Below are 54349 nucleotides of genomic sequence, written 5' to 3'. Positions count from 1 at the left end.
TCGTCCGCGCCGACCGCCAGGCCGACCAGCAGGTCGGTCTCGTCGTCGCGGGCGGTGAGCATGAGGACCGGCACGCCGCGTTCGGCCTGGATGCGCCGGCACACCTCGAGACCGTCGAAGCCGGGCAGCATGACGTCGAGGACGATCGCGTCGGGCCGGGTGCGCCGGGCGGCGTCGACCGCGCTGGGGCCGTCGCCGGCGATGTCGACCTCGAAGCCCTCCGCGCGCAGCCGGGCGGCCACCGCCTCAGCGATGGTGCGTTCGTCCTCGACCACGAGGACCCTCTTTGCCGTCACCGCGCCCCCTCTGCTCCGCCCCGCATCGTGCGCGGCCGGTGCAAGGCCGGCATGCCCCCGTGACCGCCGGTCTGCCCCGCGTCGAGCAGCCTATTGATCAGTCGTGCAGGGGCGGGGGTGGCTTTGTGGACAACCTGTGAAGATGATCGGCCTGTGGATAACTCTGGGGATAACGCTGTGGGGTTGTGGATAACCCTGTGGATCCGGTGGGGGTAACGGGGATTCAGCGGGTCCAGTCGTGTTTCGCGGCGCGGATGAGCTTGTCCTTCAGCTCCCGGGTGTGGCGCCGGCTCACCGGCAGCTCGGCGCCGTCGATCGCCACCACGTAACCCGATTGGGTGAGCCGAAGCTCGGCGACCAGGCGCAGCTGCACCAGGTACGAGCGGTGGATGCGGACGAAACCGGCGTCCGCCCAGCGCTCGGCCAGCGTCGCCAGCGGCACCCGGACCAGGTGGGACGCGTCGACCGTGTGCAGCCGGGCGTAGTCACCCTGCGCCTCGACCCAGCGCACCGACGAGCGGGGCAGCATCCGCGTGGTGCCGGCCAGCTCGACCGGGATGCTGGGCTCGTCCTGCGGCTTCGCCGGTGGCGGGGGCGGGGTGGCGCGCAGGCCGGCCACGCGGCGCAGGGACTCGCCCAGCCGCTCGGAGCGGACCGGCTTGCGGACGTAGTCGGTCACACCCAGGTCGAACGCGTCCACCGCGCCGTCGTCGTACGCGGTCACGAACACGATCGCCGGCGGCCGGGCGAACCGGTGCAGGATCCGGGCGAGCTCCATGCCGTCCAGCCCGGGCATCCGGATGTCCAGGAACACCGCGTCGACCTCGGTGTCCCGCAGCACCCGCAACGCCTCGGTGGCGTCGCCGGCGCGGTGCACGAAGGCGACCCGGTCATCGGCGTTGAGCAGGTACGCAAGCTCGTCCAGGGCGGGCGGCTCATCATCCACAGCCAGCACGACGAGGCTCATGCCCGTACCCCGGGATGGAATTTCGGCACCCGCATGCTCACTTTCGTCCCCGCGCCCGGCGCGGTCTCCACCACCAGCCCGAAATGGTCTCCGAACACCGAGCGCAGCCGCTCGTCCACGTTCGAGAGCCCGACGTGCTGCCCGGCGTCGTCGTCGCGGGCGTTGACCGCCTCGGCGATGCCCGCCGCGAGCACCGCCGGGTCCATGCCGACCCCGTCGTCCTCGACCGTGATGTGGCATTCGGCACCCGCGTCCCGGGCTTCGATGCTCACCATACCGACGCCCGGCTTACGCGACAGTCCGTGCCGGACCGCGTTCTCCACCAGCGGCTGCAGGCACAGGAACGGCAGGCCGACCGGCAGCACCTCGGGGGCGATCTGCAGGCGGACCTGCAGGCGGTCGCCGAACCGAGCGCGTTCGATGGTCAGGTACCGGTCGATCGAGCGCAGTTCCTCGGCCAGGGTGGTGAAGTCGCCGTGCGCGCGGAACGAGTAGCGGGTGAACTCGGCGAACTCCAGGATCAGCTCGCGGGCGCGTTCCGGGTCGGTGCGCACGAAGGAGGCGATGGCGGTCAGCGCGTTGTAGATGAAGTGCGGGCTGATCTGGGCTCGCAGGGCGCGTACCTCGGCGCGGGCCAGCCGTTCGCGGGAGGAGTCCAGCTCGGCCAGGGCCAGCTGGGAGCTGGCCCAGCGGGCGGTTTCCATGGTGGCCTGGACCAGGCCGGGCGCGGGCTGGTCGTCGGCCACCGCCACCAGCGCGGCCACGGCCTGCCCGTCGGCGCCGGTCAGCGGGGCGACGACCGCGCCGCGCACCACGCAGTCCATCCGGTCGCAGGGCAGGTCGGCGCCGCCCAGCACGATCGAGCGGTTGGCCCGGACGGCCCGGTCGGCCGCCGCGGTGAACTGGGCGCTGTGGTGCCCGCCGCGCCCGTCGAAGGCCAGGCACCGCTCACCGTCGGCGAGGGTGAGCCCGGGCGCGCCGACCAGGCGTCGCAGATGCCGCGCGGCCTTGGCGGCCGACGACGGGGTCAGCCCGGTACGCAGCGGCTCGGCGGCCAGTGAAGCGGTGTGCAGTACGTCGTACGTGGCCCGCTGTCCCGCCGTGGCGATCCCTCGCCGGGCCCGGAGCCGCAGCACGGCGACGACCGCACCGACCAGGGCGGCCAGCACGGCAAGAACCGCCAGCACACTGCCGACCTGACCAGCCACGCACGCATCCTGACCGGAAAGTTCCGGAAAAACCAGCTCAGGGAGTTAATACGCGCCCTTGCGCTTCAGGACTACCCAGATGGTTCGCCAGAGGATGCCCAGGTCGTACGTGAGGGACCAGTTGTCGACGTAGTAGAGGTCCAGCCGGACCGCCTCGTCCCAGGACAGGTCCGAGCGGCCCGACACCTGCCACAGGCCGGTGATGCCCGGGCGCACGAGCAGCCGGCGCCGCACGTCGCCCAGGTAGTCGCCGTCGTCGGCGGGCAGCGGACGCGGCCCGACCAGCGACATCTCGCCCTTCAGCACGTTGATCAGCTGGGGCAGCTCGTCCAGCGAGGTGGCCCGCAGCTTGCTCCCGAACCGGAAGATCCGGGGATCCTCCTTCATCTTGAAGAGCATGCCGTCGGCCTCGTTGAGCTCCTCCAGCGTGGCCTTGCGTTCCTCCGCGTCCACGTCCATGGTCCGGAACTTCCACACCCGGAAGGTGTGGCCCTCGTGGCCGACCCGGGGCTGACGGAAGAAGACCGGGCCGGGGCTGGCCATCTTGATGCCGATGGCGATCACGGCCAGCACCGGGCTGAGGAAGAGCAGGCCGAAGAAGGCGGCCACCCGGTCGAGCAGGTTCTTGGCCAGCCAGCCGGGGCCGGACAGCGTCGGCTCCTCGACGTGCAGCAGCGGCAGACCCTCGATCGGGCGGATGTGCACGCGCGGGCCGGCGATATCAGTGAGCTGCGGGGCGACCACCAGGTCGACGCCGGTGCCCTCCAGGGCCCAGGCCAGCCGGCGCAGCTCGCCGGGCTCGGCGCTGGCCGAGCCGCAGACCGCGATCGTGTCGCCGCCGACCTCGCGGACCAGGGCGAGCACGTCACGGCCGGCGTAGACCGGCACGGGTGTCTCGATGCCTCTGGCCGCGGAGTAACCGTCGGTGAGGTGGATGGCCACCGGGATGAGACCGGCGGCGGGGCTGCGGGTGACGGCCGTGTAGACCTCGAGCGCCTCGGGCAGTGTGCCCATCAGGATCATCCGGTGCGCGCCGTGACCGGTGCGCCGGCGGGCCACGTGCAGGACCTGCCGGGCCGAGTAGCGGCAGAACAGGATGAAGATCAGCGCGGCGACGCAGACGTAGGCCACCGTCACGCGGGAGAGCTGGGTGCGCGTGCCGAAGGCCAGCAGCGAGACCGCGGCCACAACCGTGATGGAGGAGCGGAAGACCCGCTTGAATTCCTCGCTGCCCAGCCCGAGGTAGCGCCGGTCGTAGCTGCCGTTGGCCCACAGGGTGAAGATCCAGCCCAGTGGCAGGCCGACGAAGGCGACGAAGTAGAAGATGTTCTCCCGGCCCTGGAAACCCGAGCTGGCCTTCTGGATGAAGGTGACAGCCAGCGCGCTGGCCAGGATGGCCGAGACAAAATCCAGGATGATCAAAATCAACGTGTACGGCCGGTGCCAGCGCGACAGCCGGCGGTGGGAACGGGTCCAGGCCGACCGGGGTACGCCGTTGCTGGGCGGCGGCTCCTGTTGCCACTCGAAACTGTCGTACGGCATGCCGCTCCGGCTCTTGCTGGTTCCCGGGCGTTGGAGGCTTGTGGTCACCTCGCCTACGTCCTCCCGCATCACGTACCGCCCACACCGAGAACATTACGCACCGCCACGGCCCTGGGGGCTCCGGCGGGGCCGCCGGTCCCTAGCGCGCCGCGCACGAAGCGTGGGACCGGGCCACTATACCGATGGAACGGTCCAGAAGAAGGGGACGTTGTGCCCGCTTTCCCCCACGGAACGGTTTGTGCACGCTGCGTGACTATCGGATCAACTTGGACAACCGGCGGTCGGCGAGCGGCTTTCCACCCGTCTGGCAGGTCGGGCAGTACTGCAGGCTCTTGTCCGCGAAGGAGACCTCGCGGACCGTGTCACCGCACACGGGACACGGCAGGCCGGTACGGGCGTGGACCCGCATCCCGGCGCGCTTCTCCCCCTTGAGCTCGGCGGCCTTCTGCCCCACCGAGCGGGTCACGGCGTCGGTCTCCACCTGCCGCATGGCCTCGAACAGGGTGGTGATCTGCTCGTCGGTCAGCTTGTGGGTCAGCGCGAACGGCGACATCCTGGCCACGTGCAGGATCTCGTCGGAGTAGGCGTTGCCGATGCCGGCCAGCACCTCCTGGTCGGTGAGCACGCCCTTGACCTGGCCGCGGCGGCTGCGCAGCCGCTCGGCGAACTGGTCGCGGTCGACCTCCAGCGCGTCGGGTCCCAGCCGCGACACGCCGGGCACCTCGGCGGGGTCACGCACGAGGTACGCCGCCAGTGACTTCTGGGTGCCGGCCTCGGTCAGGTCGAAGCCGGACTCGTCGTCGAGGCGTACCCGGATCGCGATCGGCCCGCTGCCCGGCTTGAGCGGCGCGGGTGACTTGAAGGAGTCGCGGTAGTGCAGCCAGCCGGCCCGGGCCAGGTGCACGATGAGGTGCAGCCCGTCCGACCGCCCCGCCACCGCCCTTGACCCGACTGAAGACTCCCCACCGAGGCTCAGATCCAGGAACTTGCCGTGCCGGCCGGCGGCGGTGACGACCAGGCCGGCCACGGCGGAGGCGGGTGGGTCGTAGGTCTTCAGCGCGCTGAAGGACGAGACCTCGAAACGCTGGACTGTACGGCCGACCGCACGCTCCCGCAGGTACGCAGCGAGCGCCTCGACCTCGGGAAGCTCCGGCACGCCCTCAACGGTAGCGTTTCCCGGCGTGAAGGTCGTCGTAGCGCACAACAGATATCGCGAGGCCATCCCGTCCGGCGAGAACGTCATCGTCGACACGGAGATCGCGCAGCTCACGGCGGCCGGGATCGAGGTGCTGCCGTTCCAGCGCGCCTCCGACTCGATCGGGGAGCTGCCGCTGGCGCAGAAGGCCCTGCTGCCGCTGTCGCCGATCTTCGGCCGGGCGGCCCAGCGGGACCTCGCCGACCTGCTCCGGCGGGAGCGCCCGGATCTGCTGCACCTGCACAACCCGTACCCGTTGCTGTCGCCGTCGGTCGTGCGGACCGCGCACGCGCACGGCGTGCCGGTCGTGCAGACCGTGCACAACTACCGGCAGGTCTGCTCGTCCGGGCTCTACTTCCGGGACGGGCACAACTGCCACGACTGCCGGGGCAAGGTGGTGGGCTGGCCGGCCGTCGTGCACAAGTGCTACCGCGGGTCGGCGGCGCAGAGCGCCCTGATGGCGACCACGCTGGCGGTGCACCGGCCGACCTGGAAGTCGGTGGACCGCTACATCGCGCTGACCGGGCGGATCGCCGAGCACCTGCGGAACTACGGCATTCCGGACGACCGCATCGTGATCAAGCCGAACGGCCTGCCGGATCCCGGTGATCCGGAGCCGCTGGGTGACGGTTTCCTGTACGCCGCCCGGCTCTCCCCGGAGAAGGGCCTGGCGCTGCTGCTCGACGCGTGGCGCCGGCACCCTGACGGGACGCTGGGGCAGCTGCGCATCGCGGGCGACGGGGAGTTGCGTCCGCTGGCCGAGCAGGCCGCGGCCGAGCGGGCCGACGTCACCTATCTCGGCGCGCTGGACCGGGCCGGCATGGTCGCCGCCCGCCGCGCCGCCTCGGTGATCGTGGCCGTGCCGACGTGGGACGACGTGCTGCCGACCGTGATCCTGGAGGCGATGGCCGCCGGCCGGCCGGTGCTGGGCACCGACGTCGGCGGGATCCCGTACCTGCTCGGGATCGGCGAGACCGTGAGCCCGGCGGGCTGGGCGGTGGGGCCCGACCCGGAGAAGCTGGCCACCGCGCTGCCGATCGCCCGCGCCGGCGCGGCGGCTGTCGCGTCCGCCGCCCGCGACCGCTACCTGCGCGCTTTCCACCCGGACGTGGTGACCCGGCGACTCATCGACATCTATGCCGGGCTCACAGGCAATTCTCATCCCGCATCGAGGTAGATCGCCATCGAAACGGGGAAAGCTGGCCCCGTGACCGAAGCCAAACTTTCGCGCCGCAACCTCCTGCTCGGTGTCGGCGGGGCCGTGGTGTTCACCGCGGCCGGGGCCGGGGCCGGCTATGCGATCGCCGACAGCCAGGACGACGCCGAGACCCCGCAGGCCGCCCCGCAGGCCGGCCCCGCGAAGTACCGGTCGCGCCCCGACCTGCGCACGCTGCCCGACGTCACGATCACGACGCCGGCCAACGCGACCGCCCCCGGCTTCATCTTCCTGACGCCCGCGTCCGGCACCGGGCTGTGGGGCCCGCTGATCGTGGACGACAAGGGCTCACCGGTCTGGTTCCGCAAGGTGCCCGACCCGGCCACGGTGGCGATCGACTTCAAGGTCCAGCAGTACCAGAACAAGCCGGTCCTGACCTGGTGGGAGGGGACCATCGGCGGCACCGGCGGGCAGGGCGTCGGGCAGGGCGAGTTCGTCATCGCGGACACCTCGTACCGGGAGATCACCCGGGTCCGGGCGGCGGGCTCCGAGCAGGCCGACCAGCACGACTTCGTGATCACGCCGGACGACACCGCGATCTTCTGGGTCTACGACCCGGTCCCGTACGACCTGTCGGCGCTCGGGGGGCCGGCCGACGGCGTGCTGCACGACGGGGTGATCCAGGAGATCGACATCAGGACCGGCAAGCGGGTCTTCGAGTGGCGGGCCCGGGACCACGTCGAGCTGTCCGAGTCGTACGCGCCGCTGCCCGAGGGCGACTCCGCCCACCTGCCGTACGACTACTTCCACGCCAACTCGGTCGGGCTCGACGCGGACGGGCACATCCTCGCCTCGGCCCGGCACACCTGGGCGAACTACAAGATCGATCGCAAGTCGGGCAAGGTGCTCTGGCGCATCGGCGGCAAGAAGTCCGACTTCACCGTCGATGAGAAGTCCAAGTTCAGCTGGCAGCACGACTTCCGGCGGCGGCGCGACGGGTCATACAGCATCTTCGACAACGGCGCCGGCATCACCAAGGAGCGCGAGCAGTCCCGCGGCCTGGTGTTCAAGGTCGACGAGGCTGCCAAGACGGTCACCTTCGTGCAGGAGTTCCTGCACCCGGAGAAGTTGTCGGCGCCGACGCAGGGCAACTTCCGGGAGCTGGCCGACGGCGGCTCGTTCATCGGCTGGGGACAGAAGCCCTACTTCACCGAGTACGCCCCGGACGGCACCGTGCGGCTCGACGGGCACCTGCCGCTCGACAACCAGTCGTACCGCGCGTACAAGGCTGAGTGGGCCGGTGCGCCGCTGGACCAGCCCGCCCTGGGCCTGCACGTCGACGGCGGCAACGTGGTCGTCAGCACGAGCTGGAACGGCAGCACGAAGGTCGCCAAGTGGCGGGCCCGGGCCGGCGGCCAGCCGCGTGCCCTGAGCCAGATCGCCGAGGCCGGCCGCACCGGCTTCGAGACCACGCTCAAGCTGCCGGGCACCCCGGAGTACGTGGTCGCCGAAGCGCTCGACAGCAGCGGGAAGGTGCTGGGGACCTCGTCCGCGATCCCCGTCCGCGTCTGAGTCAGCCCTTCAGAGCGGCCCGGCCCGCAAACGCGATGCTGGCGGCCAGGAAGGCGCCGTTGACCAGCGTGAACGCGCCGATCACGAAGATCGTCCACTGTGGCGCCAGGGTCAGCACCAGGCCGGCCAGGGCGATCACCGCGCCGTAGTCGCGGACCAGCTTGACCACGCGGACGGGCAGCGAGCGGCTCGTCACCATGCTCGACGCCTGGCTGCCCGTCTGCATCACCGAGGTGACCAGGTTGACCATCCAGGTGCCCGCGAAGGCGGCGACCAGCCACGCCGGGGTCTCCGGCACCTGCGCCTCGGCGACCGCGGACAGGGCCGCCACCAACGCGATCTGACCGGCCACGTCGCACAGCACGTCGACCCGGCCACCGGCCGCGCTGGTCTGGCCGGTGACCCGGGCCAGCTGGCCGTCCGAGCAGTCCAGCGCGTACGCGAACTGCCAGCCGACCAGCGCGAGCAGCCCGACCGGCCAGGCCCACACCTGGCGGTCCGCGACCGGTCCCGCCGCCGCCACCACGACGAACGAGACCAGGCAGCTGAGGCCCAGGTTGGCCACGGTCAGCACGGTCGGGGCGAGCCGGTGCTTGTGGGCGAAGACGGCGATCCGGGCACCCACCCGCTGGCTGATCGCCTCACTGAACAGCCCGCCGCCCCTGTTCACGCCGTAGTAGTCGGCGGCGGTGGGCGGGCGGTCCACTGTCGGCTCAGCGGCGGGCGACGGCGTCGTCATACTCGGCCAGCTTCCTGCGGATCTCGTCCGGCGACATCGCGAGGTGTTCCAGGATGGTGTAGCGGTCCGGCCGGGTCCGCGGCGCGAAGTCGACGACCTCGACGAACTGCTCGCGGGTCAGGCCGACGTCGGCGGCCGTGCGGGGCAGGCTGTGCCGCACCAGGCAGTCGGACATCTGGGCGAAGCGGCGTTCGTCCCCGCGCAGGAAGGTGCAGAAGAGGGCTCCCAGGCCGGCCAGCTCGCCGTGGGAAGCGGTGTCCGGGAACAGCGAGTCCGTCGCGTGCATGATCTCGTGACAGCCTCCGCTGGACGGACGGCTGCTGCCGCAGACTGCCATGGCCAGACCACTGGAGATCAAGGCTTCCGCGAGCACGGTGACGAACGCGTCGTCGGTCATGTCGCCCGGCATGGTCAGCACGGCTTCGGCCCCCATCCGAGCCAGCGAGGCAGCCAGACCGTCGACGGGCTCGCCGCGCACTGCCCGGGCGAGCTCCCAGTCGGCCAACGCGCTGATGTTGCTGATCACATCGCCGATGCCGGACCGGTTGACCCGCTCGGGGCCGTTCTCGACGAAGTCGAGATCAACGATGACGGCAAGAGGGATGTGCACACCGTAGGAGCGCTTGATGCCGTCGTGGATCAGGCTCGCCACCGGGGACGCCACGCCGTCGTTGGCCAGGCTGGTCGCCACGGACACCATCGGCAGGGCGTAGCGCGTCGCGGCATATTTCGCCGTATCTACCGTTTTGCCGCCGCCGATCGCCACCACGGCGTCATACGAGCGAGAGCGGAGCTTCGCGCCCAGGTCGATCGCCGCGTCGAGGGTGCCCCCGGCGGTGGTGTAGATGTCAGCCGACCGCAGCGATGGCTGGATCATCTCGGCGATCCGCTCGCCCTGACCTGGCCCCACGACCACGGCGACGTCGCCGCCGGACGAGATCCGGCCGTCCGCCAGGATCGCGCTGAGGTCCGCGACCGCGCCCCGGCGGACGTCGATGTGCAGCGGCGTCTGGACGCTGCGGGCTAGTAACGGCATGCGATGTCCCGCGCCTTGGCGAGGTCGTCGTGGTTGTCCACCTCGACCCAGGGGATGTCGCCGATCGCCGCGCCGCGGATCTCGCCGCCGCGGTCGGCGTACTCCTGGTAGCCGTCCTCGTAGTACAGGTCGGGGTTGCGCTCGAAGGTCGCCTTCAGCGCGTCGGCCAGGCCGGCGGCCGCCTCGGCCTCGATGATCGTGGCGCCGATGTACTCGCCCGAGGCCTCGGCCGGCTCCATCAGCTTCGTGATCTTCGTCAGCCGGCCATCTGCCGAGAAGACTGCCTTCATCTCCTCGTCAGCAAGCTTCTTCACATTGTCGATGGCGAGCAGGATGCCGGGGCCGCGGTTGGCCAGCAGGGTCTGCTCGACGCTCACCGGGTGCACGGTGTCGCCGTTCACGAGCAGTGCACCCTGGGCGAAGTGGTTCCGCGCCAGCCACAGCGAGTAGGCGTTGTTCCACTCCTCGGCCTTGTCGTTGTGCACCAGGGAGATCTTCACGCCGTACTTCTGCTCGAACGCGTCCTTGCGCTCCTCGACCGCGCCGGCCTGGTAGCCGACCACGATCGTCACGTCCGTCAGCCCGGCCGCCGCGAGGTTGCGCAGGGAGATGTCCATGATCGTGGTCTCCCCGTCCACGGGGACCAGCGCCTTCGGCAGCGTGTCCGTGTAGGGACGCAGCCTGCGTCCGGCGCCGGCGGCGAGTACCAAGCCGATCATGGGGTGGTTCCTTCCCGAAGTGAGGGGCGTGCCAGCCGAGGATAGCGGTGGGTTCACATACCGAGATTGTGCAGCACCGCGGAGCCGCCCTCGGCGAGTGCGGAAAAAGCTCTCGTGCCGGCGACCGGCGCTGGAAGAAATGCGGCCGTCGCTGCCCACGACGAGAGCTCCGGCGCCGGACAGCGGGGCCGGGGGACACTCGAAAAATCACACAGTGCCTGCTCGTAAGCTTGGGGGCATGACCGCTGAGCAGCTGATCTCGTTCGCAAGAGGGGCTCCGTCCCTGGACATCATCGACGTGCAGGGCCTCAAGGCCGCCGCCGCCCGGGCCTTCGACGCCGATCCGGCCGGGGTGACCGCCTACGGCACCTCTGTCGGTTACGTCCCGCTGCGTAAGTGGATCGCCGACAAGCACGGCGTCGACGCGGACCAGGTCATCGTGACGAACGGTTCGCTGCAGGCCGACGCGTTCCTCTTCAACCACCTGGTCAACGCCGGCGACGACGTGATCGTGGAGAAGCCGACCTACGACCGCACCCTGCTGAACCTGCAGAATCTGGGCGGCAAGGTGCACCAGGTGACGATCGAGCCGGACGGCATCGACGTCGCCGAGCTCAAGGGGATGCTTGAGGCGGGCCTGCGCCCGAAGCTCGCGCACATCATCCCGAACTACCAGAACCCGGCCGGTGTCACGCTCTCGCTGGAGAAGCGGCGGGCGCTGCTGAGCCTGGCGGTCGAGTACGGCTTCACGATCTTCGAGGACGACCCGTACGTGGACATCCGCTTCCGCGGCGAGGCCCTGCCGTCGATGCTGTCGATGGACACGGAGAACGTGGTCGTGCACGCCTCCAGCTTCACCAAGACGGTGTGCCCCGGTGTGCGCGTGGGTTATCTGGTCGGCCCGGCCGCCCTGATCGACGCCATCGCCAAGAAGGCCACCAACCTCTACATCTCGCCCGGCATGGTGTCCGAGGCGATCGTGCACCAGTTCTGCGTCTCCGGCGACATCGAGCGGTCGGTGCAGACGGTCAGCACGGCGCTCGCCGAGCGGGCCCGGGTCCTCGCCGCCTCGCTGCGCGAGCACATCCCCGGCGCCACCTTCACCGAGCCCGACGGCGGCTACTTCCTCTGGGTGGATCTGCCGTCCTCGGTGGACGTGGACAAGCTGTTCCCGGCGGCCATGAAGAAGGGTGTCGCCGTGGTCAAGGGCAGCGACTTCCTGCTGGACGGCGGTAAGTCGTCGGTGCGGCTCGCGTTCTCCGCGGTCACCGTCGACCAGATCGACGAGGGCGTCCGCCGGCTCGCGGCGGCCATCGCCGAGGTCTCCGCCTGATACCTGCCTGACTGTCGGGTTTCCGACACTGCGCCTCAGACGCCGGTCCCGGGTTTCCCCGGGACCGGCGTTCGGCTCACAATGCTGCTGCACCGGATGCATGACCATGCGGCCCGGTGCGTCGACACCCACCCCCGCCCCCCGGCGCCGGGCGGGCCGATCGCACCTTCACCCCCCGAAATGCGGCCGGTCCGTCCGGCGCCACCCGGCCGACCGGCATGCGGGTGGCCCGGCCGGGCAAGGTAACGGGCGTAGCTTCGTGCAGGCCTCACCGCGAGGTCGGCCGACATCACCCCTGGGGGAGGCAGCCATGAGCGACGACGTGCACCGCAGCCGGACCACCGGCGTCAACCGGTCACTGTCCCGGGCCTGGACCGCCCCGGTCCGGGCGATGAACCGCTTCCTCGGCGCCGACGACGGCCGGCCCGACGAGCCCGGCCGGCCCTACCACGGCACGGCGGTGGTGGACTGCGGCGTCTACGTCGACGGCAAGCGCGAGCCCGGTGACTTCACCCCGGACGAGGCGCTGCGCGAGGCGTGCAGCCGCGAGAACGCCTTCGTCTGGCTCGGCCTGCACGAGCCCACCGCGGCGGAGATGGCCGCCATCGCGCGCACCTACGACCTGCACGAGCTCGCCGTCGAGGACGCGGTCAAGGCGGAGCAGCGGCCCAAGCTGGAGCAGTTCAACTCGGTGCACTTCCTGGTGCTGCGCACCGCGCGCTACGTGCCGCACGGCGAGCTGACCGAGACCTCCCAGGTGGTCGAGACCGGTCAGATGATGATCTTTGTCGGCGAGCGCTTCGTCATCACGGTCCGGCACGGCGACGCCTCCCGGCTGGCGCCCGTGCGGGCCGACATGGAGGCCCGCGGCGAGCTGCTCGCGCAGGGGCCGTGGGCGGTCGCGTACGCGGTGACCGACCGGGTGGTGGACGCGTACGTCGAGGTGGCCGACCAGGTGGAGACCGATCTCGACATCATCGAGGAGGGCGCGTTCTCCCGCGACAGCGGCAGTCCGGTGCAGCAGATCTACCAGATGAAGCGCGAGATCGTGGAGTTCCGCCGGGCGGTGGTGCCGCTGCAGCGGCCGCTGGCCACGATCACCTCGCCGCAGAGCCGGCAGGTGCCCAAGGAGATCCGGCGTTACTTCCGGGACGTGCAGGACCACCTGACCCGTACGGTCGAGCAGGTTGCCTCGTACGACGACCTGTTGAACTCGATCCTGCAGGCGCGGCTGGCCCAGGTCACGGTCGACCAGAACAACGACATGCGCAAGATCGCCGCCTGGGCCGGTATCGCGACGGTGTGGACCGCGATCGCCGGGGTGTACGGCATGAACTTCGAGCACATGCCCGAGCTCGGCTGGCAGTACAGCTACCCCGCGCTGGTCACGTTGATGCTGGCCGTCTCGGTGCTGCTCTACCGGGCGTTCCGGCGCAACGGCTGGCTCTGACCCGCCCCCCACCACCCTCGGCCGCCCTTTACAGTGACGGGGTCGCCCTGGGGAGGGAAGTCGCGTGCCGTCACGCCAGGATCAGCTGCACTCGTACCAGTACTCGCAGCAGCGGGTGGTGGCCGCGCTGGTCACCCACGACCCCGATCCGCACCGCTCGCCGCTGCGCCGGGCCGGCAGCGCGGCCCTGATCAGCCTGGTCGTCGCCTCGCTGGCCGTCGGTGGCGCAGCCGTCTACGGCCTGCTCAAAGGGCGCAGCTCGGTCGAGCCGCGCAACGAGGCGGTGGTCTTCCTGGAGAAGGGCTCGGGTGCCCGCTTCGTCTACCTCAAGTCCGACGACCGGATGCACCCGGTGCTCAACTACAGCTCGGCCCTGCTGATCGCCAACGCGACCGAGCCCAAGATGGTCGACGCCTCGTCGCAGAGCCTGGCCAAGGTGCCGCTGGGCGATCCGCTCGGCATCCCGGACGCCCCCGACTCGCTGCCGGCCGCCAAGGGCGGGATGGTGCCGCGGGTGTGGACAGTCTGCTCGCGGACGCCGGCCGATTCCGGCTCGGGCACCCCGGCGCAGAGCCTGCTGGTGGTCGGTGATCGGCTCACCGACGGCACCGTGCTCCCCGTGCCCCGGGCCGACACTCCCGCCGCCGACCTGCGCGGCCTGCTCGTCGTCGACCCGTCCGGGCGCACTTACCTGGTCTACAACAACAAGCGGTTCCTGATCCCGGCCGGCCGGCTCCAGCGCACCCAGTCCTTCCTGGGCTGGACCCAGCAGCCGCTGCCCGTGGCGGCGGCCTGGATCAACGCGGTGCCGATCGGGCCCGACCTCAAGCCGCCGGCGATCCGGGACCTCGGTGATCCGTCGCCGGCGATCGACGACTTCGAGATCGGCCAGCTGCTGCGCATCCGCGGCGACGCCAGCGGCACGGACAAGTGGGGTGTCGTGCTGGGCGACGGCGTGGCCGACATCACCGACGTGCAGGCGCGGCTGCTGCAGGTCGACCCGGAGGCGTACGACCGCCAGGACATGGACCTCAACCTGTACAGCAGCCTGCCGCACTCGCAGACCCAGCTGATCGGCGAGGCCGCCGCCGCTGGCCTGCCGCCAGCGGTCCCGGTGCTGCTCAACGGCCCGGAGCAGGTGTGTCTGACCTACGACGGCGAGGATGCCAAGGGTGACGCCGGCCAGGGCGTGCTGAGCATCCGGATCGGCCCGACGGCTCCGAACGGCAGCCCGGTCGCCGGTGCGCCGGCCGTCGCGGGTGGCGTGCAGGCCGATCTGGTGCACGTGCCGCGCGGCAAGGGGGCGCTGGTCGTGGCCGCCGCCTCACCCACGGCGCCGGCCGGGAGCGGCACGGTCAGCATCGTGACGGACACCGGCCGCCGCTACCCGGTCGCCAACCGGGACGTGCTGCCCCGCCTCGGCTACGCCGGTGTCGAGCCGGCTCCGATCCCGGGCCAGCTCGTCTCGCTGCTGCCCCAGGGACCGGCGCTCGACCCGGTGCGCGCCCGCCAGGGCGATTCCACCGAGGGCTGAACGCAGCGAGGCGGGTGAACGGCTCCGCTCGGAGCGCCCACCCGCCTGCATGATCTGCGTTACCGGGGGTCAGTTCTTCTTCTGGCCGCCGCTGGCCAGCCGGGCCACCTTCGGGCTGTGCTGCGCCGACTGGGTCTGGTCGACCGGGTCGGCGTCCACGAGCTCGATGGCGGGCTCCGGCGTGCCGGCACCGACCGTCGGGTCGACGCCCTTCGCGGGGTCCGAGCCGACAGCGCCGACGACCGGGCCGGTCTCGCCCTTCGGCGTGACGAAGCCCGACGGACCGGACAGATCGGCCGGCTCGGCGAGGGCCTCGTCGGAGCTGGTGATCCGCGTCGTCGCGGGGCTCGGGTCGTACTCGTCCCACTGCTCCTGACGACGCTTACGCAGCACGTAGGCGCCGGCGGCACCCACTGCGGCGCCGGCCAGCAGCAGACCGCCGAGCTTGGAGCCCTTGCTGCTCTGCTTGCCCTTCAGTGCCTTGTTGGCCCGCTTCTGGATCTTCTTGGCGTCCTTCTTGCTCGCCTTGAGGTCCTTCTTGCTCGCCGTAGCCGTCGACTTGCTCGCCCGCTGCGCCTTCTCGGTCGCCGCGGTGACCAGCGGAGTCAGCGTGGCGACGGCGCTCTCCCAGCTGCCGGTCGCAGCATTCTTGGCCTTGCTGGCCGTCGGCTGCACTCGATCACGGGCAGCGTAGAAACGGGGACCCACGGTCGCGCTGGTCTCCTGCGCGGCGAGCGATGCCGCACGCTTGAAGTGATCAACGCTCTGACCGAGCTCGCTCTTCATCTTTGCGCTGCGGTTCTTCCGTCGCATCGTTGCGAACACCAGTGCCCACCTCCTGTGGTTCTCTCCCACGTCATGTTGCCCTCTTGGGTACCCCCGCGTTGCCGGATCAGACACATGGGGGAGGATCCGAACTGCAAAGAACTGTCCAGCGCCGGTCCTCCACCTAGCGACCGGCGACCGCGACACTGATGGGAGTACCCGTGGCCGAGACTCTTTACGCCACCCTGCACACCAATCACGGCCCGATCCGGCTCCAGCTCTTCCCGGACCACGCGCCGGCGACCGTGCGCAACTTCGTGGAGCTCGCGGAAGGCACCAAGGATTACGTCGACCCGCGGACCGGCCAGAAGGGCAGCGGCCCGTACTACGACGGGACGATCTCGCACCGCGTCATCGCCGGCTTCATGATCCAGCTCGGTGACCCGACCGGCACCGGCCGCGGCGGCCCGGGCTTCCAGTTCGCCGACGAGTTCCACCCGGAGCTGCAGTTCGACCGGCCCTACCTGCTCGCCATGGCGAACGCCGGCCCGGGCACGAACGGCTCGCAGTTCTTCATCACCGTCGGCGCCACCCCGCACCTCAACCGCCGGCACACGATCTTCGGCCAGGTCGCCGACGAGCAGTCGGCCAAGGTCGTCGACTCGATCGCGGCCACGCCGACCGGTCCGGGCGACCGTCCGCGCGAGGACGTCGTGGTGGAGCGCGTGGAGATCGAGCGCGCGTAGTTCGGTTACCCCGTCCGGGTACCGTTGTGGGTATGAGTGAGTCTCCGGTGACGGCGCCGGTCTGCTACCGACACCCGTCGAAAGAGACCTACGTCCGTTGCACCCGCTGCGAGCGGCCGATCTGCCCGGACTGTATGAACGAGGCCTCGGTCGGCCACCAGTGCCCGGAGTGCGTTGCCCAGGGCAGGCGCACGCAGCGGCCGGCCCGCACCGCCTTCGGCGGCAGCGTGGCCGGCCGTGCCGGCACGACGACCAAGGTCCTGATCGGCATCAACGTCGTCGTGATGCTGGTCTCCATCCTGAGCGGCGGCGCGAACGCGATCGCCGGCGGCGGCTGGGGCGGCCTGCTGGGCGGTAGCACCCCGCTCACCGAATGGGGTGCGGTGCTCGGCTCCGCCGTGTACGGCCCGGCCGGCGACGTGGTCCCGCACGGCATCGCCCACGGCGAGTGGTATCGCCTGTTCACCGCGATGTTCCTGCACTACGGCGTGCTGCATCTGCTGATGAACATGTACGCCCTGTGGTTCCTGGGGCGCGACATCGAACGGGTGCTCGGCCCGGCCCGCTTCGTGGGGCTCTACCTGCTGGCCGGCCTCGGCGGCAACGTGGCGGCCTATCTGCTCTCCGCGCCGAACGCCATGACCGCGGGCGCGTCGACGGCCGTCTTCGGCCTGATGTCCGGCATCTTCGTGCTGCTCAAGCGCCTGAACCTGAGCGTGGCGCCGATCCTGCCGGTGATCGTCATCAACGTCGTCTTCACGTTCGTCGTCTCGAACATCTCGGTCGCGGGCCACCTCGGCGGCCTGGTCGTCGGCGCGGTGACGGCGGCTGTGCTGGCGTACGCGCCCAAGGACAAACGCAATTTGGTTCAGGGGGTCGGCTGCGCGACGATCCTGGTGTTCCTGCTGGCGCTGGCTGTCTATCGGACACTGTCCCTGATGAGCTGACGTCCGGTCGCGGTCAGGCAGACCCGGCGGCCGGCGCCGATCCGGGTCCCAGCGGCCACGTTCTGACCGGTGACACGCCATTCCGACCGCCGGACGGGAGCCTCGCCGGCCGGTGCGTGGCAGACCGAGACGTCGGTCAGGCCGGCGCGTGTCGCCACGTCCAGCGCGCTGGCCAGCCCGAGGCCGACGAGAGTGGGCATGACGATCTCCTCTCGGGCTCGGTCGCGATCGGCCGCCCTTGCCTCGGCGGCTCTCGCAGCTGCGACCCGCGCCTCGGCGGATCTCGCGGTCGCGGCCCGCGTATCGGCGGCCTTGGCGGCCAAAACCTTCGCAGCCAGCGCCTTGTCGTCCGCGGCCCGCCCCGCCGCGGCCCTGTCTTCCGCGGTCTGCTGCGCCGCGGCCTTGTCTTCCGCCGCCCGCTGCGCCGCGGCCTTGTCGTCCGCCGCCCGCTGCGCCGCGGCCTTGTCGTCCGCGGCCCGCTGCGCCGCGGCCCTGTTCTCCGCGGCCTTGCCGGCCGCCGTCCCGTCCGCGCTGACCGCTCCGGAACCCCGGCCCAGCCGCACCAGGTCGACGTTCGTGCCCCACCCGACGCCGAAGCACAGCAGCACGACGGCCGCGCCTGCCCCGACGATCCCGGTCAGACCCCGGTGGCGGCCCGACCAGCGGGCATACCTCGCCGCCGGAGTGGACGGACGTGCCCAGCGGGGAGAGCGCCACGGCAGCCGGCTCACCGGTCGCGGCAGCTCACTGGACACGTCGATCGGTTCGGCGGGCGGTAACGGCAGCCGGGGCCGGGGCATGACAGGTCGCAGGGACGGAAGGGTGAAACGCATGCGGTTTCCTCAGCGCAGATACGGGCGATGACCACCAGAGACGATCATCGCCGCCGTACCGGCCGTGCGGGGACAGATCCCCGCAATTGCCCTAGAGCGGGGCGTTGGCCCGCAGGGCGTTGAGGGACTCGGCGACCTCTTCAGGGTCCGTGCCCAACTCGTGCTCGCTGAACAGGTGCAGGCTGTCGCCCGCGTCGATCTCCAGCAACCGGTTGCGCAACCCCATGCGTTCGCGGCTGTCCACCCGTACCCGCTCGACCTGCGGCCAGGCCACATGCCGGCGCCGGACGAAGCCGACCACCATGGTCACCCCGCTCGTGTCCGCGCTGAGCCGGACCGGCGCGATCAGGTCCCGGACCGCCCAGCCGGTCAGCGCGGCGGCGACCACCACCGCGACGAACCACTGCACCGGGTCCTCGCGGCCGAACGCCACGACCAGCACCACCAGGGCCACCGCGCCGAGCAGTTTGGCGATCGGCAGGACGGGCCGCACCCGCCACTGAAGAGGCGACATGGAACCACTATGGCAGCCCGGCGTACCGTCGGCAGTATGCGAGACGCGGTGATCGTGGGGGCGGTACGCACTCCTGTCGGACGTCGCAACGGCGGGCTGGCCCAGGTGCATCCGGTCGACCTGTCGGCGGTGGTGCTGCGGGCGCTGGCCGAGCGCGCGGGCATCGACCCGGCGGACGTCGAGGACGTGATGTGGGGCTGTGTGTCCCAGGTGGGTGAGCAGTCGTGGAACGTCGGCCGTAACGCCGTGCTGGCGGCCGGCTGGCCCGAGTCGGTGCCGGCCACGACGATGGACCGGCAGTGCGGCTCCAGCCAGCAGGCGCTGCACTTCGCGGCGGCGACCGTGCTGTCCGGGCAGGCCGATCTGGTGGTGGCCGGCGGCGTGGAGTCGATGAGCCGGGTGCCGATGGGCTCCAGCGCGGCCGGCGCCGACCCGTACGGCTCGGCCGTCGCCGAGCGCTACGGCACGACCGTGTTCAACCAGGGCGTCGGCGCCGAGATGATGGCCGAGCGGTGGGGCCTGTCCCGCCGGCAGCTGGACGAGTACGCGCTGGCCAGCCACGACGCGGCGGCGAAGGCGCAGGACGCCGGCGAGTTCGACGTCGAGGTGGTCGCGGTCGGCGACGTCACCCGCGACGAGGGCATTCGGCGCGACACCACCCTGGAGAAGCTGGGTGGACTCAAGACGCCGTTCAAGGCCGACGGCGTGGTCACCGCGGGCTCCGCGTCGCAGATCTCCGACGGCGCGGCAGCCCTGGCCATCACCAGCTCACGCTGGGCGGCCGCGCACGGACTGCGGCCGCTCGCCCGTGTGCACACGGCGGTGGTGGTGGCGGCCGATCCGGTGATCATGCTGACCGCGCCGCTCCCGGCCACCGCGAAGGCGCTGGCCAAGGCGGGTCTCACCCTGGACGACATCGGCGTGTACGAGGTGAACGAGGCGTTCGCGCCCGTACCGCTGGCCTGGCTGGCGGAGACCGGCGGCGATCCGTCCCGCCTCAACCCGCGCGGCGGGGCGATCGCCCTGGGACATCCGCTCGGCGCCTCCGGGGCCCGGATCATGACGACGATGATCCACCACATGCGACAGACCAAGGTCCGCTACGGCCTGCAGACGATGTGCGAGGGCGGCGGAATGGCCAACGCCACGGTGCTGGAACTTCTGTAATTCGATATTCATCGGGTGTTCCCCGCTGCTTCCCCGTTCCGCGGCCGTTAAACGCCACATGGACGTGTTCTCCCGTACGTTCCTTCCCGCCGCCGCCGAAGCCGGGGTTGCGATCCCCACCGTGAGCCGGCACATGCCCATCTTCCGCCGCTGTGTGGAGCCCGACGACGCCACGGTGCTGGTCACCAGGTGCGTGAGTCCGGACCGGCCGCTGGCCGGGGACTTCCTGCTGCTGCTCACGTACCGCCGGATGGTCGTGATCCAGGAGACCCGGGTGCTGCACCGGCTGCGGCTGCACCTGAACGCCAACCTGCGGCACCTGAGCGACGTCACCTGGAACCCCGACCTGCGCACATCCGTCGTGGACGTCGCGGCGACGGCGGTGGACGGGGTGCGCGAGCGCTTCCGGATGCGCCTGGCCGAGCCGGCGCAGGTGTGGCACGTCGACACGCTGCTCAAGCACGTGTTCCGCGAGCGCCGCACACCTGCGTTCCCGGCCACCGTCGCCGCCTAGCTTCCGGCCTGCAGGAACGCGCTGATCGAGGCGCGCAGACCGGTTGCGTCCAGGCCGTGCCAGCGCGCATGGTCGGCGGGGGTGCCATAACGCCGCTGCTCCGCGCGGCCCACCCCGAGATGCAAACTGCGATGGGGTACGTCGGACAGCGCCGCCGCCACCAGCCGGCTCGACGTGCCGGCCAGGTAGGGCTCCACCACGACCACCTCGCGGCTGACCAGATCCCGCAGACCCCGGGTGTCGAGCGGCCGCGGCGTGAGCGTGTACGCGACCGTGACGTCCAGGTCAGCGGTGGCGGCGAGCACCGGATCGAGCATCGGCCCGACCGCCAGCACCACCGGCGCCCCGGCCCAGCCCCGGCGCACGACCTGCAACTTGTCCGTGTGCGCGTACGCCTGGCTGTTCTGCTGGGTCGAGAGCCGCACGTAGATCCGGTCGTCGTTGCGCGCGGCCGCCCGCAGCAGCGCGGGCACCTCGTTCGGGTGACCCGGCACATGCACGGTCCAGCCCTCGAGCGTGTCCAGCAGGGCGACGTCGCCGGGTGACTGGTGGGTGTAGCCCTCGCTGGACGCGTCGTACGAGGCGCCGATGCTGACCAGCACAGCGCCGACATCCTGATGGCCCAGGTCCAGCTTGATCTGCTCGTACGCCCGGTCGATGACGAAGGGCGCGTACGAGTGCACGTACGGCCGCAGCCCGGTGAGCGCGAGCCCACCGGCGACCCCGGCCATGAGCTGCTCTCGGATGCCGACGTTGAGCACCCGGTCGGGATGCCGGCGCTGAGCCGGCGCGAACGCGTCGCCGGAGATGTCGGCGATCACGACGGCGGTCCGCGGGTCCTCCTCGAGCAGCGCGGTGGTGGTGGCGACGAAGGTGTCACGCATGATCCTCAGCCTTTCTTCTCGACGGCGGCCACGACGACGTGCGGACGGTCGCGGTCGCGCTGCCGCAGGGCGATCTCGATGGCCTCGTGGTCGCGGCCATCCACAGTGGAGGCGGTCCAGCCCGGGAACCGGCTGGCGATACCGCCGGGCCAGCCGTGGGTGGACGACTGGTTGTCGATGACGATCGCGGTGAGCTTGTTCAGCCGGGCGGCGGCCGCGTACGCGATCGCCTCATGGTTGGAACCCTCATCGAGCTCGGCGTCGCCGAGCAGCACGAACGTCCGGGCGTCGAATCCCTGGGCCCGCAGGCCCAGAGCGGTGCCGACGCCGAGACCGAGCCCGTGCCCCAGCGAGCCGGTGCCGATCTCCACGCCGGGGATCAGCACCCGGTCGGGGTGGTGGCCGAGCGGACTCCGCGACCCGCCGAGATCGTCGAGCCAGTCGACAGGAATGAACCCCTTCGCGGCGAGCACGGCGTAGTAGCCGGCGGGCCCGTGCCCCTTGGAGAGCAGAAACCGGTCACGATCGGGTTCGTCGACGGTGTCGGGCGTGACCCGCAGCACGCGGTCGTAGAGCACCCAGAGCACATCAAGCGTCGAGTACGCGCTGGGTGCGTGCTTCTCGTCACCGGTCAGCCGGGTCAGCAGAGTGCCCAGCAGGTCTGGATTTGCCGCTGTCGTAGTCATAGGCTCACTCTGCAAGTTAAAGTTCACTTCAACTCAAGGATGTCGGCAGTGGAGCTCCTCACCATCGGCGACATGGCCGTCCGCAGCGGCGTGGCCCAGTCGGCGCTGCGCTACTACGAACGCGAAGGCCTGATCCGGTCGACGCGCACGGGCGGCAACCAGCGGCGGTACGAGCGGCACGAGCTGCGCCGGATCGCCTTCATCCGGATCGCCCAGCAGGTCGGGGTGTCCCTGGACGAGATCCGCGAGGCGCTGGCGGAGCTACCGGAGAACCGCACCCCGACAAAGGCGGACTGGGCCCGGCTGTCGGCACGATGGCGGCGCAAGCTGGAGGCGCGCATCGCGATGATGGAACGGCTGCGCGATCAGCTGACCGGCTGCATCGGCTGCGGATGCCTGAGCCTGAGCCGCTGCAAACTGATCAACCCGGAAGACCGCCTGGCCGCCCGCGGCACCGGCCCTCAAATGATCATCAACCCGCCGGCCTGAGCCGCTTCTTCGATCTGCGCCCAGTGCGCTTCCCGGGCGGCCGTGTCGATCGGCTGCTCTTGCGTGGCCGCCACCCCGGTACGCCCGTCGAGCTGCTCCCGGAGAATGTCGGCATGCCGGCGTGCCGGTTGGTGTCGTTGAGAACGTGCACAACGATGGTGAACAGCTTCACGTGCGGCCGCGGCCACCACGGCACGTGGCCCGGGGCGTCGAGGTTCAGCTCTCTGATCGTGCGGTCGGCGTGGTCGCAGGCGCGCCGGTAGAAGTCGACGATCTGGTCGCGGGTCTCGTCCGGGGTCACCCACAGGTCGCTGCCGTCCGCGTCCTGCCATCGGGGCAGTGGTTCCGGGAACGGGCGGCCGAAGATCTCGCCGAGGTAGCGGGCTTCCCAGGTGGCCATGTGCTTGACCAGGCCGAGCAGGTTGGTCCCGGTAGGCGTCAGCGGGCGGCGGATGTCGTACTCGGAGAGGCCGTCGAGCTTCCAGACCAGGGCCTGGCGGGTGAACTGGAGCTCTTCGAGCAGGGTGTCCTTCGCGTAGTCGTCTGCCATGTGTGCTCAGGCGACCCGCGGGATCGGCAGCATGCTCATGCTTACGTCACCGGTCTGGTCCGGAGACGGGGCCGTCCTCGTACTCGCCTCGGCGACGACCGTGGCCTCTTCCGGTGTGCCAGTCGAAGTCACGATGTCGGAGAGGAGCGCGGACAGGCGGCCGATGTCGTCGGCGGCCAGGCGGAAGGAGCCTCGGCAGACTGGGCCGGCCCAGAGGGACACGACCATGACGCCGCGGTCCTGGTGGTAGCTGACCCGCATGGTGCGGTCGTCGCCGCGTACATCCTGGAAGACGTCGCCGACGGTTGGCATCGGAAGCACCTCACCCATGGGGCCAGCTTGCCGGAAGGACGAACCGGAGGGAAGGGCGTGGGTACGAGCGGAGGGCGTGGGATTCGAACCTCGGAGACGCGGAACGTCTCACCGGTTTCGAGATCGGCCGCAACAAGATGTTGACATGCACGAACGTCGAGGACTGCGCTCCTGTTGTCGCGCATGGTTCGCGACCCTATGCTCTGGCGTCTTCAGACTCATCGAGGTGGAAGCGTTGGCTGACTGCCTCCTGCTTGCCGGGTCGGCCGACTGGGTGGTTCGCGACAGTTTAAGGCTGACCATCCGTTCAGTGGTTTCGTGCGGCTCTCCGTCCCGTGTAAGCAAGAGCCATGGATGTGGATGTGGCACAGGCAGCCGCCGCAGTGATGCCTTACGTTACGGCGGTGGCTGGTGCGTATGGGGCCCAGACGTTGGAGAAGCTGCGTGACCAGGCGCTCGATCAGGCTTCAGACGCCACTGTGGGGCTGGGCCGGCGACTTCTGAACCGGATCTTGGGGCGGGAGGAGTCCCGAGAGATTATCGAAGGTGCGCTGGTCGAGGTCGGTGCGACCCCGGATGATGAGGACACCGTCGCGAGCCTCCGGCTGCAGATCCGCAAGGCGCTCGCCGCCGATCCCACACTCGCGGCCGACGTGGCGCATTTGTTGCAGTCAGGCTCGGTGATGACAGCCGGCGATCATGGGATAGCGGCCGGACGCGACGTCTCCATCTACGCCACTTCGGGTGGCGTGGCAGCGGGAACGATCCACGGTGGGGTGTCCACGTCGGGAAACCCTCCTCTGCCGGGAGCGGGCCAGGCCTGACCACTCCCGGGCACGCACCTATTTTCGCCACTGGCACGAACTTTATCGCGACCGGCGGTGGGGTTGCGGGCGGTTGGACCGAGTACGTCCCAGGCAACCCGACCCGCGCCGCGCCTTCGCCGATCGAGCTGTCCAGCGTCGCCGCATCGGTGGCGTTGCCGCTGGCCGAGCATGATGTGACCCGAACGCTTCGCGGTCGGCAGGCCGTCGTCGAAGAGCTGACGAAGCTTGTCGGTCAGACCGGCGCGACGGCGCGGACGCGGGTGTTGCACGGGTTGGGAGGCAGCGGAAAAACCCTGATTGCCCTACATGTGGCTCGCGAGGTCGCTGCTCGCGGAATACCGGTGTGGTGGGTATCGGCTGCCGAACCTTCGGGGTTCATGCCAGCCATGCACGCGGTAGCCCAGTTACTGGGCGCGACCGAGGTGGAGCTTCAGGAGCAGGACCCTGCCGACATCCTGTGGCGGCGGCTGGAGGTCCGCACCGAGCCTTGGCTGTTGGTTGTCGACAATGCCGACGACGTGTCGCTGCTCGATGCGGGTTCCGCCGACCTCGGCGGCGGGAGGGCGCTAGCCGATGGCCGGGCCTGGATCCGTCCGCTGGCATCCGGTCCCGGCTTGGTCATCGTCACCAGCCGCGACGGCGACCCGAAGCGGTGGGGCCGCTGGTGCGCCCTAACGCCGATCGGCAAGCTCGCGGCCTCGGACGGCGCGCAGGTACTCCTCGATCACACCCGTGACCGGTGCGGCAGCCGGGAGGAGGCTGAGAACCTGGCAGAGCGCCTCGGCGGGCTCCCGCTGGCGCTTTCGCTGGCCGGTTCCTACCTGGCAGACAACATCACCGATCCGTGGCCGGACGCCGACTCGCCCACGACCTTCACCGCCTACCGCGATGCGCTCGAAGCCGGGCGCAGCGATCTCCTCACCCCCGAACCCGACGACGATGACGAGCGGCAGGCTCGGCGGCTTATCGACGGAATCTGGCGGCTGTCTGTGGACCTGTTGGAGCAGCGCGGGGTCACTGGGGCCAGGCTGTTGATGCGGCTACTCTCGCATTTTGCGGAGGCGCCCGTGCCTTACCGTTTGATGCTGCAACCGTCCGTGCTCAAAACCTCCTCAATCTTCGTGGGGATCGATCGCGAGAAGCTCAGGTCGATACTCGTCGGGGCCGGCCACCTTGGTCTGATCGACTTGTCGACCTTGTCGACGCCGAGTGCCGCTGCGCACAGCGAGATCCCTCTTCTGAGTCTGCATCCCTTGATGCGGGACGCTAGCCGCCATAGCGAAGACGCCGAACATGGTGGCGGCGACTATTTGTCTTTGGCGGCTCAACTGCTGTGTGCCGCTGTCCAAGACGAGCAAGAGAACTCTCCGCAGGATCCGAAGCAGTGGCCGAAGTGGCAGCTTCTGGCACCCCATGCGGCGCTTCTGCTGAAGGATTTAGTAGAGCAGAACGAAATCGACGCGGGGCTCGTGGCGAGTGTTGCACGAGTGGCTGACCTAACCATTCGTCAGATACATGTCCGCGGTCTATATGCTCTCGCCTACACCCAGTATCGTGCGTTGCAGGAAGCTTGCACCACAGCCCTCGGCCCTGACCATCCTTCGGTGCTTTCCAGCCGGCACGGTGCCGCTCTCGCATTGTGGTCTCAAGGCGGAACTCTGGCTGCACAAACGGAGTTTAGGAAGATCCTCGACATCCGTCAGCAGAGTCTGGGCGAGGAGCATCCCGACACTTTGATCGCTCGCCATAACCTCGCCGGGGTCTCGCGGGAGCGTGGTGATTATGTGGCTGCTCAGGCCGAGTTTGAGGCGGTATTTGCCATCGAGCGGCGGGTGCTAGGTGAGGAGCATCCCAGCACTCTGACCACCCGCCACAACCTCGCCGGGGTCTTGCAGGCGCGTGGTGATTACCCGGCTGCTCAGGCTGAGTTTGAGGCGGTCCTTGCCGTCCAGCGGCGGGTGCTCGGTGAGGAGCACCCCGATGCCCTGACCACCCGCCACAGCCTTGCTGGGGTCTTGCGGCAGCGTGGTGATTATGTGGGTGCTCAGGCTGAGTTTGAGGCGGTCCTTGCCGTCCAGCGGCGGGTGCTCGGTGAGGAGCACCCCAACGCCCTGATCGCCCGTCATAACCTTGCCGGGGCCTTGCAGGCACGTGGTGATTACCCGGCTGCCCAGGCCGAGTACGAGGCGGTCCTTGCCGTCCAGCGGCGGGTGCTCGGTGAGGAGCACCCCGACACCCTGATCGCCCGTCATAACCTCGCCGGGGTCTTGCGGCAGCGTGGTGATTATGTGGGTGCTCAGGCTGAGTTCGAGGCGGTCCTCGCGATCCAGCGGCGGGTGCTCGGTGAGGAGCACCCCAGCACTCTGACCACCCGTCATAACCTCGCCGGGGCCTTGCGGGAGCGTGGTGATTATGTGGCTGCTCAGGCCGAGTTCGAGGCGGTCCTCGCGATCCAGCGGCGGGTGCTCGGTGAGGAGCACCCCAACGCCCTGGCCACCCGCCATAACCTCGCCGGGGTCATGCGGCAGCGTGGTCATCATACGGCTGCCCAGGCCGCGTATGAGGCGGTCCTTGCCATTCAGCAGCGGGTGCTCGGTGAGGAGCATCCTGACACCCTGATCGCCCGTCATAACCTTGCCGGCGTTCTAGCCGAGCACGGTGATCGCCCGGCCGCAATAGCGGAATTTCAGGCCACCCTCCGCGTCATGGAACGAGTCCTCGGTCCTCGGCACCCCACCACGCTCGCGGCCCGCAAGAACTTCGAGCATGCGCGACGGCAGACGGCCAGCCATGGAGGACCCGTACTCTGGCACGGACCGGGTAAACGGCGAAAAGGCAAGAAGAAGTAGCGTCGACCGGCAGGGCCGACGCTCGAGCGCGCACTCGGCCACGGGGAAGACGGGCCGTTGGCGCGCCTCTTAGGCGGGCTCAGCCTGTCCGGTGACAACCGGCGGCGTCCGTCGTGCCCAATCTGATTCCGGCCGGACCGTACCAGCCGCCGCATGGCGATCACATGGCCCGTTGTAGGCCGCATGGCGTGACGTGGCGGCTACCTACGTTCGGTCAGCCGTTCGTGTGCTCGTGCGGGACGGCTGACCCGACCAAGCAGCGTGCGACCACGGCTGGATAGGACTTGTTCCGCTATGCTCCCGCGCTTTCGTAGCGGTTCAGCGTTCGTGCTCGTTCAGCCGATGCATAAGAGTAGGTTTTATGACTGACTCTACCTCTGGATTCGCATCGCAAAGGCTACTGAGGACGCCAACCGACGCCTGATCAGGCGAGGAAGGTGGTGGTCGCGCTATGGTCGCGGCGAGCGATATCGAGCGGTCCGCAGTATGGGCCAGTGAGGCTCTGAGCTGAGAGCCCCGTTGGCCGGCGCTGCCGCTGGTCAACGGGGATTGCTGCTGCTTGCTGAGCGGAGGGCGTGGGATTCGAACCCACGGAGACGCGGAACGCCTCACCGGTTTTCAAGACCGGCGCCATCGGCCACTAGGCGAGCCCTCCCGTACGGCGGCACTCAGTCTGCCAGATCGACGCGCGCCAAGCCGCCAGGGACATGCCACCCGGCCAGTCGCCGCCTAAGCAAAACTTATATTAACTCTCTTAACAGGCATCTGAGCTGGGAAAACACGCCCACAAGGCGAAGCGGCAACGGTTGACACCGCATCGACCCGCATGTTTATTGTTCGCTGCCTTTCCTATCCCGGCCAGGCCCCCACCTTCGGTCAAGGGAGTCCTCCGCATGCCCATCCCCGGAAGAAGGACCGCGCTCGTCGCAGCCGCCGTGCTCGCGGCCGGCACCGGCATCGTGCTCGCCCCAAGCGCGTTCGCCGCCAACGAGCAGGTCAACATCTACTTGACCACCACCAGCGACAGCGGCGGCCGCACGGTCACCCGCGGCCTCCAACAGCAGACCCCGATCAGCTTCGCCGGCAGCACCGGCAGCGCCAACCAGACGATCACGGTCAACGAGAACACGACTTACCAGCAGTTCGAAGGCGCCGGCGCCTCGTTCACCGACACCGCTGCCTGGCTCATCAACGGCAGCGGCGCACTTTCCGCCGCCACGCGCAACGACGTGATGACCAAGCTCTTCAGTCCCACGGCCGGCATCGGGGTCAGCGCCACCCGCAACGTCATGGGTTCCTCGGATCTCGCCCGGTCCAGCTACTCGTACGACGGGACCTGCTGCGACGTCAATGACTTCACGCTGGCCCGCGATGTCGACGTGCTCGCCCTCACCAAGCAGGCCCGCAGCCTCAATCCCAACCTTCTTGTCATGGCCTCGCCCTGGTCCGCGCCCTCGTGGATGAAGGACAACAACAGCTACGACCAGGGGTATCTCAAGGCCGAGTACTACAAGGCGTACGCGCAGTACTTCGTCAAGTACATCCAGGGGTACGCGGCTCAGGGCGTACCGGTCAATTACGTCACTGAGCAGAACGAGCCCGGCTGCTGTCCCGGCTATCCCTCCATGCAATGGAGCGTCTCCGGTCTGCAGTCGTTCGCCAAGAACGACCTGCTGCCGGCCCTGCAGGCCGCCGGGCTCAGCACCAAACTTTTGGTGCACGACTGGAATTACAGCGACTACGACACCTGGGGCGCGCCCCTGGTCAACGACACGGCGATCCGCAACCACCCGAACTTCGGCGGCGTCGGGTGGCACGGTTACGGCGGCGATCCGAGCAAGGCCACCACGGTACGCAACCAGTATCCGGCCATGAACCAGTACTTCACCGAGCACTCCGGTGGCACCTGGGTCGGCAATCAGCAGGCCGAGGACATGAACAATCTCATCGACTACACCCGCAACTGGGCGCGGTCGTGGACCAAGTGGAGCCTCGCCGTCGATCAGAACATGGGTCCGCACAACGGCGGCTGCGGCACCTGCACCGGCTTGGTCACCGTGCACAACGGGGACGGCCGCAGCGGGCAGGTCGACTACACGATCGAGTACTACACGATGGGTCACCTGACCAAGTTCGTGAAGCCCGGTGCGGTGCGCATCGACTCCACCGCGAACGCGACTGTCAAGAACGTGGCGTGGAGAACCCGGACGGGTCCAAGGCGCTGATCGCGTACAACACCAGCGGCAGTGCGCAGACCGTCAAGGTCAACTGGGGTGCGCAGTCCTTTGTGTACAGCCTGCCGACCAAGACCTCGGCGACTTTCACCTGGGGCGGGACCCAGGGCGGGGGTACGCCGCCGGCCGCGCGTACCGGTGCGATCTCGGGTCTGGGCGGCAAGTGCCTGGACGTGACCGAAGGCTCCATCGCCAACGGCAACCTGCCGCAGCTCTGGACGTGCACCGGTGGCCCCAACCAGACGTGGACCGTCGGCTCCGACAACACGGTCCGTGGCCTCGGTAAGTGCCTGGATGTGTCGAACAACTCGACCGCCGACGGCGCCGCCGTGCATCTGTGGGACTGCATCGGCACGGTGGCCGGCCAGAAGTGGACCGTCAGCAACGGTTCGCTGGTCAACGCGGCTTCCGGCAAGTGCCTTGATGTCAAGGACAACAACACGGCCGACGGCGCGAAGCTGCAGATCTGGGCGTGCACCGGTGCCGCCAACCAAGGGTGGACCGTACCGGCGTAAGCGCCCCGATCGGGGGTATCAGGCGGGCACCCCCAAGAGACGGAAGGCCCGCGGGTGGCGGTGGGTGCCACCCGCGGGCCTTCTCCTGTTTTTGTCGTACGCGTCGGGCAAGCTGATACCCATGCACGCGATCACGATCGAAGACCCCGGTGGCCCCGAAGCCCTCGTCTGGGCCGAGGTGCCGGACCCGTCCCCGGCCGCCGGCGAGGTGGTCGTCGAGGTGACGGCCGCGGCGGTCAACCGGGCCGACGTGATGCAGCGTCAGGGCCACTACCCGCCCCCGCCGGGCTCTCCGCCCTATCCCGGCCTCGAGTGCTCCGGCGTGATCACCGCGGTCGGCTCCGACGTGACCGGCCACCACGTGGGCGAGCGCGTCTGCGCGCTGCTGGCCGGCGGCGGCTATGCCGAGCAGGTGGCGGTCCCCGCGGGCCAGCTCTTGCCGATCCCGCAGCAGATGTCTGTGCAGGAGGCGGCGGCTCTGCCCGAGGTCGCCTGCACCGTCTGGTCGAACGTGGTCGACATCGCCCGGCTGCGCAAGGGCGAGACGCTGCTGGTCCACGGTGGTGGCGGCGGCATCGGCACCTTCGCGATCCAGCTCGGCAAAGCCCTGGGCGCCCGGGTGCTGGTCACCGCCCGCGAGGCCAAGCACGAGCAGCTGCGCGCGCTCGGCGCCGATCTGACGATCGACTACACCGCGGCCGATTTTGTTGCGGAGACCCGGGAAGCCACCGACGGCCGGGGCGTCGACGTCATCCTGGACATCATCGGCGCGAAATACCTGGACCGGAACGTGGCCGCGCTGGCCCCGGACGGCCGCATCGCGATCATCGGCCTGCAGGGCGGGCGGCGCGGCGAGCTCGACCTGGGTGCGCTGATGGCCAAGCGTGGGTCGGTGTCCGCGACGACTTTGCGTGCGCGACCGGCTGCCGACAAGGCCCGCATCGTCAGGGGTGTGCGGGAGCGGGTGTGGCCCTTGGTTGACGCGGGTGCGATCCGTCCGATCGTCGACCGGACGTTCCCTATGGCGGAGGCCGCGGCGGCTCACCGCCTGATGGAGAGCAGCGACCACCTGGGCAAGATCCTGCTGCTTCCCTGAGCGGGCTCAGACCTGAAAGGCGGTGATGCGAACCTGGCCTGGCCTGGATGGCCGCGACGCGGGCTCAGGCCTGGAAGGTGGCGATGCGAGATTGGTTCTGCCCGGCCTGGACGGCCGCGACGCGGGCTCAGACCTGGAACGCGGCGACGCCGGAGAAGACGCGCACCCGCCAGGTGCAGTCGGCTGAGGTGCTGACCTTGAAGTAGCCGTTGCGGGCACCCGCATGCCCGTTCAGGGTCAGGGTGCCGGTCGGCTTGGCGCCGTGGACGTATTCGGAGCCGCCGCCCTGGCCGGTCCACGCCAGGTGGACGAACGGCGAACCCTCCTGCGGGCAGGTCCACGAGAAGATCGCCTTGTAGTCCTGAGTGGGGATCCGGATCGTCGGGCTCTGCCACGCGCCGGTCTGCTGCGACCAGCCGGCGATCTCCCGCGAGCGGCGCTGGAAGACCTGCACCGCGTCCAGCCGGGCGGCGTTCCGGCGGCTCGTCGAGCCCGCGTAGACGGCCTTCCACGTGCCGGTGGTCTGCGCGACGGACCGGTGGCTGAAGTGCCCGGTGTCCGTCGTCGTCGCGAAGCCCTGATACGTGAACGAGTTCGCCGGGGTCCCGTTCGCGTGGAAGTAGAAGTCGACCCGGGCCTGGTTGCCGCGCGCGGTCCGCCACACCCGGCCGGTCAGGACCACAGCCTCACCCTTGGCCACCGGCTCCGGCGCCGCATCAAAGGTCATCCGCACGGCAGCCGGCGCCGCATCGGGCGCCGCCCGCACCGTCGCCGGTGCCGCCCGCACCGCCGCCGGCGCCGCCCGCACCGCCGCCCGCGCCCCCGCCCGAGCCGCCCGCACCGTAGCCGCGTCCAGGTTTGTCTGCACCGCCGCGGGTGCCGCGTCGCGGTTCATCGGCCTCGCCGCCGGTGCCTCGTCAAGCGTCGTCCGCGCCGTCCCCGGCGCGGCCTGGGCGGGCAGCGCCTGGCCAGGAAGCACCGAAGCCACAACGGTCAGAACGGCGAACAGGGCGGAACGGCGCATCAGGAGGACGACCTCTCACAAACCTCGGGGGGATATGTCCGATTTTGACAGGTCCGGCACCCCGAAGCAATCACCCGCTCAGAGCAGCCGGCGCGGCCCCGGCCCGGCCCGACCGAGCTCATCGTCCGGGTTGATCAGCGGGCACCGGTCGATCGACATGCACCCGCAGCCCACGCACCCCGTGAAGTCGTCCCGCAGCTGTTGCAGGTGACGCATCCGCTGGTCGAGCTCCTCCTGCCAGCACTGCGACACCCGGGCCCAGTCCTCCCGGTTCGGCGTCCGGTTGTCCGGCAGCAGCGCCAGAATCGCCCCCACCTCCTTCAGCGGGATGCCGACCCGCTGGGCGATCCGGATGAACGCCACCCGGCGCAGCGCGTCGCGGCGGTACCGCCGCTGGTTGCCCGCCGTGCGCCGGCTGCTGATCAGGCCCTGCCGCTCGAAGAAGTGCAGAGCCGACACCGCGACCCCGCTGCGGGCCGCCAGTTCCCCGACGCTCAGCTCCACGCCACGCCACCTCCCGTTCGCCGCTTGACCTCAACATTAGTTGGGGTTCTAGCGTCAGTGCCGTCACCGCACCGACCGAGGAGGACCCCATGTCCACACATCCGCTCCGCGTGGCCGTCATCGTCGCCAGCACCCGGGAAGGTCGCTTCGGGCCCACCGTTGCCGCCTGGTTCGCCGGGCAGGCCGCCGGTCGTACCGACGTGGACGCCGAGATCATCGATCTGGCCGAGGCTGGACCGGTCACCGCGCGGCTCGCGGCGGCCGACGCGTTCGTGATCGTCACGCCCGAGTACAACCACAGCTACCCCGCGCCGCTCAAGGCCGTCATCGACAGCCACTCCCGGGAGTGGCACGCCAAACCCGTGGGCTTCGTCTCGTACGGCGGATTGTCCGGTGGGCTGCGCGCCGTTGAGCATCTGCGACCGGTCTTCGCCGAGCTGCACGCCGTCACGGTGCGCGACACGGTCAGCTTCCACGGCGGCCGGTCCTGCTTCGGCCCGGACGGCCGGCCCCTCGATCCGCGGGAACCCGGTGCCGCCGCGCACCGACTCCTGGATCGCCTCACCTGGTGGGGCATCACCCTGCGCGACGCCCACCAGGCCCGCCCGTACGTGACGGCCTGAGGTGGCGACCATGCGAATCAGCGAGGAGTTCCCGGACCCGGCCCGCAGCGATGCCGGCTTCGTGGTGTCCGGCGAGTGGGCGGTGGGCAGCGGCGATCGGCTGGTGGCCGCCGCGGATGCCGTCATTGCCGCTCGGCGGAGTGCTCCGTGGCCGGAGGGGCTGCTGGCGTACTCGTTGTTCATCGACGCGGACGGCGATCTGCTGCGTGACTACGCACAGTGGACGGACGAGGCGGCCGCCGGCCCGGTCCGGCGGAACCACATCGCGTACCACCTGTACCGGGGCAGCAGATCCACCGAAGGCACGCTTCCGGGCGCGATGGTTGCCGTGCGGGTCGACACGGACGACGACGCGCTCGCGCGTACCTGGGTGGACGCGGTTTTCGAGGCCCTGGAACAGGACGCCGACCTGCCCGCCGGTGGGCTGGGCGCGTTCTTCCACGTCAGCACCGACGGCCGGCACGTGCTCAACTACGCCGAATGGGTCAGCGCCGACGCCCATCGCCAAGCCCTGGCGGCCACCGGCCGCGGGATCTCGTCCGGGCCGCTGTGGGACAAGGTCCAGACCATGCCGGGGGTACGCCACCAGAGCGTCACCCGCTACCACCTCCACCGAACGCTGACCGCCTAGCCTGAACTCATCATGAGCGCACGATTGAAGGCCATCGCCCGCGAGACCGTGGAGATCGCCGAGCGGGGCTGGTACCGCGATCCGCGGGGCGCCGAGGTGCGCGTCGACGCCGGGCCCGCGATCGCCGGCACCCGGCTCTACCTGCCCACCGACGAGCTCCCCGAGGGCGTGCCCGCGGTGGCCGGGCGGGTCGAGGTCACCGGCGAGTCCACTCTGGCCGCCGCGCGACGCCTGGGTGGCGATGTCGCGGCGCTGGTCTTCGCCTCGGCCCGGAGCCCGGGCGGCGGTTTCCTCAACGGGGCTCAGGCCCAGGAGGAGAGCGTCGCCCGCAGTTCGGCGCTGTACCCGTGCCTGCGCGCGGCCGGTGAGTTCTACGCGTTCCACCGGGCCCAGGCCGAGCTCACCTACACCGATCGGGTCATCTACTCACCGGGCGTGCCCGTCTTCCGGGACGACCAGGCGACGCTGCTCACGCCGTACCCGGTCACGTTTCTCACCGCGGCCGCGCCCAATCTCTCCGCGATCCGGCGCAATCAGCCGGAGCTGGCCGCCGAGGTCCCCGCGATCCTGCGCCGGCGGGCGCGGCGGGTCCTCGCGGTCGCCGCCGCGCACGGCCATCGGCGGATCGTGCTGGGCGCCTGGGGTTGCGGGGTCTTCGGGAACGACCCGGCGACGGTGGCGGCGGCCTTCGCCGCGGCGTTGACCGCTCACCCGATGGAGCACGTCGTCTTCGCCGTCCTGGGTCCCAACCGGGACGAGTTCACGGCTGCTTTTCCAGCTGCCGGAAGATAGCGTCACGGACCTCCGCCTCGGTCGGCATCGGCACGCCCTCGGTCGCCGAGAGCTGTCGCAGCGAGGTCATCGCCACGTCGTCGAGGCTGCACGCCACGAACGAGTCGAAGACCGACAGGTCCGGGTCGACGTTGAGGGCGAAGCCGTGGCTGGTCACGCCGCCGCGGATGCGCATGCCGATTGACACCAGCTTGCGGCCGTCCGGCGTCCACACGCCGACCAGGCTGGGCGAACCCTTCGGCGTGTCCCGGCGGATCGTGCGGAAGCCGAGCTCGTCGAGGGCCGCGATCAGGCTGTTCTCCAGCCACCGGACGACGTCGCCCGGGCCGCGTTCGTGCAGGTCGATGACCAGGTAGCCGACCAGTTGGCCGGGACCGTGATAGGTCGCGTGGCCGCCGCGGTCGGCGAGCACGGCCGGGATCCGGGCCAGGTCGCCGGGCAGGTCGGTGAGTGGGGTGGTGTGCCCGTAGGTGATCACGGCCGGGTGGCTGAGCAGGAACAACCGGTCCGGTGCGGTGCCGGCCCGGCGTTCGGCCGTCCAGCTCGCCATCCACTGCATCGCCTGCTCGTACGGCACCTCGCCGAGGTCCACTCGCTGCATGTCCTCCAGTCTGCGTCGCGGGGCGTCGCTGCGATACTCGCCGGCATGACGGATCAGGGACCCCTGCGGATCGTGGCGCTGGTCGAGATGGCCGCCGGGCACGCCGAGGCCGGCCGCCGGTACGAGGACGAGGTGCTGGCCCTGCTCACCCGGTACGGCGGCACGGTCGAACGCCGCCTGCGCACCGCGGACGGCCGCTCGGAGGTGCAGATCCTGGCCTTCGAGTCCCGGGCCGGCTACGAGGCCGTGCTCGCCGACCCCCAGCGGCTGGCGTTGCGGGACGCCCTGGGTGACGTGGCTCCGACGACCCGGGTGCTGGAGGTGAGCGACGTACCGTGAAGACGTGGAATCCGTCTGGGACTACCCGCGCCCGCCGCGGCTCGAGCGCAGCGCCGCCCGCATCACCGTGGTGCACGCCGGGGTGACCCTGGTCGACAGCGACCGGTGCTGGCGGGTGCTGGAGACCTCGCACCCGCCGGTCTACTACGTGCCCGCCGACGCCATCGCCCCCGGCGCCCTCGAACGGGCCCGGGGCAGCTCGTTCTGCGAGTTCAAGGGCACCGCGGGCTATTGGGACCTGGTCGTCGGCGAGACGCGGGTGGCCGACGCCGCCTGGTCCTACGAGCGGCCGTCGCCCGCGTACGCGGAGCTGGCCGGAGCCGTCGCCTTCTATCCGAGCCGGGTGGACGAGTGCCGGGTCGACGGTGAGCTGGTCCGCCCGCAGGAGGGTGACTTCTACGGCGGGTGGATCACCTCGGACATCGCCGGACCGTTCAAGGGTGGTCCGGGGACGCTGGGCTGGTGAGCTCCCGGGCCTGCCGCAGGAAGGCGACCTCCGCGGCGTTGCCGGTCAGCTCGGCCGCCCGGGTGTAGGCGGCCGCCGCCTCCTCGGCCCGGCCCAGCCGTCTGAGCAGGTCGGCCCGGACCGCGTGGAACAGGTGGTACTGGCCCAGGTCGAGCGCTTCCACCAGCGGCAACGCGGCCGCCGGACCGGACACCTCGGCCACCGCCACCGCGCGGTTCAGCGCCACCACCGGGCTGGGCGCGAGGGCCATGAGCTGGTCGTAGAGCTGCACGACCGCGGGCCAGTCGGTCGCGGTCACGCTCGGCGCGGCGCTGTGCACGGCATTGATCGCCGCTTGCAGCTGGTACGGCCCAGGCTGTCCATTGCGTACGCATTCGCGGACGATCCGCTGCCCCTCGGCGATCAGGGCCGGGTCCCAGCGTGACCGGTCCTGATCGGCGAGCCGGATCATCGCGCCGTCCACAGTGGTGCGAGCCGGCCGGCGGGCGAGAATGAGCAGCTGCAACGCAAGCAGGCCCTGTACCTCAGGCTCTCCGGGCATCAACCGGGCCAGCAGCCGGGTGAGCCGGACGGCTTCGGCGCACAGGTCGTCGCGGGTCAGCGTGGGGCCGGTGGCGGCCGCGTACCCCTCATTGAAGATCAGGTAGAGGACGGCCAGGACGGGCCGCAGCCGGCCCGGCAGCTCCGCGTCGCCGGGCACCCGGTACGGGATGCCCGCGTCCCGGATCTTGCCCTTGGCCCGGACGATGCGCTGGGCCATGGTCGGCTCCGGCACCAGGAACGCCCGGGCGATCTCCGGCGTGCTCAGCCCACCGAGCAGCCGCAGCGTGAGGGCGACCTGCGCCTTCTGGGCCAGCGCGGGATGGCAGCAGGTGAAGATGAGCCGCAGCTGGTCCGTCTCCTCCTCAGCCGGTGACGACGGGACCAGCATGGCCGCCTCGGCCTCCTTCGCGGCCCGGACCGACTCGCGCCGCAGCCGGTCGACGGCCCGGTGGCGGGCGGTGGTGATGATCCACCCGGCCGGGCTCGGTGGCACGCCCTCGGCCGGCCACTTCGCACTGGCCACCGTGAACGCGTCCTGCACCGCCTCCTCGGCGAGGTCGAGATCGCCGAGGACCCGGGTCAGGACCGCGACCGCGCGGCCGTACTCGGCCCGGAAGACGTCGGTCAGGTCTGAAATGGCCGCACCTCCACCGGCAAGGTGGTGGCCGCCGCCATCCGCTCGCCCCACTTCAGCGCGGCGTCCAGGTCCGGGGCGGTGATGACGGTGAAACCGCCGACGAACTCCTTGCTCTCCAGGAAGGGCCCGTCGGTGAGCAGTACGTCGCCGTCGCGGGCCCGGATCACCGTGGCCGAGCTCGGCGGGCACAGCCCGGCGGAGAACACGAAAGCGCCGGCGTCCTGCATGTCCTGAGCGATTGCCGCCAGTTCGGTCATCACCGGTTCGAGTACCTCCGGCGCGGGTGGCGGTCCGTCCGGCTGATAGATGCTGAGCAGGTATGTCTTCACGTTTTCCTCCTCACGATGGATGACATATACACGTTCGGGGCACGCTCGGCACGACACTCCGAGAGCGTTTTTTTTCGGTTCTTCGTCACGTGGCGCCGAATGTGTGTTGGCATGGTCGACGGAATTACCTATATCGCCTGGGTTCCCATTGTCGCCGTTTCACGGATGACAACCGGCACGGCGGCACCATCCGTCGCACCGAATTGGGATTCGCGTGAGAGCCCCGGGCCGAACTCGGAGGCTTCGCTGTCCCGTCCGTCCACCGGCCGCGTCCTGGCCGCCGGCGCCCTCGCGCTCGCCGTGAGCACGCCGGTTCTCGAATCCGTCGAAACTCCCATGGGCCTGCCGAACCCCGCACCGGCCGCCGCGCCGGCCGTGGTGGTGGAGAGCCAGCCGGCCCTGATGGCCCGCGCGGCGCAGCGAGCTTCACGCTCGGCAGTGCGCCGGTCCGCCGCCCGTCCGGCAGCGGTCGCGCTGCGTGCGGCGCAGCGCTCCGCCCAGCGGGAGACGAAGAAAATTCAGGAGGTACGCCGGGCAGCCCACGCCCGCCACGTCGCCGAGCTCAGGGCGGCCGCCCAGCGCCGGGTCGCCGTCCGACGGGCGCTCGCCGCTCGCCGTGCGGCCGCCCGGCAGGCCACGGTGGTGGTCAAGCCCCGTGCCGCGGTGCGGCCCGCGGCCAAGCACCGCGCCGCGCCCCAGCGCCGGGCAGTGCCCAAGCGCCGGGCGGTGACCCGGGTACGCACGTCGATGCGGATGTCGTCGGTGATCGCGTACGCCCGTTCGCAGATCGGCAAGACGTACCGCCGCGGTGGGGAGGGGCCGAATTCGTTCGACTGCTCGGGATTCACCAAGCGCGCGTACGCCCAGGCCGGGCTCAGCCTGCCGCATTCCTCGGGAGCCCAGGCGGCTCGCGCCCGGACGGTTTCCCGGGCCGCCGCGCAACCCGGTGATCTGGTCGTGGGGCCGGGGCACGTGGGGATCTACATGGGCGGCGGAATGATGATCGACGCCGGGAACTCGCGAACCGGTGTCGTCTATCGGCGGCTCTACCGGGGGTTGCACATCGAGCGGTTCTAAAGGGTTGGCGCGGGCCGGTGACGAGCCGCGAGAATCCCTCGCATGATCACCGATCACTGGCCACTGTTCGGGCTGCGGCTGTACACGCCGCGGCTCGAACTGCGCGTTCCGGACCTGGCCGACCTCGCGCAGCTCGCCGAGGTCGCTGCCGCGGGGGTGCATGACCCCGAGCGGCAGCCGTTCGTGGTGCCGTGGACCGACGGCACAGCCGAGGAAGTGGCCCGCAGCACGCTGCAGTTCCAGTGGCGGATGTGGGGCCAATGGACGCCGGACAACTGGTCGCTGCACTTCGTGACCGTGCACGACGGCCAGATCATCGGCACCCAGGCCCTCGACGCCCGCCAGTTCGCCACGCTGCGCGAGGTCGGCACGGGATCGTGGCTGGGCCGCGCTCACCACGGCCGGGGCTTCGGCACCGAGATGCGGGCGGCCGTGCTGGACCTGGCGTTCACCGGGCTGGGCGCGCAGTGGGCGGTCTCGGAGGCGTTCGCGGACAACGCGGCCTCGTACGGCGTCTCGCGCAAGCTCGGCTACGCCGACGACGGCATCGCCCGGCACGTGGTCCGCGGCGAGGCGGTGGTGGGGCGGCGGCTGCGGCTGGACCGGGCCGGCTGGGCAGCGGCTCGGACTGTCGGCGTACGGATCGAGGGTCTGCCGCCCTGCCTGCCCATGTTCGGCTGCTGAATCCTGCATTCGCGGCCCCGCCCTGCCGATAGGGCAGGGTATGAGGAAGAAGTCCGACGCGGGCTTCACCATGATCGACGTGCTGGTCTCGATGAGCGTGATGGTCGTGGTGCTGGCCGCGGCCACCGCCGGGATCTCGTCGATGTACCGCACGGCGAACGCCGTTGACGCCCGGTCGACCGCCCAGGCCCAGCTCGGCCTGGCGCTGCAGCGCCTGGACCGGGAGATCCGGTACGCCGAGGGCATCAGCGAGGAATACCGGGTGAACGGCGACTGGTACGTGGACTTCCGGACCGTCCAGGGCACCGAGCGGCAGTGCTTGCAACTGCGGCTGACCGGCGGGCAACTGGCCCAGCGCGCCTGGGTGCCCGACCAGACCCCGCTGATCCGTACGCCGTGGAAGCCGCTCGCCGACGGGATCACCTCGGCCCGGCCGTTCGACTACGTGCCACCGTCGGACCTGATCGGCTACCAGCGCCTGACCCTCGATCTGCGGTCCGGCCAGGACGCCAACAGCGCGACCTTCACTGCGCTGAACACCACCCGTACCAGCCGCAACGACTACTGCGTCGCCGGGCGTTAGGCGCGGGGCAGCGTCAGCCGGACTGTCGTGCCCACGCCCGGCTCACTGTCCAGGTGGATGCTGCCGTGATGGGCCTCGATGATCAGGTTGACGATCGACAGTCCGAGGCCGGGACCCGGCGCCGCCATCCGGTCGGCGGCGGTGCTGCGGAAGAACCGGTCGAAGACGTGCGGCAGTTCGGCGGCGGGGATGCCCACCCCGGTGTCGACGATGACCAGTTCCGGTTCGTCGCCGGCCGTACCCCGGACGATGATCTCGCCGCCCGGCGAGGTGAACTTGATCGCGTTGACCACCAGGTGGTTCAGCGCCTGGCCCAGCCGCCGGCCGTCGCCGCGGGCCGGCACCGGCCGGTCCATCAGGTTGTGCAGCGCCACGTCCCGGTGCTCGGCCAGCGGCCGGCATGCCGTGGTGACCTGGTGCGCCAACTCGGCCAGATCCAGCTCGGCCAGGTGCAGGTCCATGCCGCCCTCGTTGAGCCGGGCCACCGTCAGCAGGTCGTCGATGAGCCGCAGCAGCCGGTCGGAGTTGCGCTGCATGACCGCCAGGAAACGCTGCGACGTCTCCGGGTCGAAGCCGTCCGCCAGCAGAATCTCCAGGTAGCCGCGGATCGAGGTCAACGGTGTCCGCAGCTCGTGGCTCACCCCCGCGAGGAACGAGTCCTTCATCCGGTCGAGCTGGCGCATGCGGTCGGCGACCGCCCCGGCGTGCTGGGCGTAGCGGCGCAGCTCGAGCTGGACGGCGGTGTGCCGGGCCAGGCAGCGCAGGGCCCGGCGCTGCGACGCGGTCAGCGCACGCGGCACGTTGTCGAGAACGCAGATGGTGCCGACGGCGTGGGTGCCGTCGAGGACGACCGGGGCGCCCGCGTAGAACCGGAATTGCTCGCCGGTGACGAACGGGCTGTCCGCGAAGCGGGGATCCGCGCCGGCGTCGGGCACCTCCAGCACGTCGTGGTCCTGGATCGTGTGCGCGCAGAACGACTCGTCCCGGGACGTCTCGTCGTAATCGACCCCGACCTTGGCCTTGATCCATTGCCGCTCGGCGTCGACCAGGCTCACCATGCCGACCGGGGTGCCGCAGATCTCCGAGGCCAGCAGGGCGATGTCGTCGAAGTCGTCCTCCGGTGGGGTGTCGAGCACCCGGGCCTCGTACAGGGCGGCCAGGCGGCCTTCCTCATCGGGCGGCGCAGTGACTCTCACGTTTCTGATGCTCTCACCGCTTCGCGGCATATGTGATGGATTCGTCAGTCGGTCCGGTCGGTGTCCCACATAGCAGTCGGCACCCGTCGCGGAGGGCGGGTGCCGACTTGCTGGACGCCGGGAGGCGACCGATCGCAACCGAGCGCGGGGATCTCTGCCCGGCGCACCCGGTCGGATGTCTGACACCACTATCGCCCGGGGCAAGCCCGGTCACGCGCACCACCTGTGCGTTTCCGCATCCGCGGTGGATATCAGGCCGAAAGATGTGTGACACCTCACCCGGTTACCGTGGGCAAACGGGGGAAGTCAGCAAGCGGCGCCATGTGGGTGCCGGACGACGTGGAAGGACAACCGAGCATGAGCCTGGAGCGAGCCGAAGCGCCGGATCCGTACGACATCCTGCCGCCGGTCCCGGCCTTCACGCTGACCAGCACCGATGTGGCGGACGGCCGACCGCTCGACGAGCTGTACGCGCACACCAGCGTCGGCGGCAAGAACCTGTCCCCGCAGCTGTCCTGGTCCGGCTTCCCGGCGGAGACCCGTGGCTTCGTCGTGACCTGCTTCGACCCCGACGCGCCCACCGGCAGCGGCTTCTGGCACTGGGTGGCCGTGAACCTGCCGGCCTCGGTGACGGAGCTCGACCGGGGCGTCGACCCGCTGCCGGACGGCGCCTTCACCGTACGCAACGACTACGGCGACACCGGCTACGGCGGCGCGGCCCCACCGCCCGGTGACCGCCCGCACCGCTATGTCTTCGCAGTGCACGCCATCGACGTCGACCGGCTCGAGGTGGGCGCGGACGCCACCCCGGCGTACGTCGGCTTCAACCTGGCGTTCCACACGCTGGCCCGGGCCACGATCCGGCCCACGTACCAGGTCAAGGGCTGACGCCTGGCCCCGCACACGGAGAAGCCCGCCGGATCATGGATCCGGCGGGCTTCGTCGATCAGGCGGTGCGGTCAGCCGGGGACCTTGGCGACCACGAAGACCGACTGGCCGAACGGCGGCTTCACGATGCTCTCGGCGGCCTTGGTGATCGGCAGCACGACGCTGTCGTAGACCTTGACCATCGGGCCCTCCTTCGGGGCCAGCTTGAAGATGCTCGTCGCGCCGTAGTACCCGATGAGGCCCAGGGCGTTCGCGTAGTGCAGCTTCTCGATGGTGAGGCCGGCCTCGGTCATGGCGGCGCGCATCGTCTTCTTGGTGTAGCGGCGGATGTGGCCCGTCGCGATGTCGACCTGGCTCATCGCGAACATGAAGGCCGGCACGATCAGGATGACCCGGCCGCCCGGACGCACCAGGTCGGCCATGCTGCGCAGGGCGCCGACGTGGTCCTCGATGTGCTCGAGGACGTTGTACGACACGGCGGCGCTGTACTCACCGTTCGCATCGGGCGAGGGCAGCAGCATCTGCCGCACGTCGATGTTGTCGTGGTCGGCCAGGCGCTCCTTGAGCTGCACCAGCCGGTCAGGGTCGGCCTCCGTCGCGGTGAAGCGGGGCAGGTGCTCCGCCCACTCCAGTGCGTAGTCGCCCAGGCCGCTGCCGATCTCGATCGGGTTGTCGCCCAGGTACGGGAGAGCGAGCTCCACGAACCACCGACGGTGGTTCACGGCCGTGGCGAGGCCTTCGAGCACTTCGGACTGGATCCGCTGGTCTCCAGTGATGTCTGCCATAAGTAAGGTTCCCTCGTCTTGCCGATCCGAGCTGACAGCGGGACCGGAAGAGTTAACCATCCGCTGCGCGCAACCGAAAGTTGAGCGGGGGGCACCCGCTCATTTTTTGCCTGATTGAGACATTGACCCGTGGGTACCCACCGGCCTTACCCATCATGCACTGTGCGGGCCAGCGACCGGAAATACGTGCTTAGATATCGGGTCGATCACGCCTGCGCCGCCCGTCACAACACTGTTACCAACCTCCGTTAGGCTCGCCGATGCTATGACGATTACGGGTATTGACTCGACAGGCCAGTCGGCCGGTGGGAACGTTCTGCCGCCCGACCCCGCCGCCGACGCCGAAGACCTGGACGCGGAGCTGCGCGCGCTGGAAAGCGAGGTCGCCGCCGCGCCGATCTCGGTCATACCCGCTGTTGACGCCTCGGTCATACCCGCTGTTGCCGCCGACGCCGGCGCCGAGGCCGGTGAGCAGCCCGAGCCGGCGCCCCGGCCCCGGTGGTGGCGGTCTCTCACCTGGCGAGATGTTCTCGCAATAGTCACCTTCATTGCGGTAGCGGTCTTCATCACCGCCCCGTTGTGGCTCAATCTTGATCATGAGTTGCGCGATGATCCTCAGGATCAAGCATTCTTTGAGTGGATGTTGGCGCACGGTGCACGCGTGCTCACGGATGGCGTTTATCCGTTCTTCTCGGATCGCATGAATTACCCCGATGGGGTGAACATGATGGCCAACACGTCGGTGTTGGCCGTTTCCCTGCCGATGACGCCCGTCACTGCCATCTTCGGGCCGCATGTGGCGTTCAACGCGTTTCTTACGCTGGCCTTGGCAGTCACCGGTATTTCGTGGTATTTCGTGCTGTCCCGCCAGTTCGTCAGCTCCCGGCTGGCGGCGTGGGTCGGCGCACTGTTCGCCACCTTCGCGCCGAGCATGATCTCGCACGCCGGCGGCCACCCGAACATCGTCTCGCAGTTCCTGGTGCCGCTGATCATCTGGCGCACCCTCGCCCTGCGGACACCGGGCCGGACGGTCCGCAACGGGCTGCTGCTCGCCGGCCTGCTGGTCTGGCAGGCGTTCATCAACCTCGAGATCCTCTTCATGACCGCGGTCGGGCTGGGCATCTTCTGCGTGGTGATGGCCGTCACGCGGCGGCGCAGCCAGCCGGGCGAGATCGCCACCTTCGTGCGCGGGCTCGGTGTGGCGGCCGGTGTCACGCTGGCCGCGCTGGCGTACCCGCTGTACGTGCAGTTCTTCGGGCCGCAGAGTTACCACGGGCTGCCCGAGTTCGTCCGCTACTTCGGGGCCGACCTGGGGTCCTTCACCGCGTACGCGCAGCGCTCCATTGCTGGAAACAGCGTGACGGCGGGCCGCCTCGCCCAGAACGCCGCCGAGGAGAACGCGTTCTTCGGCTGGGGCCTGGTCATCCTCTTCTTCGGCCTGGTCGCCTGGATGCGCCGCAGCGTGACGATCGTGACCCTGGCCGGCGTGGCCCTGTTCTTCGGCGCGATGTCCCTGGGCCCGCGCATCCGGCTCAACGGCGTCGACACCGGCGTCCCCGGCCTGTGGTCGCTGCTGCACAGCGTCCCGATCCTCAACTCGGCCGTGCCGACCCGCTGGGCCCTGGCGATCGCCCCGCTCGTCGCCATCATGCTGGCGCTGGGCTGCCAGCGCGCCTCGGACCTGATGAAGTCCCAGCCGGCCGCCCGCGGCCCGGTCCGAGTGGCAATGATCACCGCAGTAGCCATGGCGCTGGTCCCGCTCACCCCGACCCCGCTGCGCACCACCCCGATGGACCCGGTGCCGGCCTTCGTGACCTCGGGCGCCTGGAAGCAGTACGTGGACGAGAACCACACGCTGGTCGCCCTGCCCCTGCCGGACAGCTCATACCCGGACCCGCTGCGCTGGAGTGCCTACACGGGCCAGGACATGCGGATCGTCAGCGCGTACGCCCTGCTGCCGAGCCGCAACCCGCTCGACCCGACGGACCGCTCGGCCCAGTTCGCACCGCCGTGGCGCCCGACCAGCGGCCTGATGGCATCGATCAAGCAGGGCAACCCGATCCCGGAAATCACCGAGACGCGGCGTGAGATGACCCTGGCCGACCTGCGGTACTGGAAGGCCGGGGTGGTGGTGCTGACGCCGCAGGTCCGCGACATCGAGATGCTGCGGGCGATGACCCAGCTGCTGGGCTTCCAGCCGACGTGGACGGGCGGCGCCTGGGTCTGGAACGTCCGCAACCTCGTCGACGCGGAGAAGGTCGACCAGTAGGCGCGATCTGAGGTCGCTGCCTAGCGGAATGTTCCGAGGGCGGTGAATCTGGCGTCCAGATCATCCACCCATTGCGCCGGCGTGCGATTGTCCGGCAGGGCGACCCCGGCCTCGGCCCGCCACAGCGCGTCACCGAGAACGGTGCGCAGGTGCCAGGCCATGATCCGGTCCCGGTCCACCGTCATGCCGGACAGCCGCTCGTAGGCCGTCACCGTCGCGGTGAACAGCTCGATACCGCAGTCTCCCGGCAGACAGCGCAGATCGAACTCGGGTTCGCCGGTACCCGCCGTCTCCCAATCGACGACCAGGCGCAGCCGCAGCGTCTCGCGATCCCAGAGATGGTTGTCGCCGTGGAAGTCGCCGTGCACGAGAACGGTCCGGCCCGGCGTCGCGAGTGCCCGATCCGCCCAGTCACACCAGGCCAGCACCCGGTCCCGCTGATCAGGCCTGACCAGCGGCCCGAATCCGGCTCGGAGGGTGTCCGTCGAGGCATGCGCAGTCGGCTCGGGTAGCGGGCCCATTGCCTCGGACACCGCTCGCAGCACCTCAGGGTCATGAAGCGCGGCCAGGACCGCGGCAAGGTCACCCGCGACCAGCCGCAAATCGGCCGGCGCGATCGACTGCCGCACGTCGAAGAACGGCATCGCGGCCGCCCGACGCGTGACCAGCATCGCCGGATCGCGGGACGCTGCCACCACGTCCGGCAGCGGCAACCGCGGTGCGGCCACCCGAAGCGCCTCCATCAGCCCTACTTGATGGCAGATCCGCAGTGCGGGCGACTCGGCCCAGGCGAACTTCGCCACGAACTGGCCGTCGACCACGGCGGTTGCCGCGCGCCACTTCGGGTCGTCGCTCGGCTCCAGCCCTCGAGGCACGATCGTGCCGCCGGCCAGGTCCGGCGCGACCAGGCGCAGGGCAGCCCGCAAGGCATCCACAGTCGGCTCGCTGAGCCAGGTCAATGCCATTACTTGATGCAGCAGCCCACGCAGACCTTGGGCTTGGGGAGGGTGAAGGCCAGGCAGCAGGTCTTGCGTTGCACGTCCAGATTTCCGCCGCGGCCGGGGACCAGCTCGATCAGATCCTCGACCCCGAGCGTGCCCAGCAACGTCGCGATCGTCTCAGCCGAGGAGCCCGGCAGCACGTCCGCCGAGCGCAGCACCGCGTAGGCCACCCCTGACGACAGCGACCCCAGTAGTGTGCGCTGGCCCAGCCGGACCTTGGTGTGGATCGCGTCGAGCAGCGGCGTCAGATGCTCGTCCAGCAACGACCGCCGCAGCTCCTCCAGCAGTGCCGCCTCGTCAGCGACGACCCGGACCTGCGGCAGACCGCTCAACGCCAGCGGGTCGGACGGCAGCACCGCCACCGTGATGTCGCTGCGGAGACCAAGAGTGACCAGCGGCCGCGGGTCGTTGAAGTGCATCAGCACGTCGGTGCCGGTCAGCAGCGGCACCCGGCGGGCGGAGGCCCAGCCCAGCACAGCCGGCAGCGCCAACCAGTACGTGTATGCCTTCCAGGCCAGCGCGGCCGCCGCGTGCGGCTGGGCCTGCCAGCGTTCGCGGGACGAGTCGAGCAGGGTGTCGAGGCTGGCCCCGGTCAGGTCGGACGTGGGCTGCCAGCCGGTCGGATCCTGGACCATCAGGTCCGGCGCCAGGCCCGGCAGCTCGGTGCTCGTGCCGAACATCGCCCGCAGAGTCGCGGTCACCGGCGCCAAAGGCTGCGCGGAGTGATCGGGGACGACACGATCCAGCGCGGTGGTCACCGGGGTGCGCCGCTCAGGGAGAGGTAACGCGGCTTCATCCGCTGGATCACCACTGTCACCTCGCCACGCTTCGCTGGTCAGGACGGCCCACCATACCTTGTTAAGGCTAACCTAACCACGCCAGCAAAACCCCCACATACCCGGCCCCGGACAGGTGTTCTTCCGATAAATACCCCCAGCAAGGGTGACCTAACCGAGCGTTGCGCCGTTGCCGGTTTCGTCAAGGTATCTGTCGGCAACGCGCTACTAGCCCCATGCGGACACCGGAAGACATGGACACTGAAATTCCTGTCGCAAAGGGGACATCCGTGATGACCACCTCGCCTGTCGAGAGGGCTGCCGACCACTTCGTGTCGGCGCTTGCGCAATGGCGGGTCGAGCGCGGGATGACGAAGAAGCAGCTTGCCGCGCGCATGGGGTTCGATCCGTCCTACGTCAGTCACGTCGAGGGCCGCCGGCACAAGCCCACCGAGGACTTCGCCCGGCGTGCGGAGGCGGTCCTGGCCGCCGGCGGCGCGATCTGGCAGAGATTCCAGGAGTACGACGAACTGCGGCACGCCCGCGGCCCCGTCCTGCACCGGGACCCTCCCGTGCCCGCGCAGTGGATGCCACCGGGCACCGGACTCATCGTCGAGCAGGAGGTCGCCGAGCTCACGTACACCGAAGGGGCTTATCGGTGTGTGATCCGGCGGGCGCTGTACAACGCCGGGGTGGAGCCGGTCACCCGCTATCTGGTGAAGATCGCCGTGGACCGGTATCCGCACGATCCGCAGGGCTCCAACCGCCACCACCGCCAGCATCCGCTCAGCTTCGAGGAGATGGATCTGCGCGCGGTCGCCGGCGAGGGTGCCGCGACCGAGCCGATGCAGTGGCGGCTCAAGCTCGACCGGGACGCCGCCAAGGAGGTCTGGCTGCTCTTCGCCAACGACCACGGCCAGTTCCCGCTCTATCCCGGCGAGCGCACCACGATCGAGTACGCCTACACCGTCGGCGAGGAGAAGTGGGGGCAGTGGTTCCAGCGGGCCGTGCGCCTGCCCACCCGCAACCTCACCGTACGGCTGAACTTCCCGGTCGAGTTCGAGCCGCAGGTGTGGGGGGTCGAGACCTCGCTCGCCGCCGAGGTGCCCGTGCGTACCCCGTTGGAGCGGCACAACGACGCACGCCGCGCGGTCTTCGAATGGTCGACCGACGCGCCGCTGCTCAACGCCCGGTACCGCCTCGAGTGGCGGTTCCGCGGCGAGTCCGCACCGACCACCCCGGACGAAGGAGTTCCCAAGCCCCGGATCAACGGTCAGGAGCGCCGCACCAACGGCCATGAGCTGAGAGCGAGCCAGCGGATGCGCGGAATCGGCATCGTGCAGCGCGGCGCGGACCTGCTGCGCCAGCGCGCCCGGCACTTCCAGCTGCCCCGGGAGGAGGCGGCCGCCCGCGACGCGGTCGCCGGTCTGCGGGCCACGCTCGAACGGCTGGAGGGACTGCACGACTTCAGCAAGGGGGTGGGACTGGCCGCGTCGCAGATCGGCCTGGCGGTTGCCGCCGCCGTGGTACGCCCACCCGAACGCGGTGCTGAGTCCGTGATCCTGCTGAACCCGCGGGTCGTCGACGAGTCGAGCGAGACCGACGAGCAGTACGAGGGCTGTCTCTCCTTCTTCGACTACCGCGGCCTGGTGGTCCGGCCGTTGCGCGTCGACGTGGAGCACGCCCGTTTCGACGGGACCCGGGTCATCACCTCCTTCGAGCGGGCCATGGCCCGCCTGGTCAGCCACGAGATCGACCACCTCGAGGGCCGGCTGTACGTGGACCGGATGGTCCCCGGCGCCAACCTCGTGCCGGTCGAGGAGTACCGCCAGACCGGCCAGCCGTGGAACTACTAGTCGGAGAAGCTGTCGTACTTGATCCGTACGGATGGAACCTGAAGCTCGGCCAGGGTCCGCAGGGTCGCCTTGACCATCTTGCCGGAGCCCGACACGAAGAAGTCGTGCTCGTTCCACGGGCCGTAGCGGGCCACGACGTCGGAGATGTTGCCCTGCTCGCCGGGGAACGTCGGGTCTTCGCTGCACGCGGTCACCACGGAGAGCCAGGGGTAGCGGGCGGCGAGCCGGTTCAGCTCGGCCAGGTCGTAGAGGTCCTCGCGGGTGCGGGCGCCGAAGAAGACGTGCACCCAGCGCGTCCGGTTGTAGCGGGTCAGTTCCTCGAGCAGTGACTTGATCGGGGCGAGACCGGTGCCGCCGGCGACGAAGACCGCGTCCCGGGTGGAGCGCCGGTCCAGGTTCATCGAGCCCATCGGCGCGGCCAGCCGGATCATGTCCCCGACCTCCAGCCGGCGCACCAGCGCGCTGGAGACCCAGCCCGCCCCGACCGCCTTGACGTGGAACTCCAGGGTGTTGTCGCGCCGGGGAGCGTTCGCCGGCGAGTAGGTCCGCCACAGCCTGGGCTGGAAGCGCGGGCATTCCAGGCTCAGGTACTGGCCCGCGCGGTACTCCAGCGGCTGCATCGGCATGACGGTGAAGACCGCGATGTCGGTCGCGCGGCGTTCGTGCGCGGTGACCTCGGCATACCAGTACGGCGGGTTGGTGTCGGCCTCGGCGCCGGCGAGCATCTTGGCCGCGATCACCGCGTACGCGTCGGCCCAGGCCTGGTCGTACTCGACGCCCCACTGCTCGCCCGCGAACTGCCGCATCGCCTCGATCAAGGCGCCGCCGACCACCTCGTAGTGGGCTGGTTCCACGTGGAACTTGCGATGATCGCGACCGAGGGACCGGAGGTACTCGTCGAACTTCTCCGGATCCTCCAGCGTCTGCACGGCGGTGACGATGGCGTTGAGCAGCCGGGCGCGCTGGACGTCCATGTGCACGGGGAACAGGTCCCGCAGGTCCGGGTGGGACAGGAAGATCCGCGCGTAGAAGTAGCCGGCGACCTTGTCCTGATGCTCCTCGACGAGGCTCCAACTCTCCTTGAGCAAACGAGCGAGGTCTCCCATGTCCTCAGCCTGGAGAAAACAGCGGGTAACGCATCGCACCCGAAGTGCGATGTACGCCGCACAATTGCCGACACCCGGCGAGTCGCTTGCCCCGATAGGTCCGAATGTGCATAAACGCGATCACTCGAACGGCTGAGCCGAATCTAGAGTGGTCGGGTGACGGTAGCTCTAGATCGGCCCCAGGCCACCCGCAAGCAGCTCCGCCTGGAGATAGCGATCGTCCTGCTGCTGTCCCTGGGCCAGTCCGCGGTCTATGCGGTGGTGTCCCTGGTGGCCAAGCTCACGGCCGGCAAGCCGCTGTCCCAGCAGACGGCCACGCTCAACCCGTCCCAGTCGCCGCGGCCGTACCTCGATCTCACGTACCAGTTGCTCGGGATCTTCTTCGCCCTGGTCCCGGTCCTGCTGGCGCTCTATCTGCTGAACCGCGACCGGCTCGACCCGGCGCGCACGCTCGGCATCGACTTCCGCCGCCCCGCCGGCGACGCCGGCTGGGGCACTGCCCTGGCCGCGGCCATCGGCATCCCCGGCCTGCTCCTGGTGTACGCGGCAGCGACGCTCGGCCTTAACGCCCAGATCGTGCCGGCCGCTCTGCAACCGGTGTGGTGGGCCGTCCCGGTGCTGATCATCGCGGCGATGCAGAACGCGATCCTGGAAGAAGTGATCGTCGTCGGCTACCTGATGACCCGCCTACGCGAAATGGGCTGGCGTATCGGCTACATCGTCGCGGCCAGCGCGGTCCTGCGCGGCTCGTACCACCTGTACCAGGGCTTCGGCGCGTTCGTGGGCAACGCCGTGATGGGCGTCGTGTTCGCGCTGTTCTTCCTGCGCAAGGGCAGGGTCATGCCACTGATCGTGGCGCACAGCCTGCTCGACATCGCCGCCTTCGTGGGCTACACCCTGCTGCCCAAGGACTGGCTCAGCTGGCTGTGACCGAGCCCCGGCTCAGCGCGCGGTAGTGCACGGTCGCCCGTGCGGCCATGGCCCGCGCGGCGCCCCGGCTGGTCAGCGTGGCGACCAGCAGGCTGGTGCCCGGGAAGAAGTGGTTGATCGCCCGCACGGCCGCCCACGCACCGGCCTGCACGGCGACCATCCGGCCCAGCCGCCAGGTGGCGTCGGTGAGCCCACTGTTGTCGTAGCTGTGCTGCTCGGCCGTGGCGAGGGCCGCCACCGCGTCCTCCCGGACGGGATGCACGCGGGTCAGGACAAGCAGGTCGACCGCGCGCTCCCGGTCGGTCGGGTCCAAGCCGTACGCGGCGGCGACGTGCAACGCCAGCTCGGCGTGCGTGTAGGCGGCCGCACCGAGCAGGGCGATCGGCGCGTACGACCCGGCGACGGCGGCGAAGACACTGCTGACACTGCCGAACCGGGTGAACTGCGAGACGGCCAGCCGGGCCACCGCGTCCGGGCCGGCGGCGGGGTAGGCGGCGCGGGTGCGCGCGGCCCACTCGCCGGCACGCGGGCCGATCGTCTGCAGCGCGGCGAGGGCGAGCAGCTCGGGGGCGTGGCCGGGATCGGCGACCAGCGCGGGCCAGGCCTCGGTCCGCACGCCGGCCAGGGTGTCCGCCACGGCGGCGACGGCGGGCGGCAGGGTCGGGGCCGCCCCTCTGCGTGCTTTTTCCTGTACGGCGGCAGCCAGGTTCGGCGTGTCATCGGGCATCAGCTCGTCATCCGCCGAGGGCGCGTTGCCCTTCGCGGCCGATCCGTTGCCCTTCGCGGCCGATCCATTGTCGGCCGTTGGTTCGTTGTCGGCGGCTGGTTGCTGGCTCGGCGGCGTCTGGGCCGGCGGTGTTTGGGCCGGCGGGGTTTGGGCCGGCGGTGTTTGGGCTGGCCGTGTCTGGGCCGGCGGCGTGGCGGTGGGCGACTCATCGGGCACTGTGGTCATGTCCGGGGTGACCACGGCCGGGGCGATCTCCGCGGCGGCTGCCTTGATGGTTGCCGCTGCCTTCTTCGCGGGCCTCATCGCTTTCTTGGCCGGCGCTGCCTCTCCTTGCGCGGGCGCTGCGGTGGGTCGGGCTGCCTTGGTCGGCGCTGCCTCCGGCCGCGTCACCTTTGCCGGCGTCACCTTTGCCGACTCTGTTCCCGGCTGGGTTGTCTGCGCCGATGTCATCTCGGGCTGGGCCGGTTTGGTTGGCTGTGCCTCCGCGCGGGGAGCCTGCGCCGGGTTCACCTCCGGCCGGGCTGCCTCGGCAGGTTGTGTTTCCGGCTGGACAGCCTTCGCCGGTGCAGCCTCGGGCTGGGCGGGCTGAGCCGGCTGGGCGGGCTGGGCGGGCTGGGCGGGCTGGGCCGGCTGGGCGTTCTGTGCTTCTGGCCGGGCTGGCTCGGAAGTCGTCGCCTTGGCGGGAGTTGCCTTGGCGGGCGGAGTGGCTTTGCGAGGCTGGCGCTTCGCGGGCGTCGCTTTGGCAGGGGGCGTTGCTTTAGCGGCGGGCGCTTCGGCCGGGGGCGTCGTCTTGGCGGGCGGCGTTGCCTTGGCGGGCGGCGTTGCCTTGGCGGGCGGGGTGCTTCCCGTGGCGGGCGCGTCCGTGGCGGCCTCGACTCGTGGCGGGGCCGACTTCGCTGCGGCTCGGGCGCGGCTGCGGCTGAGCGGCTGGTTGCCGGTGCCCGGGCGCGGCGGGTTTTCCCCTGCAGGCGGGGCTGGGGCGGGGGCTGGAGTCGACTTCGCCGGGCGTTGCGGGGCCGTTGCCTTGCGTGGCGTGGACTTCGCTGGATTCCGTTGCGGGCGGGGCGACGGTGTTGCTTCTGGTGCCTCTGTGCCCGTACCGGAAGAGGTTTTGTCGGCAGCCGGTGGCCGGAAGGTCACCGCCGGGGGCGCCTTCGCCGGTTTGGTTTGGGGAGTTGGCTGGTCAGGCGTGCTGAACGCGGGGTTGGACGTCCGCGGACGGCGCTGCTTCGGCTCGTTCTCCTCCATGCCGAGGCAGCCTAGTCGCGTGGCGGTCATTTCACCTGTTGGAAGACGGTGCGGTCTGTCGATTTCTCCGGATTTCGATGATCGGCGTGGCCGAGGGGCAACCTCTTTGCCGGGCCCCCGGGCGGTCCGGTATCCTCAACCGTCGGTGGCCTGCGAGCCACCGGAGGAGACTTCGCCTAGTCCGGTCTATGGCGCCGCACTGCTAATGCGGTTGGGGTTTTATAGCCCCTCCCGGGTTCGAATCCCGGAGTCTCCGCCACGCACGCGAAAGGGCCGTGAGCTTTGCGCTCACGGCCCTTTCGCATAGCCCGGATCAGCCGGCGCCCTGCTTGGCGGCCTTGGTCACGTGTACGCCGGCACCGAAGTCGACCATCTGCTCGTGGCTCAGCCCGAGGTCCGCCCAGAACTGGATCTGCAGGTAGACGCCCGACGGCTGCTCGACCCACAGAGTCCGGCCGCTGTCGTTGTCGGCGGACTTGGCCAGCACGCCGTCCCGGTCGCCGACCTTGACCTCGGTGCCCGCCGGTGGGCCGCCCTGGTCGCGGCTCTGCAGCATGACGGCGATCTTGCCCTCGAAGCTGCGCGGGTCGTACAGCGGATCCTGGGACGGGTCGACGCCCGGCTTGCCCTTGATGCGGCTCGGCGCCAGCACGATGCTGCTGTCGTCGTCCGCCTGCACGAACCAGCCGTCCGGCACCTTGTCGAGGACAAAACCCTTGGGCTGCTTGCCCTTGTAGGACACGAGCTGGGTGGTCGAGACGGCGGTGCTGCTGTCCGTCGCGCCCGGCCCCGGCACGCCGCCGCCGAGACCGGTGGTGAAGACGAAGACGGCGACGACGGCGGCCGCGGCGAAGGCGGAACCTCCGAGCGTCTGAGCGGTACGGCGGCGGCGCAGCGCCCGGCGGCCCCGGGCCAGGTCGGCGTCCGCGTCGGCCGCGGTGGGGGCGACCGCCGGACCGGCGATCGAGTCGAGCTGATCACGGAGGTCCATCACGAGGTCACTCCTTGGCGAAGAAAGGTGCGATTCTGCTCACTGGTCCGCGTCTGCAATGCGGCCCGTAGCCGATCCAGCGCGCGGGCGGTCTGGCTTTTGACGGTCCCTTGCGAGCAACCGAGCGCATCGGCGGTCTCGGCGACATCAAGGTCGTAGAAGTAGCGGAACACAACGGCGGCCCGCATGCGCGGAGGTAGCTCCCGCAACGCCGTCCGCAGCCGCTCATCGAGCTCGCCGGGCGGCCCGGACTCACCCGGATGCGGCCGGTCGGGCAACTCGGCGGTGGGCCGCTCCCGCCGCCACCACAGCCGCCGCCGTTCGTCGACCAGGACATTGACCAGTACGCGGCGTACGTAACCGTCCGGGCTGTGCGCGCGCTGGAAGGCGGGCCACGCGAGGTACAGCTTGGTCAGCGTGGACTGCACCAGATCTTCCGCGAGATGCGCATTCCCCGCGGTGAGCAGGGTGGCGGTCCGCACCAAGCCGGCCCGGCGAGCCAGGACGAAGTCATGGAACTGCGCATCTCGCTCGCTACTCACGAGCTCTCCTCGTATCTCACAGCCCCCAGACGGATGGGGAGCCGCAAGGGTTGCATGGGCGGAAGAGGGGCCAGGACCGCCTTGGGGGGCGTCCGGGACGACATGCTAGAGTCGTCGTCTAGCAGGTCCGGGTGCACGGAAGGCCAGGACCAGCGGAAACAGTGAGATAGGCGCCCGTAGCTCAATGGATAGAGCATCTGACTACGGATCAGAAGGTTAGGGGTTCGAGTCCCTTCGGGCGCACAGAATTCAGAAGGCCGTTACCAGCGGAAACGTGGGTGGCGGCCTTTCTCGTTCCCATGATTGGCGGGTCGTTTCCCGGCCTTTGGGAGCGTGGTGCTCGGATGGTGCTCCGTCGATTCGTGACGGAGGGTTGCTGCTGCTGTAGTCCGTGGGCAGCGGGCTGATGCGGACGGCCGGGCACCACGGCGGACGACACCCAGCGGCTATCCATTGTTGCAGGGAGGCCACCGATTCCGCGTGAGTCGCGGTATGCGGGCCGCCTGATCGGGTCGACCGCGGTTCG

54 protein-coding genes, 3 tRNA genes and 1 pseudogene (1 of these 58 running past the window's edge) are annotated in these 54349 nt (G+C 70.0%); 29 read left to right on the top strand and 29 right to left on the bottom strand.

Translation table 11 applies throughout. The features are described from left to right. The 5 genes from ACZ6S4_RS20530 to ACZ6S4_RS20510 all read right to left on the bottom strand — a co-directional run. Positions 1–296, bottom strand: partial view of a response regulator transcription factor gene (locus ACZ6S4_RS20530; protein ID WP_465476472.1) — the 5' end (the start) only. The gene continues 400 nt to the left of window position 1, outside the view; only the first 296 of its 696 coding nucleotides appear in the window; the start codon lies at positions 294–296; its stop codon lies off the left edge, out of view. 223 nt (positions 297–519) lie between these two features. Further along, positions 520–1263, bottom strand: coding sequence for a LytR/AlgR family response regulator transcription factor (locus ACZ6S4_RS20525; protein ID WP_465476471.1), 744 nt, complete (start codon positions 1261–1263; stop codon positions 520–522). Beyond that, positions 1260–2471 carry a sensor histidine kinase gene (locus ACZ6S4_RS20520; protein WP_465476470.1) on the bottom strand — a complete coding sequence of 404 codons (1212 nt, stop codon included), beginning with the start codon at positions 2469–2471 and terminating at the stop codon, positions 1260–1262. Before ACZ6S4_RS20520 ends, ACZ6S4_RS20525 begins: the two co-directional genes overlap by 4 nt. 45 nt (positions 2472–2516) lie before the next feature. After that, entirely contained in the window at positions 2517–4013 is a 1497-nt protein-coding gene (locus ACZ6S4_RS20515) for a sugar transferase (protein WP_360818182.1), read from the bottom strand. 253 nt (positions 4014–4266) lie between these two features. Next, complete coding sequence (locus ACZ6S4_RS20510) at positions 4267–5169, bottom strand: Fpg/Nei family DNA glycosylase (RefSeq protein ID WP_465476469.1); 903 nt, start codon at positions 5167–5169, stop codon at positions 4267–4269. Between the two features lie 25 nt (positions 5170–5194). On the opposite strand from ACZ6S4_RS20510, the gene ACZ6S4_RS20505 reads away from it, so the two are divergent. After that, complete coding sequence (locus tag ACZ6S4_RS20505; protein WP_465476468.1) at positions 5195–6385, top strand: glycosyltransferase family 4 protein; 1191 nt, start codon at positions 5195–5197, stop codon at positions 6383–6385. A 30-nt stretch (positions 6386–6415) separates the two neighbouring features. Beyond that, the gene (locus tag ACZ6S4_RS20500; RefSeq protein ID WP_465476467.1) at positions 6416–7936 is read left to right on the top strand and encodes an arylsulfotransferase family protein; all 1521 of its coding nucleotides are present in this window, start codon (positions 6416–6418) and stop codon (positions 7934–7936) included. Between the two features lies 1 nt (position 7937). Here ACZ6S4_RS20500 and ACZ6S4_RS20495 read toward each other — a convergent pair whose 3' ends face one another. Genes ACZ6S4_RS20495 through ACZ6S4_RS20485 form a run of 3 tightly spaced genes read right to left on the bottom strand, consistent with a single transcriptional unit; the run spans position 7938 to position 10430 of the window. Further along, positions 7938–8675, bottom strand: a complete 738-nt coding sequence (locus ACZ6S4_RS20495; RefSeq protein WP_465476466.1) for a CDP-alcohol phosphatidyltransferase family protein — start codon at positions 8673–8675, stop codon at positions 7938–7940. Further along, a complete protein-coding gene (locus tag ACZ6S4_RS20490; RefSeq protein WP_465476465.1) occupies positions 8650–9711 on the bottom strand; it encodes an iron-containing alcohol dehydrogenase family protein in 1062 nt (353 codons plus the stop codon). The genes ACZ6S4_RS20495 and ACZ6S4_RS20490 overlap by 26 nt, the downstream gene beginning before the upstream one ends. Continuing rightward, the gene (locus ACZ6S4_RS20485; protein ID WP_465476464.1) at positions 9699–10430 is read right to left on the bottom strand and encodes a phosphocholine cytidylyltransferase family protein; all 732 of its coding nucleotides are present in this window, start codon (positions 10428–10430) and stop codon (positions 9699–9701) included. Before ACZ6S4_RS20485 ends, ACZ6S4_RS20490 begins: the two co-directional genes overlap by 13 nt. Before the next feature lie 238 nt (positions 10431–10668). Here ACZ6S4_RS20485 and ACZ6S4_RS20480 point away from each other — a divergent pair, with 238 nt between their 5' ends. The 3 genes from ACZ6S4_RS20480 (at position 10669) to eccB (ending at position 14747) form a co-directional block, all read left to right on the top strand. Further along, positions 10669–11763: an aminotransferase-like domain-containing protein gene (locus ACZ6S4_RS20480; RefSeq protein ID WP_465476463.1), complete on the top strand. Its 1095-nt coding sequence runs from the start codon at positions 10669–10671 to the stop codon at positions 11761–11763. A gap of 310 nt (positions 11764–12073) precedes the next feature. Next, positions 12074–13213: a magnesium/cobalt transporter CorA gene (corA, locus tag ACZ6S4_RS20475; RefSeq protein ID WP_465476462.1), complete on the top strand. Its 1140-nt coding sequence runs from the start codon at positions 12074–12076 to the stop codon at positions 13211–13213. A 64-nt stretch (positions 13214–13277) separates the two neighbouring features. Beyond that, a complete protein-coding gene (eccB, locus tag ACZ6S4_RS20470) occupies positions 13278–14747 on the top strand; it encodes a type VII secretion protein EccB (RefSeq protein WP_465476461.1) in 1470 nt (489 codons plus the stop codon). A 69-nt stretch (positions 14748–14816) separates the two neighbouring features. Here eccB and ACZ6S4_RS20465 read toward each other — a convergent pair whose 3' ends face one another. Then, the gene (locus ACZ6S4_RS20465; RefSeq protein ID WP_465476460.1) at positions 14817–15533 is read right to left on the bottom strand and encodes a hypothetical protein; all 717 of its coding nucleotides are present in this window, start codon (positions 15531–15533) and stop codon (positions 14817–14819) included. A gap of 200 nt (positions 15534–15733) precedes the next feature. Here ACZ6S4_RS20465 and ACZ6S4_RS20460 point away from each other — a divergent pair, with 200 nt between their 5' ends. Both ACZ6S4_RS20460 and ACZ6S4_RS20455 read left to right on the top strand, forming a co-directional pair. After that, a complete protein-coding gene (locus ACZ6S4_RS20460) occupies positions 15734–16258 on the top strand; it encodes a peptidylprolyl isomerase (RefSeq protein WP_212994471.1) in 525 nt (174 codons plus the stop codon). Positions 16259–16290: 32 nt separating this feature from the next. After that, the gene (locus tag ACZ6S4_RS20455; RefSeq protein WP_465476459.1) at positions 16291–17205 is read left to right on the top strand and encodes a rhomboid family intramembrane serine protease; all 915 of its coding nucleotides are present in this window, start codon (positions 16291–16293) and stop codon (positions 17203–17205) included. Here the strand turns inward: ACZ6S4_RS20455 and ACZ6S4_RS20450 are convergent. Further along, on the bottom strand, positions 17178–18038 hold the full coding sequence (locus tag ACZ6S4_RS20450; protein ID WP_465476458.1) for a PASTA domain-containing protein: 861 nt from the start codon (positions 18036–18038) through the stop codon (positions 17178–17180). The genes ACZ6S4_RS20455 and ACZ6S4_RS20450 overlap by 28 nt on opposite strands. Positions 18039–18129: 91 nt before the next feature. Beyond that, positions 18130–18552, bottom strand: coding sequence for a PH domain-containing protein (locus ACZ6S4_RS20445; RefSeq protein WP_465476457.1), 423 nt, complete (start codon positions 18550–18552; stop codon positions 18130–18132). Between the two features lie 36 nt (positions 18553–18588). Here ACZ6S4_RS20445 and ACZ6S4_RS20440 point away from each other — a divergent pair, with 36 nt between their 5' ends. After that, positions 18589–19719, top strand: a complete 1131-nt coding sequence (locus ACZ6S4_RS20440) for a thiolase family protein (protein ID WP_465476456.1) — start codon at positions 18589–18591, stop codon at positions 19717–19719. 58 nt (positions 19720–19777) lie between these two features. Then, entirely contained in the window at positions 19778–20233 is a 456-nt protein-coding gene (locus ACZ6S4_RS20435; RefSeq protein WP_360546446.1) for a hypothetical protein, read from the top strand. On the opposite strand, the gene ACZ6S4_RS20430 is transcribed toward ACZ6S4_RS20435, so the two are convergent. Both ACZ6S4_RS20430 and ACZ6S4_RS20425 read right to left on the bottom strand, forming a co-directional pair. Then, on the bottom strand, positions 20230–21117 hold the full coding sequence (locus tag ACZ6S4_RS20430) for a transketolase family protein (RefSeq protein WP_465476455.1): 888 nt from the start codon (positions 21115–21117) through the stop codon (positions 20230–20232). The two genes, ACZ6S4_RS20435 and ACZ6S4_RS20430, sit on opposite strands and share 4 nt — an antisense overlap. A gap of 5 nt (positions 21118–21122) precedes the next feature. Beyond that, on the bottom strand, positions 21123–21803 hold the full coding sequence (locus tag ACZ6S4_RS20425) for a transketolase (protein ID WP_465476454.1): 681 nt from the start codon (positions 21801–21803) through the stop codon (positions 21123–21125). Between the two features lie 39 nt (positions 21804–21842). On the opposite strand from ACZ6S4_RS20425, the gene soxR (ACZ6S4_RS20420) reads away from it, so the two are divergent. Further along, the gene (soxR, locus tag ACZ6S4_RS20420) at positions 21843–22292 is read left to right on the top strand and encodes a redox-sensitive transcriptional activator SoxR (RefSeq protein ID WP_465476453.1); all 450 of its coding nucleotides are present in this window, start codon (positions 21843–21845) and stop codon (positions 22290–22292) included. Here soxR (ACZ6S4_RS20420) and ACZ6S4_RS20415 read toward each other — a convergent pair. Both ACZ6S4_RS20415 and ACZ6S4_RS20410 read right to left on the bottom strand, forming a co-directional pair. Continuing rightward, positions 22265–22842: pseudogene (locus ACZ6S4_RS20415) on the bottom strand (DinB family protein). The gene soxR (ACZ6S4_RS20420) and the pseudogene ACZ6S4_RS20415 overlap by 28 nt on opposite strands. A 6-nt stretch (positions 22843–22848) precedes the next feature. After that, positions 22849–23154, bottom strand: a complete 306-nt coding sequence (locus ACZ6S4_RS20410; RefSeq protein ID WP_465476452.1) for a hypothetical protein — start codon at positions 23152–23154, stop codon at positions 22849–22851. Positions 23155–23504: 350 nt separating this feature from the next. On the opposite strand from ACZ6S4_RS20410, the gene ACZ6S4_RS20405 reads away from it, so the two are divergent. Then, complete coding sequence (locus tag ACZ6S4_RS20405) at positions 23505–23978, top strand: hypothetical protein (RefSeq protein ID WP_465476451.1); 474 nt, start codon at positions 23505–23507, stop codon at positions 23976–23978. Between the two features lie 149 nt (positions 23979–24127). After that, positions 24128–26830 (top strand): tetratricopeptide repeat protein, encoded by a 2703-nt coding sequence (locus ACZ6S4_RS20400; protein ID WP_465476450.1) that lies wholly within the window; start codon positions 24128–24130, stop codon positions 26828–26830. Between the two features lie 567 nt (positions 26831–27397). On the opposite strand, the gene ACZ6S4_RS20395 is transcribed toward ACZ6S4_RS20400, so the two are convergent. Then, positions 27398–27485, bottom strand: a tRNA-Ser gene (locus tag ACZ6S4_RS20395). Positions 27486–27723: 238 nt separating this feature from the next. On the opposite strand from ACZ6S4_RS20395, the gene ACZ6S4_RS20390 reads away from it, so the two are divergent. From ACZ6S4_RS20390 to ACZ6S4_RS20380, 3 genes are all read left to right on the top strand, one after another. After that, a complete protein-coding gene (locus tag ACZ6S4_RS20390; protein ID WP_465476449.1) occupies positions 27724–29055 on the top strand; it encodes a glycoside hydrolase family 30 protein in 1332 nt (443 codons plus the stop codon). Next, the gene (locus ACZ6S4_RS20385) at positions 29025–29579 is read left to right on the top strand and encodes a ricin-type beta-trefoil lectin domain protein (protein WP_465476448.1); all 555 of its coding nucleotides are present in this window, start codon (positions 29025–29027) and stop codon (positions 29577–29579) included. The genes ACZ6S4_RS20390 and ACZ6S4_RS20385 overlap by 31 nt, the downstream gene beginning before the upstream one ends. A gap of 121 nt (positions 29580–29700) precedes the next feature. Continuing rightward, positions 29701–30675 (top strand): NAD(P)H-quinone oxidoreductase, encoded by a 975-nt coding sequence (locus ACZ6S4_RS20380; RefSeq protein ID WP_465476447.1) that lies wholly within the window; start codon positions 29701–29703, stop codon positions 30673–30675. Positions 30676–30802: 127 nt separating this feature from the next. Here ACZ6S4_RS20380 and ACZ6S4_RS20375 read toward each other — a convergent pair whose 3' ends face one another. Together ACZ6S4_RS20375 and soxR (ACZ6S4_RS20370) are read right to left on the bottom strand one after the other, a co-directional pair. Continuing rightward, positions 30803–31699 (bottom strand): hypothetical protein, encoded by an 897-nt coding sequence (locus ACZ6S4_RS20375; protein ID WP_465476446.1) that lies wholly within the window; start codon positions 31697–31699, stop codon positions 30803–30805. Between the two features lie 78 nt (positions 31700–31777). Continuing rightward, complete coding sequence (gene soxR, locus ACZ6S4_RS20370) at positions 31778–32203, bottom strand: redox-sensitive transcriptional activator SoxR (protein ID WP_433723153.1); 426 nt, start codon at positions 32201–32203, stop codon at positions 31778–31780. Positions 32204–32292: 89 nt separating this feature from the next. Here soxR (ACZ6S4_RS20370) and ACZ6S4_RS20365 point away from each other — a divergent pair, with 89 nt between their 5' ends. Genes ACZ6S4_RS20365 through ACZ6S4_RS20355 form a run of 3 tightly spaced genes read left to right on the top strand, consistent with a single transcriptional unit; the run spans position 32293 to position 34249 of the window. Further along, entirely contained in the window at positions 32293–32826 is a 534-nt protein-coding gene (locus ACZ6S4_RS20365; RefSeq protein WP_465476445.1) for an NADPH-dependent FMN reductase, read from the top strand. Positions 32827–32836: 10 nt separating this feature from the next. Beyond that, positions 32837–33457, top strand: coding sequence for a hypothetical protein (locus tag ACZ6S4_RS20360; protein WP_465476444.1), 621 nt, complete (start codon positions 32837–32839; stop codon positions 33455–33457). Positions 33458–33469: 12 nt separating this feature from the next. After that, positions 33470–34249 (top strand): TIGR02452 family protein, encoded by a 780-nt coding sequence (locus ACZ6S4_RS20355; RefSeq protein ID WP_465476443.1) that lies wholly within the window; start codon positions 33470–33472, stop codon positions 34247–34249. Here ACZ6S4_RS20355 and lipB read toward each other — a convergent pair. Next, on the bottom strand, positions 34218–34850 hold the full coding sequence (lipB, locus tag ACZ6S4_RS20350) for a lipoyl(octanoyl) transferase LipB (RefSeq protein WP_465476442.1): 633 nt from the start codon (positions 34848–34850) through the stop codon (positions 34218–34220). The two genes, ACZ6S4_RS20355 and lipB, sit on opposite strands and share 32 nt — an antisense overlap. A 45-nt stretch (positions 34851–34895) precedes the next feature. Between lipB and ACZ6S4_RS20345 the strand changes: the two genes are divergently transcribed. Together ACZ6S4_RS20345 and ACZ6S4_RS20340 are read left to right on the top strand one after the other, a co-directional pair. Further along, on the top strand, positions 34896–35189 hold the full coding sequence (locus tag ACZ6S4_RS20345; RefSeq protein WP_465476441.1) for a hypothetical protein: 294 nt from the start codon (positions 34896–34898) through the stop codon (positions 35187–35189). 4 nt (positions 35190–35193) lie between these two features. Continuing rightward, complete coding sequence (locus ACZ6S4_RS20340) at positions 35194–35655, top strand: DUF427 domain-containing protein (RefSeq protein ID WP_465476440.1); 462 nt, start codon at positions 35194–35196, stop codon at positions 35653–35655. On the opposite strand, the gene ACZ6S4_RS20335 is transcribed toward ACZ6S4_RS20340, so the two are convergent. Together ACZ6S4_RS20335 and ACZ6S4_RS20330 are read right to left on the bottom strand one after the other, a co-directional pair. Next, positions 35624–36886: an RNA polymerase sigma factor gene (locus ACZ6S4_RS20335; protein WP_465476439.1), complete on the bottom strand. Its 1263-nt coding sequence runs from the start codon at positions 36884–36886 to the stop codon at positions 35624–35626. The two genes, ACZ6S4_RS20340 and ACZ6S4_RS20335, sit on opposite strands and share 32 nt — an antisense overlap. Continuing rightward, positions 36823–37164, bottom strand: coding sequence for a YciI family protein (locus tag ACZ6S4_RS20330; RefSeq protein ID WP_465476438.1), 342 nt, complete (start codon positions 37162–37164; stop codon positions 36823–36825). Before ACZ6S4_RS20330 ends, ACZ6S4_RS20335 begins: the two co-directional genes overlap by 64 nt. 336 nt (positions 37165–37500) lie before the next feature. Between ACZ6S4_RS20330 and ACZ6S4_RS20325 the strand changes: the two genes are divergently transcribed. The 3 genes from ACZ6S4_RS20325 to ACZ6S4_RS20315 are packed head-to-tail and all read left to right on the top strand — an operon-like array spanning position 37501 to position 39508. Beyond that, positions 37501–38241, top strand: coding sequence for a C40 family peptidase (locus ACZ6S4_RS20325; protein WP_465476437.1), 741 nt, complete (start codon positions 37501–37503; stop codon positions 38239–38241). Positions 38242–38283: 42 nt separating this feature from the next. Next, positions 38284–38925: a GNAT family N-acetyltransferase gene (locus ACZ6S4_RS20320; RefSeq protein WP_465476436.1), complete on the top strand. Its 642-nt coding sequence runs from the start codon at positions 38284–38286 to the stop codon at positions 38923–38925. 40 nt (positions 38926–38965) lie between these two features. Then, positions 38966–39508 carry a hypothetical protein gene (locus ACZ6S4_RS20315; RefSeq protein WP_465476435.1) on the top strand — a complete coding sequence of 181 codons (543 nt, stop codon included), beginning with the start codon at positions 38966–38968 and terminating at the stop codon, positions 39506–39508. Here ACZ6S4_RS20315 and ACZ6S4_RS20310 read toward each other — a convergent pair. Beyond that, positions 39505–40704 (bottom strand): GAF domain-containing sensor histidine kinase, encoded by a 1200-nt coding sequence (locus tag ACZ6S4_RS20310; protein WP_465476434.1) that lies wholly within the window; start codon positions 40702–40704, stop codon positions 39505–39507. The genes ACZ6S4_RS20315 and ACZ6S4_RS20310 overlap by 4 nt on opposite strands. Before the next feature lie 357 nt (positions 40705–41061). Here ACZ6S4_RS20310 and ACZ6S4_RS20305 point away from each other — a divergent pair, with 357 nt between their 5' ends. After that, positions 41062–41592: a YbhB/YbcL family Raf kinase inhibitor-like protein gene (locus ACZ6S4_RS20305; RefSeq protein ID WP_465476433.1), complete on the top strand. Its 531-nt coding sequence runs from the start codon at positions 41062–41064 to the stop codon at positions 41590–41592. Positions 41593–41663: 71 nt separating this feature from the next. On the opposite strand, the gene ACZ6S4_RS20300 is transcribed toward ACZ6S4_RS20305, so the two are convergent. After that, a complete protein-coding gene (locus ACZ6S4_RS20300; RefSeq protein WP_465476432.1) occupies positions 41664–42377 on the bottom strand; it encodes a class I SAM-dependent methyltransferase in 714 nt (237 codons plus the stop codon). Between the two features lie 265 nt (positions 42378–42642). Here ACZ6S4_RS20300 and ACZ6S4_RS20295 point away from each other — a divergent pair, with 265 nt between their 5' ends. Continuing rightward, complete coding sequence (locus tag ACZ6S4_RS20295; protein WP_465476431.1) at positions 42643–44646, top strand: DUF6311 domain-containing protein; 2004 nt, start codon at positions 42643–42645, stop codon at positions 44644–44646. 20 nt (positions 44647–44666) lie between these two features. Here the strand turns inward: ACZ6S4_RS20295 and ACZ6S4_RS20290 are convergent, their stop codons facing one another. Both ACZ6S4_RS20290 and ACZ6S4_RS20285 read right to left on the bottom strand, forming a co-directional pair. Then, positions 44667–45611, bottom strand: a complete 945-nt coding sequence (locus ACZ6S4_RS20290; protein WP_465476430.1) for a phosphotransferase family protein — start codon at positions 45609–45611, stop codon at positions 44667–44669. Further along, positions 45611–46327 (bottom strand): hypothetical protein, encoded by a 717-nt coding sequence (locus ACZ6S4_RS20285; protein WP_465476639.1) that lies wholly within the window; start codon positions 46325–46327, stop codon positions 45611–45613. The genes ACZ6S4_RS20290 and ACZ6S4_RS20285 overlap by 1 nt, the downstream gene beginning before the upstream one ends. A 389-nt stretch (positions 46328–46716) precedes the next feature. Here ACZ6S4_RS20285 and ACZ6S4_RS20280 point away from each other — a divergent pair, with 389 nt between their 5' ends. Then, positions 46717–48279, top strand: coding sequence for a peptide deformylase (locus ACZ6S4_RS20280; RefSeq protein ID WP_465476429.1), 1563 nt, complete (start codon positions 46717–46719; stop codon positions 48277–48279). Here the strand turns inward: ACZ6S4_RS20280 and ACZ6S4_RS20275 are convergent. Continuing rightward, the gene (locus ACZ6S4_RS20275) at positions 48276–49385 is read right to left on the bottom strand and encodes a globin domain-containing protein (RefSeq protein ID WP_465476428.1); all 1110 of its coding nucleotides are present in this window, start codon (positions 49383–49385) and stop codon (positions 48276–48278) included. The two genes, ACZ6S4_RS20280 and ACZ6S4_RS20275, sit on opposite strands and share 4 nt — an antisense overlap. A 156-nt stretch (positions 49386–49541) precedes the next feature. Between ACZ6S4_RS20275 and ACZ6S4_RS20270 the strand changes: the two genes are divergently transcribed. Beyond that, on the top strand, positions 49542–50315 hold the full coding sequence (locus ACZ6S4_RS20270; protein ID WP_465476427.1) for a CPBP family intramembrane glutamic endopeptidase: 774 nt from the start codon (positions 49542–49544) through the stop codon (positions 50313–50315). On the opposite strand, the gene ACZ6S4_RS20265 is transcribed toward ACZ6S4_RS20270, so the two are convergent. Beyond that, positions 50302–51042, bottom strand: a complete 741-nt coding sequence (locus ACZ6S4_RS20265; protein WP_465476426.1) for a hypothetical protein — start codon at positions 51040–51042, stop codon at positions 50302–50304. The genes ACZ6S4_RS20270 and ACZ6S4_RS20265 overlap by 14 nt on opposite strands. Positions 51043–52455: 1413 nt before the next feature. Between ACZ6S4_RS20265 and ACZ6S4_RS20260 the strand changes: the two genes are divergently transcribed. Further along, positions 52456–52549 (top strand) — tRNA-Ser (locus ACZ6S4_RS20260). 54 nt (positions 52550–52603) lie between these two features. Here ACZ6S4_RS20260 and ACZ6S4_RS20255 read toward each other — a convergent pair. Together ACZ6S4_RS20255 and ACZ6S4_RS20250 are read right to left on the bottom strand one after the other, a co-directional pair. Then, on the bottom strand, positions 52604–53284 hold the full coding sequence (locus ACZ6S4_RS20255) for a hypothetical protein (protein ID WP_465476425.1): 681 nt from the start codon (positions 53282–53284) through the stop codon (positions 52604–52606). After that, positions 53281–53823, bottom strand: a complete 543-nt coding sequence (locus ACZ6S4_RS20250; protein ID WP_465476424.1) for a SigE family RNA polymerase sigma factor — start codon at positions 53821–53823, stop codon at positions 53281–53283. The genes ACZ6S4_RS20255 and ACZ6S4_RS20250 overlap by 4 nt, the downstream gene beginning before the upstream one ends. Before the next feature lie 170 nt (positions 53824–53993). Between ACZ6S4_RS20250 and ACZ6S4_RS20245 the strand changes: the two genes are divergently transcribed. Beyond that, a tRNA-Arg gene (locus ACZ6S4_RS20245) sits at positions 53994–54066 on the top strand. Positions 54067–54349: the final 283 nt, after the last annotated feature.

It is taken from the genome of Actinoplanes sp. NPDC051405 (assembly GCF_055586185.1).
Note: the sequence above shows the minus strand (reverse complement) of the source record. Positions and strands in the feature narration are given on the sequence as shown.

Excerpts from the sequence above, each read along its gene's own strand:
- ACZ6S4_RS20525 (WP_465476471.1), bottom strand. The coding sequence starts at position 1,263 with ATGAGCCTCGTCGTGCTGGCTGTGGATGATGAGCCGCCCGCCCTGGAC.
- ACZ6S4_RS20515 (WP_360818182.1), bottom strand. The coding sequence starts at position 4,013 with ATGCCGTACGACAGTTTCGAGTGGCAACAGGAGCCGCCGCCCAGCAAC.
- ACZ6S4_RS20495 (WP_465476466.1), bottom strand. The coding sequence starts at position 8,675 with ATGACGACGCCGTCGCCCGCCGCTGAGCCGACAGTGGACCGCCCGCCC.
- ACZ6S4_RS20490 (WP_465476465.1), bottom strand. The coding sequence starts at position 9,711 with ATGCCGTTACTAGCCCGCAGCGTCCAGACGCCGCTGCACATCGACGTC.
- ACZ6S4_RS20485 (WP_465476464.1), bottom strand. The coding sequence starts at position 10,430 with ATGATCGGCTTGGTACTCGCCGCCGGCGCCGGACGCAGGCTGCGTCCC.
- ACZ6S4_RS20480 (WP_465476463.1), top strand. The coding sequence starts at position 10,669 with ATGACCGCTGAGCAGCTGATCTCGTTCGCAAGAGGGGCTCCGTCCCTG.
- corA (WP_465476462.1), top strand. The coding sequence starts at position 12,074 with ATGAGCGACGACGTGCACCGCAGCCGGACCACCGGCGTCAACCGGTCA.
- ACZ6S4_RS20465 (WP_465476460.1), bottom strand. The coding sequence starts at position 15,533 with ATGAAGAGCGAGCTCGGTCAGAGCGTTGATCACTTCAAGCGTGCGGCA.
- ACZ6S4_RS20455 (WP_465476459.1), top strand. The coding sequence starts at position 16,291 with ATGAGTGAGTCTCCGGTGACGGCGCCGGTCTGCTACCGACACCCGTCG.
- ACZ6S4_RS20450 (WP_465476458.1), bottom strand. The coding sequence starts at position 18,038 with ATGCGTTTCACCCTTCCGTCCCTGCGACCTGTCATGCCCCGGCCCCGG.
- ACZ6S4_RS20445 (WP_465476457.1), bottom strand. The coding sequence starts at position 18,552 with ATGTCGCCTCTTCAGTGGCGGGTGCGGCCCGTCCTGCCGATCGCCAAA.
- ACZ6S4_RS20440 (WP_465476456.1), top strand. The coding sequence starts at position 18,589 with ATGCGAGACGCGGTGATCGTGGGGGCGGTACGCACTCCTGTCGGACGT.
- ACZ6S4_RS20435 (WP_360546446.1), top strand. The coding sequence starts at position 19,778 with ATGGACGTGTTCTCCCGTACGTTCCTTCCCGCCGCCGCCGAAGCCGGG.
- ACZ6S4_RS20430 (WP_465476455.1), bottom strand. The coding sequence starts at position 21,117 with ATGCGTGACACCTTCGTCGCCACCACCACCGCGCTGCTCGAGGAGGAC.
- ACZ6S4_RS20425 (WP_465476454.1), bottom strand. The coding sequence starts at position 21,803 with ATGACTACGACAGCGGCAAATCCAGACCTGCTGGGCACTCTGCTGACC.
- soxR (WP_465476453.1), top strand. The coding sequence starts at position 21,843 with ATGTCGGCAGTGGAGCTCCTCACCATCGGCGACATGGCCGTCCGCAGC.
- ACZ6S4_RS20410 (WP_465476452.1), bottom strand. The coding sequence starts at position 23,154 with ATGCCAACCGTCGGCGACGTCTTCCAGGATGTACGCGGCGACGACCGC.
- ACZ6S4_RS20405 (WP_465476451.1), top strand. The coding sequence starts at position 23,505 with ATGGATGTGGATGTGGCACAGGCAGCCGCCGCAGTGATGCCTTACGTT.
- ACZ6S4_RS20390 (WP_465476449.1), top strand. The coding sequence starts at position 27,724 with ATGCCCATCCCCGGAAGAAGGACCGCGCTCGTCGCAGCCGCCGTGCTC.
- ACZ6S4_RS20380 (WP_465476447.1), top strand. The coding sequence starts at position 29,701 with ATGCACGCGATCACGATCGAAGACCCCGGTGGCCCCGAAGCCCTCGTC.
- ACZ6S4_RS20375 (WP_465476446.1), bottom strand. The coding sequence starts at position 31,699 with ATGCGCCGTTCCGCCCTGTTCGCCGTTCTGACCGTTGTGGCTTCGGTG.
- ACZ6S4_RS20365 (WP_465476445.1), top strand. The coding sequence starts at position 32,293 with ATGTCCACACATCCGCTCCGCGTGGCCGTCATCGTCGCCAGCACCCGG.
- ACZ6S4_RS20360 (WP_465476444.1), top strand. The coding sequence starts at position 32,837 with ATGCGAATCAGCGAGGAGTTCCCGGACCCGGCCCGCAGCGATGCCGGC.
- ACZ6S4_RS20355 (WP_465476443.1), top strand. The coding sequence starts at position 33,470 with ATGAGCGCACGATTGAAGGCCATCGCCCGCGAGACCGTGGAGATCGCC.
- lipB (WP_465476442.1), bottom strand. The coding sequence starts at position 34,850 with ATGCAGCGAGTGGACCTCGGCGAGGTGCCGTACGAGCAGGCGATGCAG.
- ACZ6S4_RS20345 (WP_465476441.1), top strand. The coding sequence starts at position 34,896 with ATGACGGATCAGGGACCCCTGCGGATCGTGGCGCTGGTCGAGATGGCC.
- ACZ6S4_RS20325 (WP_465476437.1), top strand. The coding sequence starts at position 37,501 with ATGGGCCTGCCGAACCCCGCACCGGCCGCCGCGCCGGCCGTGGTGGTG.
- ACZ6S4_RS20320 (WP_465476436.1), top strand. The coding sequence starts at position 38,284 with ATGATCACCGATCACTGGCCACTGTTCGGGCTGCGGCTGTACACGCCG.
- ACZ6S4_RS20315 (WP_465476435.1), top strand. The coding sequence starts at position 38,966 with ATGAGGAAGAAGTCCGACGCGGGCTTCACCATGATCGACGTGCTGGTC.
- ACZ6S4_RS20305 (WP_465476433.1), top strand. The coding sequence starts at position 41,062 with ATGAGCCTGGAGCGAGCCGAAGCGCCGGATCCGTACGACATCCTGCCG.
- ACZ6S4_RS20300 (WP_465476432.1), bottom strand. The coding sequence starts at position 42,377 with ATGGCAGACATCACTGGAGACCAGCGGATCCAGTCCGAAGTGCTCGAA.
- ACZ6S4_RS20295 (WP_465476431.1), top strand. The coding sequence starts at position 42,643 with ATGACGATTACGGGTATTGACTCGACAGGCCAGTCGGCCGGTGGGAAC.
- ACZ6S4_RS20290 (WP_465476430.1), bottom strand. The coding sequence starts at position 45,611 with ATGGCATTGACCTGGCTCAGCGAGCCGACTGTGGATGCCTTGCGGGCT.
- ACZ6S4_RS20285 (WP_465476639.1), bottom strand. The coding sequence starts at position 46,327 with ATGTTCGGCACGAGCACCGAGCTGCCGGGCCTGGCGCCGGACCTGATG.
- ACZ6S4_RS20280 (WP_465476429.1), top strand. The coding sequence starts at position 46,717 with ATGACCACCTCGCCTGTCGAGAGGGCTGCCGACCACTTCGTGTCGGCG.
- ACZ6S4_RS20275 (WP_465476428.1), bottom strand. The coding sequence starts at position 49,385 with ATGGGAGACCTCGCTCGTTTGCTCAAGGAGAGTTGGAGCCTCGTCGAG.
- ACZ6S4_RS20265 (WP_465476426.1), bottom strand. The coding sequence starts at position 51,042 with ATGCCCGATGACACGCCGAACCTGGCTGCCGCCGTACAGGAAAAAGCA.